The following is a 57,671-nucleotide window of genomic DNA, read 5'->3' as shown; positions in this document are numbered from 1 at the left end:
AATTAGACTGAACCATATTTGTACTTGATTAGCCCTAATACTCCGCCTTCTGAACTACACCCAAGCCACCTCAAGATGCAGGATTCAGAGTTTTGTTGGGCTCTATGAGGTGACTTGGGGATACACTTATATAAGTAAGTTCATGTGGGAGAGATCATGGCAAGCAATACAAAATCTCATGCAAGCGATGAAAGAGCGTGATGATAAGACGCTTATAGAAGGTTATGTGTAAGTGGAGGGAACATATACGAATGCGTTTAGCGCTGTCGATGAATTTAAGAAGGTGGAACTCATTCACTGAGCTAAAAAATGATTGGTAATATAAAAAAAAAGCTGTAACCCTTAAGCCTCAAAGAGTTACAGCGAACTACAGTCAGCATTTATACTGCAGAAAATGGTTAGCGGTTTTAACGCCTAAGTTTTTCACTTCGGTTTATTTTTCTAAGTGCATACCGAAGATGTTTATACGTTTTATCTGTCAACTTACATTGACCAAATGTAGAAGATTTGCGATTTCATTCGAATGATAATGCCTCGAATAACATCTAAGAATCCAAGGAAGCCAATTGGCTTTTCTGCACTTATCCATGCCAAACCTACAGAACCTACTGGAATATCGTAACCATCTGTTTCATTAAGCTTTAATCGAACAAAATGGTGTTTATTCGCAACATTAGCACCTGTTACTTGTCGAACATTATCGTCTCGTGCTAATAAGCTCCCCTGCGATTCACCCGTAGCTTCAATAATGCCTTCCACTTCTGCATTGAATACTTTTCCGGGATAAACAGCAGAGGTAAATTCAGCCATCTGCCCTGATTTTACATTACGAATAGCCTGGTGGTTAACTCGCATTAATACGTATTTTTCTTCGGTATACATCTGAATACGTGGCATAACACCAACATATTGCCCTTCACGCATAATAAAATTCGTTAAATAACCATCAGCGGGGGCATGTACTTTCGTGTTATCTAAATTCCATTGTGCTTGCGCGACATTTTCTTGTTCGGTTACAACATCAACCTCATGGCTATTCACATTCAACTGCGATTTTTCAAAATCTAATTTAGCTTTGCTTGCCAATAGTTTTGCTTTATCTAACTGAGATGCGAGTGTAATTTTCTTGGCTTTCGCCACCTCTACCGCCGTGCTTTGTTCATCGATCATACTTTCAGTAATCGTATGATTAACAACTTTATTTTGCTCAATGTAACGGTTATACGTTGTCTGTTTCCATCTCAAATCTTCTTCAGCTGCATTAATTTCGTTCTTATAAATTTCAATATCTTTTAATGACGCTTGGTATGACGATTCAAAAATACGGACATCTTCTTTAGAAATACTTAATGAAACTTCTGCTGAATCAAGTAATGTCTCTGCTTTATTCTTCGCAATAACGTAAGGCTCATCATCAATTTCATATATTAATTGTCCTTCCTTCACCTTTTCATTAGGGCTAACGTAAATAGCTTTCACATTCCCCTTAATTTTGGTCGATGCGGGGCGAAGTTGAATATGGGGGGATTGCACCAATGAACCACCAGACAGATCCATCGGGGCAAATGTGATAAGCCCAACCCATACAAACATCAACCAGCCTGTTCCACCTAAGTAGGCAAAACTTTTCGAATACTTATTCCACGGCATACCCACTAAACGAAGTAGGTAAATAAACAAAGCCCAAACAGCTAAACCCTCAAGCATGCTCAGCCTCCTTAGGTGCTGTGGTTACAGATGAAGACGTTGTTGCTTCATGTTCTTTTTTATATTCAGAAGATGGCACATACTTAGAATCAGTATCTTCTTTCCAAATATCACGAATTCGACGCAATGCTTGTTCGCCATCTACAAAGGCGATAATGACAGCAACTACCCACACCCAATGCCATATAAAACCAATCCATGTAAGGGCAGTAATCAATCCTATTTGATGATGTTCTTTGCTTGATGCTTTATGAATAGGTAATTCATGTATCTTCCAAAAACCGATACCAACAGCAGCAATAGTGCCGATCAAAACAACCGCGGCAACGACATGCAAAGCTGTATCTACACCAGTATCAACGAACGGCATACTAAAGAGGCTCATTTACAATCTCCAATTTCATGAGAGAAATTATTACTTCGTATTTTTATTTTCGAGTATTGTTATTGATATCACATAAGAAACATCAACCAAGGATAGAATAATTCATTACTAGCCAACTATTGATTTACTCTATCCACAATGTAATATTCAGAAACAGTTTAGTGTCATTTCAGTGAGATAAAATATGATTGATATTCCATTTATCAGAACAACTTTTTTACTGCCTCTCATTGCTGGTATTGAAAAACATTTTGGTATTACCTCAAATGATTTAGGCATACCAAAACGTATTATTGATGAACCTATGTCATTAATTCCTCTTTCTGAAGTAATGATATGGTTAGAAAACATCGAACGTAAAACAAACAATCCAGCCTATATGATAGATATTACCTCGGAATTGAAGTTTTCTAATATGGGGTATATTGGTGAGTGGTTTTTATCTTGCCCTGATCTCTCTCTCGCCTTTCGTCGTATTAACTATGGAACATCGTGCTTACAATCGGGTTCGACATTCCACGGTGAGCAATCAGGAAAAATGATTAAGTGGTGCTACAACAGCAGTAAAGCGAAAGGTCGCGCTCGCTTACATGACAGCTTACGTGTCGCTATTATGTATATGCACACGTTAAGATATTATCTAGGGAAAGAATACTGCCCTATTTCAGTAGAGATAAGTGGACCACCTTGTGGAAACGGAAAAGCTGAAGCTTTTTTTGGCTGCGAAATTCAGTGGAATGCACCTGTCACCAAGGTATGGATCGATATTACTATTTTAGTTACTGGCAATAAAAAAGAATTTTCGGTTACGCGCCCTATCATGATGGCTAACTTACAGCTTGATGAGTTTCTTAATATGCCTCAGCCGCAAGATACCGCGAAAGTCATGTTCGAATTAGTCAGTTACGCTCGATATTACGGCCGTCCAAATGTTGACTTTGTGGCCAAGCTTATTGGATTATCACGCCAACAACTTCAACGCCGTTTACATGAATATGGTTGGAACTTTACTGTTATTACGAGCTACGTTCTGTGTAATTTAGCCATTAAATATATGATGGAAGGCATGAAAATAGCCGATATTGCTAAAGAACTCGGATATACCAACACCCAGAGTTTTAGTAAGGCTTTTCAGAAGTATAGAGGTGTAACCCCCTATGAATACCAACAAAAACTACTCGAACGTAGCCGTCACTAAAAGCATATATACCCAAGCTGCCTCAAGATGCTCGTTTCAGCGAGAATTTGTTGGGCTCTAGGCAAGGCACTTATTTATAGACCTAGTCGTTCTACGTTGAGAATAAGTAACACCGCATAGAGCCCAACAAAACTCGCCCTTCGGGAGTGATTCAGCGTATCTACTTCTGTGTCAAATGTGTTTGAAAGGGAATGCCATTCCTACACACATTTTCCTTGAATTAAACACACTGAGATCACTCTGAATCCTGCATCTTGAGGTAGCTTGGGTATATACTCAAGCTACCGTAAGACTATACTTATGCGCTCTTGTTTTTCACACTGCATCAAAAAGTGATCTTCTGGTGTAATGTGATACCACATATCAAATTGCGCTTTTTCATCGCCTTTCAATATTGGCTTAAAGAAAATTCGATAACCTGTAAGATCACGGCGTTGATCGTAATTAAATGGATCAATATTATGTGGATCAGCGATGATTTCACGCGTTAATGCTAAAGGCTTTAATACAGGATCATTTCCTTTTAACTCAAAATGATAATCAATAAATAATTTAAATTCTAACTGTGTTTTATCCTCTAATTGATAACGTACCCATTCTTCAGACATCACAATGCCATCATCACGAAAGTCGTACACTACCCAGCTTTCTTTATTGGGTTCTGTCACTTCAGTAGGCTCACATTGCCATTTACCCTCAAAATTAAACTGCGATGATGAAGCCATTACTGAAGATGGAATCAACATAAAAGGAAGCAATAACCCCAGCGTCGATATTTTTTGTTTAAATTGCATTGTTGATCCTTCCTTAGACCGTTTCCTATGAATGTTACATAACGGTAAACCTAAGTGTACAGTAAACCATGGATAATTTAATAACTCCTCACCCCTAACTCATAAACACACGTAACAGTCTGCTATTACTTAAACGATTTCGAAGGTGCTGTGGCATTAACCCTTTTACATAATTTTTCATAGATTTTGATCTATGCTGTACATGTTAATTATTAATTATATTTTGATGTTATTTACTTCAGTGTGAGCCATTGAAATTGCTATTACCCCTTTAATTATTCTTGGGAGGCGTTATGAACTTCAATCAATTATTAATTCCCATTGCTCCAGAGCAGCCACTTGGCGATTCATTCCATCAAGCTTTACGTTGTGCAAATAGCAATGCATCACAAGTAACACTACTAATGGTAATCGAAGAATTAGCCGAATTAAAAGAAATTGCTAATCACTCTGGTACGACATTAGACTTACTCGATAAAGCCACCAAGGTTTATCACGCCGAATTAAAACAGCATGTAATCAATCTTAAGACTCTGTATTCCAATGTGAAATTTAACACCCAAATTCGAACAGGTATCCCTTTTATAGAGATCATCAAAAGCGCAAAAGAATTTCAATCCAAAGTTATCATTATTGATTCACATCGAAGCAACAAAGAGCGGGCTTGCCAATCGGGAAGTACAACTCGGCACTTAATGCGAAAATCCGAAATTCCAATTTGGTCAATTAGCCCCAATTCAACGCCGATTCGAAACGTCGTAGCCGCGATAGATTTTTCAAATCAAGATAACGAGGGTTTCACTGATAAAATTATTTCGTTAGCCATCGAATTTTGCACGTTAACTGGTGCAGATCTTACACTTTGCCATGCTTGGCGCCTCGAATCTGAAGGTTTTTTAAGAAAATGGAGTGGATATACCGAACTCGATATTGCCCTTGTTGCCAAAAAAATGCGTACGGATAGAGCAATGCGTCTGAAATCGCTTCTAATGCCCTATGAGAATAGTCTGGTCAATACAAAGGTGCGGCTACTGGAAGGTGATGCGAGAAGCGTGCTTCCCCAGTTTGTAGAAAAAGAATCTGTCGATGTTGTTATTCTGGGCTCGCTTTCCCGTTCAGGTGTTGCTGGCTTCCTTATGGGAAATACTGCAGAGTCGATGCTCAATCAGCTTAATTGCTCTGTTATCACCCTCAAACCTGATGCATTTCGCTCACCTGTGCTTAGTTAGTAATTCCAGAGCAGTAAATAGAAATCTATTCTAAGGGCAATGAACAATGAGATGTGCGTGATATACCCAAGTCACCTCAATATGATGGGAAAAAAGCATGGGGTAACGCCTGCCACATGGGTCAAGCTCAGCTCACAATGATTACATTGACTCTTTGTTGGCACTTTAAAGCCGAACACTATAAGACTACTTGAAAAACGTTTCTTACAGCGGGGGCAAACCAATTTTAGTTGCCTGATAGAGATGAAAGTTAGAGTACCCCTCGGTCAGAATGGATAATGAGGTCTGGCTCAATCTCTCTTCGATTAAGCGCAATATTCAGTACGTCAGTGATCAACTGTTCAGTCATCGTTGTGTCTAATGACCAACCGACTATTGCCCTCGAATAAAGGTTCATTACTGTTGCTAGATAAAGCCACTATCAGATTTTCAATTATTCATGATCGCAACATATCACTTTATGCAAACAGAAAGATCTAACCCTACGTTCTTTAGGAATCTTTTTTGAGAAACAGCCAGACAAGGACGCCGACGAATATAAAAACGTTAACATTAAGTAAGGTATCCACTAATTGCAGCGTCATTTGAAGGTCTCCTTTCTTAACTCTTTGATAAAACAGACTGCGATCAACAAAACTATGTAAACGAACGGCAAGGCACCCAAGGCGATGATGCTTTTGACGGCAGCGATGCTGTTGGAGAAAATCATCACCAACCCAAGCGCTCCCAGAATCCCCCCCCAAACAAGTTTAGTCTTCGTGGATGGATTGAGATCACCACCACTGGAAAACATGGAGAGTACAAACGCCGCACTGACCACGCTCGTCACCACGAAGAGGAAGGCTGCGATAACAGTGGCACCGATCGTCAGATCGGAAAACGGTAACTTATCGAGGACAAAAAATGTGGTGCTATCGATGTGATTGTCAATCACATCCAGGATTGCCACATCCGTTTCCAATACCCCATAAAACCCGACACTACCAAAAACGCCGAACCAGAAGATCGAGAAAATTGACGGCACTAGAACCACTCCGAGGATAAATTCCTTGATGGTCCTACCCTTTGAAATACGAGCGATAAATACGCCCACGAACGGCGACCAGGCCAGCCACCACACCATATAGGTGAGGGTCCAGGATTGAAACCAGTTGCCCGCAACCTCATCATAAAAGGTCAGAGTATGGAAACCCTGTGTCAGGACTCTTGAGAAGTATTCGCCAGCCCCTCCCATGATCCCACCCATAATGTAATGGGTGGGTCCGGCGAGGATGACGAAGAACATCAGACAGCCCGCGATGGCCATGGCGGTGTTAGAGAGCACTGCCATCCCCTTGCCAAGGTCAACCGTCAGCGGGCCGAGGTAAGCGATGATCAGCATCCCAAAAATAACCAAGCTGATGGTCATTCCCGATTTTTCCAACCCGAACAGAGACTCCACGCCGGCCTGAACCTGGAAAACGCCAATGGCGATGGAACCGCCCACACCGATGGCGATCGCGGTGATCGCCATGAGGTCACTGAAGCCGCCCACCCACTTCGGCCAGCCTCGATCGCCGAAGACATGCCGGATGGGAGCACTGATAAGATTAGGTGTTCCCTTACGGAAACTGAAATAGGCAATGATAAGGCCAACGGTGGCATAGATGGCCCAGGCATGGAACCCCCAATGGAAGTTCGTGGCAAAGAGTGCATTCTGTGCCGCATCTGGTTGGCTCATATTGGGTAGAAAGGATTTATAGTGGAACAGGGGTTCGGCACTACCAAAATAGAGAAGACCCACTCCCATACCTGCGGCAAAGAGCATCGTCAGCCAACTCACGGTGGAAAACTCTGGCCTGTCGTCATCCTTGCCCAGCCTTATGCTCCCGTACTTGGAAAAGGCTAACCAGATACACAGGTACACCAGCAGGCAGGCGGTCAGCATGATGAACCAACCTCGACTATTGAACATGATCCCGACCACCGTCGAAGAAAATTCCGCCAAACCAGCCGTGTCAGCGATACCCCACAGTGCGATCCCGCCAGTTAAAGACAATGAGAGCAGAAGGATTGGATTCTTGAACATGAGCATTCCTTTCGGTGCTGACCAATTAAAAAAGTTACCAGAGCTTCACAGGGTCAAGTCTTGCCTTTTGCATCAGGCTAATATCAGGCTTTCTATAACCCATGCTCTACCAATTACTATATGAAAAAAGCGAGAGTTGCCCCCTTACTTTTGTTCTTAATCACGCCGGTACTCGCTTAACATGAACTCATAATGACTGTAGCATTGGACGCGGATTTTGCACTCCATTGCCTAAACTGGTTACATATAGCAAAGCACTATGAGGAATTACTTCCTCAGTTTGTTTGCTAACTAACTTTGGGACAGAAACAATTTAGCAAAACCAAAAATGCCACTTCATTTGAGCTTCTACCTTTATCCTATTTTTATCAAAGCTAACCTTGACCTGTCTAAAGCTTCATAGTTTATAGTACCTATATTGATTGAGAGGGGTATTTCCTGTGCTCCCTCAAAAGTAAATAGAGAGAAACTATGAAACGTTTAATTTTGACGATGACATTCTTAGTATTCATGTCATTAAATAGCGTGGGTGCTTTGGCGAGTAACACATATTCTAAATACGGTGTTGCGATATCCAGCGATGGTGAACGAATCGCTTATGGTATCAGTGGGGGCGGAGAAACTGCGCTTATCTTCATTCACGGCTGGAGCTTAGACAGTAGGCTTTGGCAGAACCAGCTTGGTTACTTTTCACAGCAGTACCAAGTGATCACCATGGACTTAGCAGGACATGGGAACTCGTCCTTCACCCGAAAAGAATACACCATGGTCGCTTTCGCTAATGACATTAAAGCGGTAATCGAGAAAGAACAACTTGACTCTGTCATCTTGGTTGGACATTCGATGGCTGGTGGCATTATAGCAGAAGCAGCGAAACTCATGCCGAAGAAAGTGAAGGGTATTATTGGCGTTGATACATCGCAAAACGTGGCATTAGAGTTTCCACAAAGTGACCTTGATTTAATGACCAAGCCATTTGAAGAAGACTTTCAAGGTGGCATTTCGGTATTCGTTAAAGACTCACTGCCAAAAGAGGTAGATGCAGAATTGCTCCACTGGATAACGCAAGACATGGCGTCTGCTCCTCCAGCTATCGCGATCAACCAGTTCCGCCATTATCTAGGCCAATATGTGAGTGGTAAAGCGAGCCGTGTGTATGAGAGCGTTAATGTGCCAGTGGTACTAGTGAATGCTCGATTATGGCCAACCAACTCGGAAGAAAATAAGAAACACATCAAAGACTACAGCATCTACTACATTGAAGACTCTGGACACTTCCCGATGCTAGAGAAGCCGAATGAGTTCAATACAATCCTGATGGAAGCGGTTAAGTCAGTTAAATAGTTTTGTTCTAGCCGTTCACTAACAACTAATAATTAAGAACAAGGTCTCGCAATTGCGAGGTCTTTTTTATTGGGCGAAGGAAAACGGAGTCGTCACTCTAGCTTGTTATGGGGCATAAACGCGTTAGAAAAAGGCTGGTGAAGGCACTTTCAAGTGCATCTAGAACCATTGGGGAGAGGAATAATAGCCATAAATATTGCCTCTTTCACCATATGTCGTAAACTTACAAAAGTATGGTACAGAAAGAAGCAATATCAAGTTATGGTTGTGATAAATATCAACTTATGGTGGTAAATATCACTTTATGGTTGTTTCAACAAAAAGAGGCAATATCGGGTTTATTCTTTACCGTAAACGTTGTTTTCTTGCTCTTGTACACGGATGAATGTCGCGCGTTTTGTTAGCTCTTTAAGTTGCGCTGCACCAACGTATGTACAAGTTGAGCGGATGCCACCCATGATATCTTGGATAGTATTCTCAACAGGACCACGGAAAGGCAATAGCACGGTTTTACCTTCAGCTGCACGGTACTTAGCCACGCCGCCTGAATGCTTAGCCATAGCTGACTCAGAAGACATTCCGTAGAATTTCATGAACATTTCGCCATCTTTTTCTATAACTTCACCGTTGCTTTCTTCGTGACCCGCAAGCATACCGCCGAGCATTACGAAATCAGCACCGCCACCGAATGCTTTAGATACGTCACCTGCGCAAGAACAACCACCATCACCAATGATACGACCGCCTAGGCCGTGTGCTGCATCAGCACATTCGATGATTGCAGAAAGCTGAGGGTAACCTACACCTGTTTTAACTCGTGTAGTACAAACAGAGCCAGGGCCAATACCCACTTTAACAATATCTGCACCAGCAAGGATGAGTTCTTCAACCATATCGCCAGTTACAACATTACCAGCACTGATTACCTTGGTTGGGAATTCAGCACGTACTTTTTGTACATACTCAACTAGATGTTCTGAGTAACCGTTAGCAATATCAATACAGATAAAGATTAGATCATCAGTTAACGCCATAATGTCTTTCGTTTTTTGAAAGTCGGCTTCAGAAGTACCGGTTGAAACCATTGCGTTATTAAGAACGGAAGCATCATTATTTTTAACGAAACCAGCCCAGTCTTCTACTGTGTAGTGTTTGTGGATTGCAGTCATCACATTATGCTTAGAAAGTGATGCTGCCATTTCAAAACTACCCACTGAATCCATATTAGCTGCAATGATTGGTACACCAGACCATTGACGACCACTATGTTTGAATGTAAAATCGCGGGTTAATTCAACTTGAGAACGGCTTTTTAACGTTGAACGTTTTGGACGAAACAGTACATCTTTAAAACCTAACTTCAAGTCTTGTTCGATACGCATGGTAATTCCTTAATCTTATCGAATATTGCTCAGCGAAGCGTTTACTGGCAGGTAATCGTTTTCGTCTTATGAGCAGGCACAAAAAAACCGGAGCGTTGGCAGACGCTCCGGTTTTCAGTATTATAGAGCCAGAAACTTTTTTAACAAGTCTAATAATACGTTTTTTTTTGTGATACCATCCATTAGATTACATCTACAGAAAATGCGATTCCCCTTCTATTGTTATCTGATTTCCCTCTTTTTTAATCAATCTCTTTCATTTTCCTCAAATCCTTGCATAATTCTTAATTCCTTCGTTTTTACCGTCTATATTTCATACAGAAGGACGTTGGTTGTAAGCATTGCACAATGGATGGGTTAGTTGTTTTGAACAAAAGAAAAATAAGAAAAATATTCCCACTCGATTTTTTTGGGGAAGATGGCAGTTGGCGTTTTATTATACGGGCAGAAAGCCCTGATGAAATTATTGATGCTATGTATTGGCGTGCATATATTTCGTGTCATCGTAAAGATTTTGATTTACTGCATTTAGCAACAGATAAGTTTAATTATAAGTACCATTACTCATCATCTGATTCTTCAGAGCTGCATTATGGTTTAGGTGGTGAACCAATGCGGGTGAATATGATGGGCCCTATCGTCCCAATTTCTGTAATTCTTAAGAAATGGGGCAATGATGTAAGTGTTGTTGCTTAATGTATTAATCTGATTAATCACCTCTACTGAGTATTAACAAAAAAGGCCTCTTTTCAGTGGCCTTTTTTGTATCTAAAAATTAGCGTTGTACTTACCTACAATAAAATCATCTACTTGTGATTCGAGGGCATTAGAAGCTGGTTATGCTCACAAACACCGAAATCAAAATACCACCAAGCATAGGAACAGTTGTCCGCTTCGCCAATTCAAACGGTGACACATCTGCCACCCCAGCAATCGCCACCATGTTAGGGGCAATCGGTGAAATATTACGACTCATACCTGCAACAAACTGCATTGGTAGTAACATCATTACAGGGGCTATACCCATCTTTCCTGCAATTTCTGGCACTAAATTGGCAAACGAGAAGAATGCAGCGTTACCCGACCCCATTAAAATTGCAGATACCATGATGATTACCACCATCACGATAGTCATCAGTATCGGACCAAAACCTGCTGATTCAGCCGCATTCACGATCACGTCAATCGCACCGATGGTTTTCAAACCTTGTGCAAAGGTTTGACCTGCGACGATAAATGTCACGACATTAGCAAACTGACGTCCCATACCATCAAAGAATATTTGGATAGAATCGACAACCGCTTTAGCATTATCACGACGAACAAACTCAAAACCAAGTGTCAGTACAATCGATACCAGCATTGCAGTGGTCACGTCCATTTTAATGCTACTGATCATCAACTTGCTGAACGTAAAAATTAATACCAAAGGTATAACGGGTAAAATGGCATAAATCGTTGGTGCTGGTGCATTTCCCTCATATTGCTTCTCGTGCGTTTCTAATTTCTCATTCAAGTGACGATGCTCGCTGGCAATATGGCCACTTTGTACATCGAAATACTTCTGCACCACAATATGCAGCACAGCAATCACAAGTAACGCCGCAGTCGCTACCACCATTTGGTATTGCACGACGTAATCAACAACATCGATGCCAATAATTTCAGCAGCAAAATTTACATTACCTTGCCCAGGGCCCATTTCTACCGCCACTGCCGTTGCAATCGGCGCACATGCCGATAAACGACTTAAACCCACGCTACGCATTAACGGGTATAACGTCACCATTAGCAGCACACCCAAACCAGAAGCACTGGTAATAAAAATCGACAAAAATTCACCAATCACGAAACACATGGCCATGAATAAATACGGCATGTGTTTGATACTTGCCAACGGGCGGGTTAACACGCGAACCAATGCTTCTGATGCCCCGATTTCATGCATATAGAATGCGAAACCAGCGATAGCCATAATCTTTAAACCTAAGCCTGCACTTTGGCTCGAAAAGGTATTTTTAATAAACTGGAAAACATCAAGCCATTGCGATCCTGTCGAAGCACTTTCAGGCAAAGGTAAGTCCTGCCCTATCAACATGGCTGCGACCATTAACACAATACCACCAGCCATCAAAATGGCTTGAGCTTTATACCCTTTTAAAACAAATGTCGCGACAAAAGCCGTCACGATCAACGCGATAATAATAGATAACATACAATCCCTTAAATACAGTCCTGCGCAGAATTTCGCCATGAATAAAGTCGAATACAATTAATAGCGCTCAGGCTATTAACGATAAAGAACTTACCAACAAGCACCATCATTTATGGTTATTCATGGAGAGGAAATTAAATCAATTTAATACGGGCGTAGTCTACAGCGGGAATTAAATAAATAGTGTGATTACACTAACGAACGTAAGGTAGAATAAACACACATAAAAAATGAAATAAAACACATAAGTCATTGAAAAACAATGGATACCCAAAAGGTAGAGTGCAACTCAATTTCTCAATATAATATTGACAATTTAACACTCGCATTTAATTTTAAAATAAAACTGCATCTATTGAAAATTTAACCTTCCGCATTGCTATCTTTTATTTAACAATCATATAACTATATTTTTATTAATTCAGGTAATCATAGAACCACAGAAAAAATACTATTACAGAGATCATTGATTACATACTGTTATCATTATTAGTACTTTTATTCCAAGAATCAGACTTAGCAATTATCTGATTAATGATTACCGCTAACTCTTTTCCTTTCGAGGTTAAACTATAATTGATCGTTACTGGAATCGTTTCTTGCTGCTCTCTGTAAAGACAATACAGATAAAAGCTGTTGGATGAATACCACAACAGCTTATTTATACATAAAAATGGTTCCCCATTAAGTACAACGCCATGCTATTTGTAAAAATAGTCTTTGGGGTACGGTTTTATCAGCTTCGCATCAAATCTGCCATATCAAGCAGCGATTGCTCAATATAAACTCGCATCAAATCGAGTTTGTCCTGCATATCTGTTCGACTTGTTATATTGAAGCAGATGGAATCATTTCGCTTAAAGTATCTAATTCCGTAGCCATCATCGACAAGCGGACCATAACCAGCTAATTCAACACCATATTCTGAGGTAGTGCTAGTACAAACGACGCTGTGAGTCAGAGCCTGATATCCTCCTTGGGTAAATATTTCTGGAAGCGTATCAATTCCGATGTCACGACCAGCAACTTTATAGCGGTATTTAAGCGCGAGTAAATGGGTGTAAATCCCATGGCCAAACCTACACTCATTTGCCCTTTCAACATGTATTCGTGTCGCCTGAATGAGTGAATCTCTCTTAGCCTGAGCGCTACAATCAGGGGCACGCATATTGTGAATAAACGCCATCGACTCAGGCGTAACGGTATACAAAACATCAAGACGCCCATCAAGAAACGTTCTGGTCATTACGGCTTCATAAGCGCTGTAACACTTTCCATAAAGCTTATGTTCCGCTAATTGTAACGCCAACTGAACGAATGCATCGGGGCTCACGCCAAATTGCTTGATCTGATTTTTGCCAAACTGAGTGAAATTCAACACCCTAATTTGGTTATTGGCCGAGTGTTGAGCAAACAAATCAACGGCTGCACGAACTGTCTGTGTTAGTGCACTATCTAAATCAAACTTAAGTTCTTCAGCTGTAGAGATCTGTGATCTCGTTCTCTCAACAGGAGCGTTCCGATCATCAAAAGAAATCTGATCAATCGTGTCATAGATATGTGCAACCAAACGAAGCATAACGGAACCATCAACCCCTGTATGCTCGAAATTGATCCCCGTTTTACCATTTTTAAATACGATAAATTGCAGTGATTTATCGAAAAAACGATCTTTTCCATCTCCATGCAATAACTGCTTGGATACCTCAGTGATCTCTTCTGGGATATTTTCATCCAAACATAAGGCAAAAGCAGCATCTTCAATGATTGTCATCGATTCTCTGTTATTAACCGATATCTGAAGCAAATTTGCCCTGCTTTTTGCCCAAGCATCTCGCGACATTGTTGTTAGCACGCCTACGTTTTGCCCTTCCCCTGAAATAGAAAGAATGCAATCAAGATCGGATTCAATCGCTGATGGCGATCTGATATTTCCTTTTTCATCAAGAATATCAACCTGAAATATACGCTGATTATGCATGGCAACAATGTGCTTTCTAGACGATGAGACTTTAAGCTTATCCATCCCCTGTTGCGCTATTCTTGTTGAGGAAAAAAGGTTGTTGTACTGGTTCATACAAAGTGGCATATCTTTTTGCATGTCAACCGTGAGCTCTTCTTTATCAATCAAAGAGATAAAATTATAAATGCTGGCAATAAGCGCGGCAGCAATATTCGCTTGTGAGCTGGTCTTTACATCAAGCTTACTTTTTAGGTAATAAAAAACATTACTGTTAATCGCCAAGGGGCCACGTGATTCCAAGTAAATATCTTGCCAAGCAGCAGCAGACCAGTTTGAAGGGGCATGTTTACTCCCCCATTCAATCAACTCATTTTGTAGTTTTTCGCCATCTCCACCGGGTTGAAGAAATTGAACGACCACTTTTTTTGTTCTGATTTGTTCTTCTTGTGTTAATAACGGCTCAGCCCATCCCATAAGCTTATGACAAGTTTCATTTAAGCTTGGCACTGGCATTATCGGCAACTCTTTTTGACAACTAAATGTATTTCCCATTAATTTTTAACTCCTTGGGGGTTTGTCTATTTTTTAAATGGGTTTGTTGAGCGCGATTATTTCCATCGCTAGGCGGTAAAAATAAAGTGACACGCAGAGTAAGCCTAAGCTCTAATAACGGCTTTTAAGGCTTATACCACCTAATTTAATGGTATTACTCCGCGCTTTGTAATTTTAAGGGCTGGTATGGGTATAGTTATGTGCTGGTTTCGGTTTCTAGTGAAATATGTTTACCTAACAAGGCGTGATAGAAATCATTATCAGCCAATACGCCAATTAGCGGGCCATCCTCGGCCAGCAGAACAGGTTGTCCCGTTCGATAACGGATTTCCAAACCTTCTCGCATAGATATATCCGGATTAGCTATCACTAAGCTATCTTGTTTTAACCCCTCAAAGCAGTCTCCTTCCTGCCATGAATGTAGATCTAATGCCTTACCCTGACGAGTTGCTGAAGTAACATGTCCTTGAAGATCAGTACCTATATAAGTTTCATCATGCTGGCTTAGCACCAGTTTACTATCCTGTAATTTCAGAGCTGTTACCTCTGTCATCAAAGAACGACCACATAACACATTCAGCGGATTGGTGTGAGCCACAAACTCCGCAACGTATGCTGAATTAGGGTTAAGTACGATCTCTTCCGGCCTACCATGCTGAATTAAACGTCCCGACTCCATAATGGCAATTTTATTACCCAACTTCAGTGCTTCATCCAAATCATGGCTGACGAATACAATCGTTTTATTCAGCGTACGCTGCAGTTCAATCAGTTCATCCTGAAGCTGACTTCTAATTAGAGGATCAAGCGCAGAAAATGGCTCATCCATCAGCAAGATATCGCTATCCATGGTAAATGCTCTCGCCAAGCCGACTCGTTGCTGCATACCACCCGATAGCTCATGAGGATAATTGTTTTTCCATTCAGCCAAGCCTACCATTTCCAACATTTCTTCTGCGCGGCGGCGACGCTCTACTTTACTTATACCCTGCATCTCAAGGCCAAAAGCAGCATTGTCTAGCACTGACAACCAAGGCATTAAGGCAAATTTCTGAAAGACCATCGAAATACGATTTGTACGTAAGTGGCGTAACGCTGCTTTATCGCAATTAGCGAGGTTAATTGGCTCGTCGCCATCCTGAATATTAAGAGAGCCGCGACTAACAATATTCAACCCATTAATAGCACGCAGTAAGCTCGACTTTCCTGAGCCCGATAAGCCCATCAATACGCAGATTTCCCCTTTTTCGATATTAAGGCTAACATCATGCACGCCCACTACATCGCCGGTAGCATCAATGATTTCCTGACGGCTTTTACCATTATCTAGCATGGTTAATGATTTGGCTGTTTGATCACCAAAGATAACATCTAGATTTTTAATACTAATAGCACTCATGATTATCCCTCTCTGCTCTGACTTGCTGGCGTTTTACACAAGCGATCCAAAATGATTGCAACCAACACGATAGCAAGCCCTGCTTCAAACCCCTGAGAAATATTCACTGTATTTAGGGCACGAACCACTGGTTTTCCTAAGCCATCAGCACCGACTAGTGCTGAAATCACCACCATAGACAACGACAACATAATACACTGCGTTATTCCTGCCATAATGTTTGGCATTGCCGCCGGAAGCTCAACTTTGAACAACAACTTCATTCGACTGGCACCGAATGCTCTACCGGCCTCGACCAGTTCTTCTGGTACTCGGCTAATACCTAAATAGGTCAGGCGAATTGGAGCGGCAATGGCAAAAATAATGGTAGAGATAAGGCCAGGAACAACACCTAAACCAAATAACACCAAGGTTGGAATAAGGTAGACAAATGTCGGTATTGTCTGCATCAAATCAAGTATCGGCCGCATGATAGTGTACAGCCAAGGTCTATGTGCCGCGGCAATGCCTATGGGCACACCCACTAATACCGAAAACATTGTCGCACTTAATACCAGCACAAAAGTCTCTATCATTTCTTGCCAATAACCAAGGTTCATGATCAGCAGCAGTGCTGCAACAATAAAGATAACTAATGAGAGGCTTCGGTGAAGGAACCATGCCAAAAGAACAGTCATGACGATGGGAACCGCAGGCGGAAACCATTTAAATAAGTCGACCAAGAACATGATCATTGATTCGAGGGTATATGACAGCGAGTCAAAAAATCCTGAGGCATTATAGGTAAGCCAATCTACGAAAGTTGCCATCCAATCACCTAGCGGGATCTTATGCTCTGTAATAAAGTCCACTGTTACTCCTTAATGGTCTTAATTGTATTTGTATATGTATTGGAATTTTAGGTCGTTCTGTATGTAACGATAGCGCCAACTCACTGCCACGCATTACGGTGGCAGTAGAATCAAGATTGGCTTTATATTAGATATTCAGATAGGTCTTCACGGCTTCATCCGCATTGCTACCATCACGAGCCGTTACTTTATCGAGCCATTTTTCTAATATTTGCGGGTTGGCTTTTAGCCACGCTTTTGCTGCAGCATCTGGCTTGGCCTTGTCGTCTAAAATATTGCCCATCAATTGGCTTTCCATTTCTAGGCTAAAGCTCAGATTTTGCAATAACTGACCAACATTCGAACACGTTTTCAAATAGCCTTGGCGAACATTGGTGTGGACACTTGCCCCACCATAGTTAGGACCAAAAAAGTCATCACCACCGTCTAGATAAACCATGTCAAAGTTACTGTTCATTGGATGAGGTGCCCAGCCTAGAAAGGCGATCCACTGTTCACGGTCAACCGCTCGCTTTACTTGTGACATCATGCCAGCTTCACTTGATTCAACTAAACGGAAGCTTTTCAGATCAAATGCATTCTGATCGAGCATGTCTTGGATCAGGCGATTACCATCGTTACCCGGTTCAATGCCATAAATGCGACCACGGAATTCATCCTTATGCTTGGACAGATCAGCAAAACTACGTACGCCAGCATCGTAAACATATTTGGGTACAGCAAGGGTGTACTTTGCCCCTTCTAAGTTAGCGCGAACGGTTTCAACTGAACCATCTTGGTGATATTTGGCAATATCTGCTTCCATAGTCGGCATCCAGTTACCTAAAAAAACATCGATATCTTTATTTGCCATCGCAGAATAGGTGACAGGTACAGACAACAGCTGCGTTGATGTTTGGTAACCAAGACCTTTTAGTACTTCGCTAGTAACCGCAGTTGTCGCGGTAATATCAGTCCAACCTACATCAGAGAAACGTACCGTGTCGCATTGAGCGGCAAAAGCCGTTGATGCAGAGAAACTTAATAATAAAGCGGTACTGCTTATAATTGTGTGTTTAATGGCTGTATTCGTCTTCATGACTTTTCCTTTATCCATATTTTTATGCTAAAGCTGCTTCATGCAGCTATTCGTTTTTTGATGTAACTATCCATTTTTAGGTTGTAATAACCCACAGGAAGCGTAAAAACGTCCTCCTAGAGTTTTGTCGCTAGCTAGTTAATTATTTTCTTTGTTAGGGAAACGTAGGGCGTTGAGCGGCACCGTTACGTTGTTCTGTTTCCCATTGCGGCGCGATCCACGTCGGTGCGTTTGATGGTGAGAGTGGTGTATTCCCTAAGATGGCATCAGCTGCTTTTTCGGCCACCATAATAGTTGGGGCGTTGAGGTTGCCATTAGGGATGGTTGGGAATACTGAAGAATCGATCACTCGTAAAGACTCTATGCCTCTAACCTGACAATCTTTATTCAGCACTGTCATTGGATCATTATCTGATCCCATTTTGCAGGTACAAGACGGGTGGTAGGCACTTTCCACATTTTGACGAACCCAAGCATCCATGGCTTCATCACTGGTAATATCTGCACCTGGTTGAATTTCTTCACCGCGATAATCATCCATGGCTGGCTGAGCCAAGATTTCACGGGTTAGGCGAATACAATCGCGCCAATCTTGTTTATCTTGTTCGGTGCTGATGTAGTTGAATTCAATGTTCGGCTTTTGATGCGGATCGGCTGATGTTACCCAAATACGACCACGACTTTGCGGTTTATTCGGACCAACGTGTACTTGGAAACCATGACCATCAAAAGCTGCTTGACCGTCATATCGCATGGCAGCAGGTAGGAAATGATACTGAATATTTGGCCATTTCAGACCCGCACGAGAGCGGATAAATGCGCATGACTCAAAATGGTTAGTTGCCCCCAAACCATCTTTTTGCAATATCCAACGCGTACCAATCAACCCTTTGCTAATCAGCCCCAATTTACTGTTCAGGGTAATTGGCTGGTGACAGGCATATTGGAAATACACTTCAAGGTGATCTTGCAGATTTTCACCAACACCTGGTAAATCATGTTTAACAGCAATGCCTGCTTGTTCTAATACTGCTTTAGGGCCAATGCCCGATAATTGAAGAAGTTGCGGAGAACCGACTGAGCCCGCAGATAGCAGTACTTCGGTGTTCGCATAGACAGACTGCACTTTACCGCCAACCTCTATCTCAACACCTATCGCCTGTTTGTTTTCGATCAACACCTTACGGGTTACAACACCCTTTTTCACAGTCAGGTTGCTGCGTTTCATAGCGCGGCGAAGGTAAGCATTTGAAGTAGAGGCACGTACACCTTTATCAACGGTCATATGCATAGGGCCAAAACCTTCTTGCTGATAGCCATTATAGTCATCAGTTTTCGGGTAGCCTGCTTGTTGGCCAGCATCGATAAACGCTTGATATAGTGGATTTAGTTCCATATCGTTACCATTACATGTGCCAACAGGACCATCACCTCCACGGTAGGTGTCTTCTCCATGAATCCATGATTCAGCACGACGAAAATACGGTAGACATTCTTGGTAACTCCAGCCTGCAGCACCCTGCTCTACCCACTCATCATAATCGCAAGCATGGCCACGCACATACACCATACCGTTGATCGAAGAACTGCCACCCAGTACACGTCCTCGCGGACAATGCAGGCTACGGCTATCAAGACCTGCCTCAGGTTGTGTTTCGAATTGCCATGCATATTTTTCACTGTTCATTGGGTATGACAATGCAGTTGGCATTTGAATAAAGATGCTTCTGTCACTTCCCCCAGCTTCAAGCAGCAAGATGTGATGTTCACCCGAAGCGCTTAAACGGTCGGCCAGCACACAGCCTGCAGATCCCGCACCGACAATGATATAATCGTACGTTGTGTTCATTTGATTTCCCTTTCGATTCTACAAATAAGATTGAAGCCTGCTGCTGTTACTGATACCGAGTGATTCTTGTGATACCAGACATTACAGCTACCTAACGGGTTAATCGTAAGGACATTCAAGATCGCCAAGCTCAATCATCACGCTCTTGTTCTGGGTGTAATGGTTAAGTGTGTCGATGCCATTTTCACGGCCAATCCCAGACTGTTTGTAGCCTCCCACTGGCATTTGAGCCGGCGAACCGCCCCAAGTATTCACCCAGCAAATGCCTGCTTCTATTTGAGCAATAACACGATGAGCACGAGAAAGGTTTTGGGTAAATAGGCCAGCGGCAAGTCCGTACTGCGTTGCATTTGCTCGCTCGATCACTTCATCTTCATCAGTAAATCGCAATATCGACATTACAGGACCAAAAATTTCTTCCTGAACCTGAGGCATATCATCGGTACAATCGGCAAAAATGGTCGGTTGAACAAAGTACCCCTTGTCGAGTCCGTTGCCAGTTTCACGCTCACCGCCACAGATAAGACGCGCACCGGATTGTTTACCTGCTTGAATAAAACCGAGTACTTTTTCCAGATGCTCTCCAGAGATAAGTGCACCGATTTGGGTCGACATATCGGCAGGGTCGCCGATAATCAATTTGTTCGTTCGATGTGCTAGTTGATCGATGAAATCATCGTAAATTGCATCGTGTACAAACACACGGGTGCCATTGGTGCAGACTTCGCCTTGGGTATAAAAGTTAGCGAGCATGGCTGCGGAAACCGCGTTATCTAGCTTGGCATCATCAAACACAATCAGTGGTGATTTTCCACCTAGTTCCATCGTAATATCTTTGAGTGTACCGGCAGCATCAGCCATTACTTTTTTGCCAGTCCCAGATTCACCAGTGAACGAAATCTTGGCAATATCTGAGTGACGAGACAGCATTTGACCGACACGATAATCGCCTTGAACAACGTTGAAAACGCCATCTGGCACACCTGCCTCGGTAAAGATCTCAGCCAATTTTAATACTGACAATGGTGTTTCTTCCGAGGGCTTAAATACCATCGCATTACCCGCAGCCAATGCCGGCGCAGATTTCCACATTGCAATCTGAATTGGGTAGTTCCACGCGCCGATCCCAGCACAAACACCTAGTGGTTCACGACGGGTATAGAAAAACTGACCGTGTCCCAAGTCTTGTTGCTGTCCTTGAATCGCAGCGGCAAGTCCCGCGTAATATTCGATAACATCCGTACCAGTGACAATGTCTACCTCGATAGCTTCTTGGATCGGCTTCCCCGTATCTTTGACTTCCAGCTCGGCAAGCTCATCGTTACGCTCTCGAAGAATCGCCACCGCTCGCATCAAGATACGGCCGCGTTCTATACCACTCATGGCAGACCACACTTTGAAGCCTTCTTGAGCCGATTCAATGGCACGCTCAACATCTTGGGTTGATGCTTGACCGATTTCAGCCAGTTGCTCACCCGTTGCAGGGTTAGAGGTTATAAAGGTTTCGACCGATGAAACATCAGTTGCTTGACCATGGATGTAAAGGGACTTCATTTTCATCAAAATGCCTTGATAATTAGTTTTTTATTATGAGGTTGCGTGTCAGTTTGAGTATGGGGCGAGTTGCTTTTCCAAATAATCAGAAATGATCTGTTGTGCTTTTTCGGGGCAAACCCCTTTAGGGTTCAGCGCGCCTCGCAACCAGATCCCATCGATTAGTGCTGCAATTCCCTGTGCGACAAAAAGGGCTTGTTCAGCGGGTAAAACTTGCTTGAGTTCATAGCGAAGGTGCGACAAAAGGCGACGTTCGTTAACACGCTGGAGTCGATGTAGATCGCCATCGTGCATTGACTGAGCCCAGAATGCTAACCACGTCTTAGTCACTTTGCTGTCGACTTGATAACCATCGAAATTAGCGGCAACAATTGCCCTGATCCTTGCTGGAACATCGTTACTGTCAACAGCACGAAGATGCTCGATTGATGTGGCAGATAACTGACGTAACACCGTACGCATGGTTTCTTCCAATAGACCATGTTTACCACCAAAATAATGATTAATGATCCCTGGAGATACACCTGCTTTTCGGCTAATCAAAGCTACGCTCGCATTCGATAATCCAACCTCATCAATAACGCTCATCGTCGCCTCAACAAGCTGAGGTCGACGTATTTCTGGCATCCCTACCTTTGGCATAAATGTTACTCGAATGTTTTTTAATTGAACGTTTAATTAAAAATAGACTTACATCTTCTCAAAGGGAAGTCAAAAAAATGTTTCGTGCAGTAATGAATTCTACACACACTAAAACTCAATTAAAAACCATAAAGTAATGATTCATAAGGAAATACAGACAGCTCCAGAAAGGCGAAAATTAATTAAAATGTTTTGTGTCGAAAACAACCAATGATGACTTTATTCAGCAGTATTAATGAAATTTTTGATTTGAATTTTTCAATGATAAGTATTTACCAGCCTCCCATTGACAGCGAGTGAGGCCTCATCGTTACAAAATTAATTTGAGAAAATGCCAAAAATCCGTTGGATATTGAAACTTTGCTACACAGCCATTTTAGAGCGGTTTTCTTTAACTCTAAGTTATGAACCAGTCTAAAATTGTCATAAAAAAATTCACATCCCAAAGCAAAGAAATGCACAACCAACTGAAGTTAATTAAGGTTACCTGCTACATAACCTACCGATCCTGAGAATTTATACGATACTTAAAAGACTTTTTTAATTACGCATTAATAAGGAGTTCATAATCACATTATGAATGATGACTTTATGGATAAAATATTTAAAACTGCAGTTATCGCTTGTGCAGTCACTATGACACTGACTGCACAAGCTACCGAGCCCACAGATACTTCCAGTCAGCAATTATTTGAAATCAAAAATACCTGTATCGTGCGCTTTGACGATGGCATTTCTAAGTTTGATGTAAAAGGGCGGGCCAGAGGAATGGTCGCCGCTGCTAATGCACAGGCTAAACACATATACAAACACTCTATCAAAGGTTTTGCCGTAAATATGAATTGTGGCAAGGCTAAAGCTGCCTTTGCTGGTCAAAATGATATTGTTAGTTTCGAACCCGATTCCTTAATGGTTCTATACCCAGGTCCGCCTTCGGGAAAAGGGAAAAAAGACTCTACCACCTCCGAGTCTCAGGTTATTCCATGGGGAATAACCAGAGTTGGCTATCTACCAGTAGATCCACCAATAGATAATACAGGGCTTACTGCATGGATTTTAGACACGGGCATTGATTTGGACCATCCAGATTTGACTGTAGACACCGATCGTGGTTTTAGTGCATTTACCTCTCGTAAAGACAGTTCATATGATGATGGTCACGGTCATGGTACTCATGTAGCTGGAACTATTGCAGCCATCGATAACGAAATTGATGTTGTTGGTGTTGCAGCCGGTGCAACAGTTGTTCCGGTTAAAGTACTGAATAGCCGCGGCTCTGGTAGTACTTCAGGAGTGATTGCCGGAATTGATTGGGTTGCCGCCAATGCGTCTCCCGGTGATTGCGCAAACTTAAGTTTAGGCGGTAGTTATAGCCAAGATCTAAACGATGCTGTTGTTAATGCATCAACTTACGGCGATAAAGATATTTATTTTGCGCTAGCTGCGGGTAATGAGTCACAAAATGCGATGAATACTTCTCCAGCCAGTGCTGGTAAAAATGAATATGATAATATCTGGACTATTTCGGCAATAGATACAGAAGGTAATTTTGCCTCATTTTCCAACTTCGGTAATCCACCTATTGAATTTGCCGCTCCTGGCGTAGGTATTCTATCGCTTAAAAGAGGAGGAGGAACCACAATCAAAAATGGCACCTCTATGGCGGCGCCTCATGCTTGCGCGGTGTTAATGTTAACAATGGGAGAGCCGGACTCTGATGGGACTGCTAATGGTGAAACTGATGGTAATCCCGATCTGATTATTCACCTTTAACTAGGTTACAAATAAAGGGGAGGGTCTTGAGCCGTGATTAAACCACGATAGACCGACCCCTATCCTTTATTTATCGGCACCTATTTTGACCATAATGTGTGCATACGGGGTATCTTTCCACATCACATATACCGGATCATCCGGATTAGTGGAAAGACCTTCCAGCATTGTAGGATCGGGGACAGTGATCATTAGGTGGGGCCCTTCCTTCACCCAATCATCGCTGTTATCCGAGTTGGTGGCATAAGGATCACTGTTGCTAGTCCCGATGGCACTCCCTTCACCAGCTAGCATGTAGGACACACTGATCTTATCGGGTTTGAAATCTTTCTTGTTCAGCATGGCTTGGATGAGGGCATCCCAGACTGGTTCGTTACACATCGGACCGATAATTTCCTGTTGAGGGTAGCAGGTGTAGCCGTTTGAACCCTTACGCAGAACCTTGCCATCACCTCTTTTGATAGTAGCGTTTGCCGTGACTACTGCTGGACCAGCACTTTCTGCACTGATAATTATGGCTTCCTTGTCAGCAGCCATGACCAGGCTGCTTCCGAGTAGAAGACTAAGGCATGAGAGGACGAATTTATTATTCATATTAACCTCTAGTTCATTTCATTTTAAGCGAGAGGATATTCAAAAATACCCTACTGAAATTGTAGGTTACTCCGCGTACTCAACGGCAATATTTGTATCTTTATGCCAACACTTGAACAATCAAAGAGAGAAAGGTTTGCATTTTCCGCATGCTCTAGAGCTGGTTCTACAAAAATCGAGTGAAATGTGTATTGTAAAATACAGCGAAGTCATTTTAGACCTCCACTCTCGGTCTGCTTGTCGAGGGTGTACTTCATGTCAATGTCGTTGAACATTATACTAGCTATCGCACAAATTAATCTTTATGCGATATAAATCAAACAGTATAAATGGAAGTGTGAAGGCACTGAATTAGCAACAGAAAAAAGTCATTGTTAATTTTCTGGCATTAGAGCTCTAAACTGCTTAATAAGAACGATTACCTTATACCTGTTACAAAAAAGTCGCCCTGAGGCGACCTTTCTGGCATTTGGGAATTAGAAGCGCTTTACCGAGGTAACGTCACTACCTAAACATTAAAGCTGGCAATGGCTTTATCCAGTTCTCTCGTTTGATCTGCAATCGCGCTGGCAGCCTGAGAGTTCTGATGTACAGCATTAGAGTTATCAACTGTAATATCACGAATAGACGTCACATTCTGGCTAATATCGGCAGCGACAATACTTTGCTGCTCTACTGCGGCTGCAATTTGAGTACTATTGTCTAATACCTGCTGCATATCATCCATGATTTGTTCAATCTTAATTTCAGCACTATTAGCCCGCTCAACACTCTGTTCACCTTGCGTGCGACAACTTGCAATTTGCTCAACAACAACCCCTGTTTGCTCTTGAACTGAGGTAATAATAGATGAAATCTCTTCCGTAGATTGCTGAGTACGAGAAGCAAGTGTACGAACTTCATCTGCCACAACAGCAAATCCTCTTCCCTGCTCACCAGCTCGCGCCGCTTCTATGGCTGCATTTAACGCCAATAAGTTGGTTTGTTCAGCAATGCCACGGATCACTTCCAACACAGTACCAATATTGACTGAAAGCTCCGACAAATTAATAATCTCATCACTTGTTTTATCTAACTCGCCAGACAGTGAAGTAATATGCACTTTGGTTAATTTGATTTCAGCTAGACCGGAATCCGCAGCTTGGCTGCTTCGATTGGCATTAGCTGCTGCACCTTCTGTTGTAGATGCGATCTCTTTTACAGTTTCTCCCATCTCAGTAACTGCCGTTGCCACCGAATCTGTCTCTAACTGCTGCTGAGCCAAAGCAGATTCTGTCGCCTGACTATTTTGCTGTAGCTGCTCAGAGGCTGCACTCAATTCAGTGATTGTAGACTGAACGTTGCCAATCAGTTGTCGAACACTCGCCAAAAGCCCATTAAAATTGGATGCCATGTCGGCCAACTCATCTTTACCGCTCTCATCAGCAACACGGGTTAAGTCATGACTACGAGAAATTTCCGACATCAAGTTGGTTAGGTTGTTGATGCTACGTTGAATACCGTTACTGATATACAATGACAGCAAAACCAACACAATAACCACTATCACAACAGATACTGTAATTATGGTCATTACGCGGCTTTTAGCTTCTGTAAGCTCACTCTCTAGCTGAGTTTCCAGATCTGAGAACATAGCTTCAACATGGTGAGATGCTGTACGGATTTGACCTCGTAAACCTTCATCGTGGGCAAAACCAATCAGCCTCTTCTGTTCACTCATCTGACTAAATATATGATTGAACTGAACAAGCTCTTCTTTAAGCTCTATATCTTGAATGCTACCAAGCTTCTTATATAAATCATGGTACTCATCAAGATATTTACGCTCATTTGAAAACGCAAACAGCTCTGCTTTAAGAATAAGAGAATAAACAACACTCTCGATTGCACCTTCGTGAACAGCATGCTCCATCAGGCTATCAGACTGTTCGAACATCGCTTTATACTGCCCCTCAGAATGCTTTAAACCAAGGGCTTGGTAGTTTCGAATCAACTCAAGATAACTCGTTTTATAGTTTTGCATTTTGGGCATTAAGTTATTCAATTCCGGTACATTTACCGATAACTCATCCAGCTCAGCCTTCAGCGTTTGTGTCTTACTTTCAAAAGCAGAATAGTTATCCAAAAATTTCTTTTGATATTTCAGATCTAAACGTGCCAAAAAGTCTTTTTCATTTCGACGTAAATTAAGTAGTGAAACCTCTAACGATTTAACATCCGTAACCATTTTGTCAATCTTCATGATACGTTCATTAGCAAGATTCGTTACCGCTAACACTAATAACAAGGCAAGCACTGACAATCCAGTCAGGCAAAGTAATTTATGTTTTATCTTCATTTGGCACGCACTCTTAACTACACAATAAGGGCTGTAAAATAAATAAGCAGGCTTTCTTGGTCATGCTTTAATAAGCTACTATTACACAAGCAGTTTTTTATTTTATAATGGTTAACATCTAACTTGGCTCTATTAATGTAGCGGCAACACTAGTGAAAAATTTAGTAATAAGTCGAGATTTTTATCATAAAAATAATTACCGACTATTAAATATGCAACTTATCATTTAATTTCATCATATTAACGAAAGCATATATAACCACCATAAGATTAATATTCAACACAAAGCAGTGCGTGCGTGGACATAATAAATATACATTGTCTCGAGTAATAGCTCAATTTTAATAGCCCTAGACAATAACTATATCGAAATAGGGGGGAACAACTCTATCGGTGACTATTTATTTACATTAGAAGTAAGCGGGAAGAACAGGTTAATAATATTCGCCAATATAGCCCCACACATAAGACCACCTACATTGGCAGCTAAATCAAGCCACTCACCATAACGGTTAACATAGGGTTGTATTAATTCTATTCCACCACTCCAACAAATAAATAACACAGCAATCAATAGCCAATTTTTCGGTTTTCTTAGTGCAACCCCAAACATAAGTGCAGCATAAGCGATGAAATGATGTGTTTTATCCGTACCCGGAACATCAGGTAAACTCGGCTGTGGGCTGAGCGAAAGAAACGTAATAATAAATAGGAGAAAAAGCGTAATTACAATCCAATAGTTGTAAACGAATCGAAAAAGAGAAGTCATCTAACCTAGCCCCTACTCATTCACTTTCGATTTAAGCTCTGTTCCTGCTTCCCGAAGTATATTTATAGGTGACAAGATTACCCCTTTCACTGCGCCTTGTGTGGCTTGCTGTGTAAGTTGTTCGCTTTTTTCAACGATTTCATCTACTTTTGCGACAACAACTGGAACCTCTTTACGCAACTGTTCAGATTCATTCAAAACTGCTGGAATAGTGTTTTGACGATACGCTTTACTTTCTAGTAATACCATTGGAATCACATCTTTGCGATAGTTTTCTAGCTCCACTAATGTTTGCGGTATCGTTTTGTTACTGACCGTATCGACAACTTGTATCACAGCTGGCATTGTCTCAGATCTGATTACTTTAACTTCTTGTAATACTGATGGGATTTTTTGATCAACTGAAGCAACTGTTTGATTAACGTCATCGATAGTCGTTTTCAACTCAGCGACAAGTGTTAATGCCTGTGGCGTAATTTCTTCAAACGTCTTTGCTACCAGTAGCCACTGATCTATTTCCAGTTTATCTGCAGTTTCATTTAAATCGCTCATTAATTGAGGATAGCTATCTACAGCCGTCGTCACCGCACTGGTAAATGAATAAATGGTGTAACCCAAATAGAATATTGAGGTCGCTAATAGTGCTTGTATAACCATTCCTAATCGAGCCAACATATTCACATCCAATGTTTTATTTATGTCACCATACCTTAAGTAATTATAAAGAAACAATATATAGTCATATTGTCAAGTATTGAGACATTCATATAATAAAAAAACAAAAACAACTACACACTGTTAAGCGTATAGCTGCTTTTTTAATTATCCTCGTCTAGTTACCTATACATAAGTAACGCGTCGCTATGAGTAATTGTCGTCCATTACGTTAGAATCATCTTGTTGAGCTGTATGTTCATCGTTTTCATACGATGCACTGTCATCCATAACATCAACGCCTTGGTCTCGGTTATCGCCCTGCATCCAGTCTCCCTTTGAGTCGTCTTCATCATGCATACCGCGTGAATTATCATTGCCTCGATGTCCCGAGTGCATAGCATGGTCATCATCCACTTCAATCGTTACCATGCCAGTCGCACCTTCAATCGGTGTACCAATCTCTGACTGCCCTTCGAACGTAATCTCTTCTTTTCCTTCATTTTCATCAGCAAGTTCTATTTTCACTGGGCGAGATAAGTTACCGCTGATCGTATACGAGCCGTCATCATTCAAAATGCCGTTTGAAATGGTCGCCCCTTCTGGCAGGTGACTGATTTCAACTTGCTCAACATCTGGGTTAGCTGTCACATCATCAGGAATATCAATCCGTACCGTACTACCTGGGGCTGCCGTTATATCAGCCTCGCTATCGTTGGTAACATCGTTATCTTGCGCTGCTTGTGCATCTAACGTAACAGTCTGTATGTCATGATTTTCTTGCGCAGAAGCTTCATCAGCTTGACGCTCTGTTGGCGAAGAGGCTTCAGGATCTTCGTATTCTGCCACATTAAGTTGTAACGAATGCATCGCTGCACTATCACCATCAGTTGTGCTAACATCGAGTTCCAACAGACCATTAAAGTCATCATCAGTCCAGAACACCCAATTACCGTCACCATTCTCGACCAAAGCACCATCATCACCATTGTAATCTATCGACGTAACATCCAATGATGGTTCAAGGTTCAGCGCAGTGAGAATATCGCTTTCAGCTAAATGTAAGGCACCGAATTCATCCAGCATGAAATCACTGTTTTGTTGGGAAGAATCGTCTTCTGCTTCATTGATATCAACCGTGAAGTGACCTCGAACACTCTCTTCACCATCGGTGGCAACAAATGCAATATGCGCTTCACCGGTGTACCCTTCTGCGGGAACAAACGTATACTCTCCCTCACTGTTAGTTTCTAACACACCTTGACCTGTAATTAGTTGCACGGATTCGATACTAAGCGTATCCCCTTGTGCATCAGACAACTGTGCCAACATATCACCATCATTAAACGTTAGCGTGTTTCCGGCTTCTATTTCTGTTGTTACAACAGCATCAACGCTTGGAGCTGTATTTATCAGAGCTGTATTTGAGTCAGCCTCATCGGCTTCATTAACAGCAATAGAGCTTTGTACATCACTACTTTCACCGTCATGATTTACTTGATAAGCAAAATCAACGTTACCGCCTACCCCATCAGCTGGAGTAAATAACCATGTACCATCTTCGTTATCAACCAGTTCCCCTTGGCTGCGATCAATAAGGTGTACACCGTGTATTTCACCTGAAGGTGAGGTTTCAATATCATCAACCATCGCTAAAAGATCGGCAGTGGTAAGAGTTAACGCCCCACTTTCAGCCACATCGAAATCTGCATAGGTATCTGTCGGTTGGGTTATTTGGCTTGATGCGGTTTCACCATAATCTGCAGTCGTTGCCGACACAGTAATGAAGAAGTTACCAGAAAAGTCTTGTGGTGGAGTAATCGAAAGATCATTAAAACTCCATTCGGTAACATCAACAATTTGTCCTGGTTCTGTGATCATCACAGAATGTACACCATCAGACACTTCAAATCCGACAGGGAAACCAGTAATAACTAAATGGCTTAACACTTCTGATGAGTCGATCATATCGACATTCAACCCCAGTAAACCCGTGGTATCTTCATCAAAAACAAGTGGTCCATCATGATCTGTTGTTATCACGGCACCATCAGCAACAGGGCGGACAAAAACAGGCATGGTTAGCATTGTGGTTAACCCATCAGGGTCACTCACTTCTATTTGCAGTTCAGTTATTCCTGCATAATCATCTGTTGGGGTAAATGTCCATGTTCCGTCTTCATTATCTTCAATCGTTCCACTTTCATCACCGTCAGTATTAATGATGCGTGAGATGACTAAATTATCTCCATCAATATCACCAAACAAATCCAACATATCATTGGCATTAAAGGTGAAAGCACCTTCTTCATAAGTGGTTAAATGCGCATTACCGCCATTAAACGGTGCATCATTAACAGGTAACACATCGACTTTCATACCGCCATCGACCACATTGTTACCATCTGAAATTTGGTAATCTAACTTGATTAAACCATTAAAGTCAGGCGGTGTGATGAGGTGGTACATACCATCTTGTTGTAACTGTAGGCTGCCATTCTGGGGTTGTTTCAGCGACAAGCTTTCTAACGAGAGTTGATCGCCATCACCATCACTGGCTTGGCTTAAAATATAAGCAGGATCAATCACCAGTACCTGATCTTCATCAACATCAAAACTCAGGCTTGGTGCAACAGGAAGATCATCAGTTGGAGTCACGTTTACCGATACCGTTGCCGTATCGTAAGAGCCATTACCATCAGTTATGGTATAAGAAAAAGAAGCAGGTCCGTTATAATCAGCGTCAGGGGTAAAGACTACATTACCATCGTCACCTAGTGATACTTCACCATGTGTGGCCTCTGTCGCTTCAACTGCAGAGATAGACAAAGTGTCGCCATCGGCATCACTGTCGTTAAGCAGTAAGTCTGCAGCCTGAATAACAAGCTGACCGTCTTCTTCCACTTCAATAGTACGAGATGTAATCGCTTCATTGACGTCAACTAACTGTTCGGTGATATTCAACGTTTGATCAGCAGTGCTGTGGTTAAGGTCGAGGTTTAAGGAGTGACTGATTTCGCTACCGTCTGACTGAATCGTCGTCATCTGAATTTCTTCAGACATGGTGCGTGACACCGTCATGTTTTGAACAACGTACGTACCGTTGCTGCCTGTTGTACCAAGTGTGAAGTGATGAACAGGGACATCTGTCGTAAACGCGTACGTATCTTGATATTCGCCAGAATCTCGATACCCGCCTTGCGCATCAATCAAATTGCCATCAGCATCAAAAGCCTTGATAGTCACTTCTGTTGCATGGCTGCTGGTTTCATCAAAATACCCTCCCAAGCCGTCAAGCTGGAAAGTGATCTGATTAACATCTTCCCCTTCAACAGTTACTGTTAGCATTTCATTGGTATCTAAACCATTGCGGCTTTCGTTACCAATTCCGGCTCCTTTATGAGTTCCTGCGCCATTCCATGCAGCCAACTCTCCCGTATTGACTTGAGTCGTAATAGTAACGTCGTCTTCAACATAGACCGCAGTATCACCATCGACGGTGCCCCAGTCTTCTACTGTGGCAGTACCATCAAAAATACGCGTTGACGTATCACTGTCAAAGCTACCGACACGTATATCTCGCGTATCAGACTGAATCTCTTCGGTATTAGGGGTAAACTGTACTTGAGTATCAGCTGGGTATGTTAAGCCAATGACCATATCAGCCCATTCACCGTCTTCATCCAGATACTGTACCGAACCATGTTCTGGTGCGGCATCTAAACGAATAAGCGGATCCATACCATCAAGGCTACTGTCATCTTGTGCAACAACCGGATCATTAACCGGATTAACGGTTAAATCTAGCCCTGTAGACACCGTTTCTTGACCATCAGTCACATCGAATGTTAACTGTAAATCACCATTGAAGTTTTCTGCAGGCCTAATGGTAAACGAACCATCTTCATGCTTTTCAACTGAGCCGAAGGCTTCTAGCTCTAGGTTGATTGCTGTTAAATCATCACCGTCTACGTCTGATGCATGCATCAATAACTGTTCTTGCGTCAGCGTAATCGTGCCATCTTCATTTACGTTGTAAGCCACGTTTCCGGCTACGACTGGCGTATCGTTCACAGCAACAACATCAACCTCAGCAGTAGTTGTCGCGGTCGTACCCTCTTGATCTTTTACTGCGACATCAAAAGCGACATCACCATCAAAACTAGGGTTCGGAGCAAAAGAGTAATTACCATCACCATGATCAGTCAGTATCCCATCAGTGCCTGAATACGTAACAGCATCAATACTGACCTCGCCTTCCACATCACTTGAATTAGCAAGTAATTGGGCATCAGTAAAAGTGAGAATACCGTCTTCGTTAACAGAGTAAGAGGTAGAGCCTGCGACAGGGGGATCGTTAACCGCCTCCACCTGAATATCAATATTCGCTGGGGTTAAGGCTGTGCCATCGCTAACAGTAAAACTAAGATCGACGTCACCATTGAAATTCTCATTCGGTGCAAAGGTATACGTACCATCACCGTGATCAGTGAATACACCATCAGCTCCACCGTATGTCACAGAATCGACGGTTAAATCATCCTGATCGACATCCGAAGCATTCCGTAATAACTGCTCATCGGTAAAAGTAATGGTGCCGTCTTCATTCATGGTGAAGGTTTGATCATCAACAACCGCAGCATCATTCACTGCCGCAACAGTCAATGTACTATCAGAGGATACAAGACTACCGTTTTGATCGGATACATCGAACGTTACTTTCAACTCTCCGTTTATATTTTCATTTGGCGTAACAACAAATGATTTTTCGCTCGTTTCTGGATCAATCTCAATTTCAAACGTCGCATTCTCAATACTTAAATTTTCAACATTTAAATCATCACCATCAACATCGCTCGCATTTGCCAATAGTTCAGCTTCGGTGAGTACGATCTGTGTATCTTCGACACCATCGAACATGGGTGCAATTTCATCATCAATAACGACTTCGTCGTTCACGTTATCAACTTGGATTTCTATTGTTTCTGACGTGCTTTTAGTATCAAATTCATCTTCAACAGATAAATCAGCAGCAGTTGCATCTGCAACATCAACCTCAAACGTTTCACTGGTTGTTGCCGTATCGAACTCTTGGTTTCGGGCTTGTCCTCCTCGACCACCACTGGCACCTCCAGCATTCTGTTGCTCAGAGCTTATATCCGCTTTTGATTGAGGCGTGTCATTACCGCTGCCAGATGGCGAATCTTGTGACGTATTACCACCAACAGATTGTGGTTCACTTCCACCTGCTACATTATTTTCATTATTATCGCGACCATTATCTATTGGCTCTTGTACTGCTTTGTTACTACCTTGCCCTTGTGATGTATCATCATCGTTAGCATTGCGTTCTTCTGCCCGACGTTGCCCCCCTCCTCCTGCTCGACCTGCTCCTGAAGGGTTTTCATTCATTGCTGCATTTATTTCATCAGCTAAATCTGATGACTCAGCACCAGTCGCAGTGGCAGCAACAACAGTACTTTGTAAGTTCTGTCTATCATGCCCACGGTGGTCACCTGTTCCTTCATCTGGCGTGGCAATATTCTCGACAGCATCATTCAATTCATTGTTGTCATCATTCTTTTTATCATGATGCTTCCCGCCTTTATTTTTCGCCATTAGAGACCTCCATACAATGCCGTCATTTACGTACAAAAAAACTTTCCTTTATATACCTAAGAACAACAGAAATGGTTTGGCAAATATATTGATGCTCGATTAATTTTTAAGTGAAAAATAGTGATATTACGCACACTTAACACCAATAAAATGGCTGTATTACATATGAAATATCGTTTGAATAATGAAAATTCAATAATTGAAATTTTGTCTTGATATATAGTCAAACCTAGACCATACATTATTGTTAGAGAACCATTTATATTCTAAGTATGACGTTTCAATTAGGAAAGAAAGAGGGAGACATATAATGATAAATTACACGGATTTCAGTACCTCTATGGGGGACGACAGCGACATGATTGAAATGATCATAGAGCTTTATAACGAAGAACACGGTGATGATATACGTGTGATACAAAGTCAATATGCTAACCAAGACCTTGATGGCTTATTTCATACCATACATTCCCTTAGAGGCGTATTACTGACTCTTTGTGAAGAGAAAGCCACACTACAACTGGAAATCATCGAGAACTTATGTAAGCACGGTAAAAAACCTGATGTACAACTTCTGGATGAAGCCTTAGAAGAAGTGGCTAGAGTTAACCAACAAGTTCTAACGTTAACGGTATAGTAGATGGTCATTGTTTCAAGGAGGCGATGCAATGGGCATAGAAAAGCACATAAAAAAAGCGTTAGTGGAATCTAAACACAATGATGATATAGAGATAGAAAATAACCTCTATATCAAGAGCGCAATGACAACCGTGCATAAGTCGTTGCTCTTTTTGTTTGCCGCTTTTCTGTTACTCATCGTATTAGCTTCGCAAGCCCAAATTGACATAGTTGTATCATCGCGCGGTGAAATGCTGCTCGATTCAGACATCGAGCGTGTACAGCACTTAGAAGGCGGCATTCTTGACGCACTCTTAGTCAAAACAGGCGATTATGTTTATGCAGGCCAACCCATCGCACGGCTTAAATCGGTCGACCGTAATACACAACTCGAATCTGCGACGTTAGATATCGTTGGGTTAGAAATTGAAATCATCCGTTATTTAGGGCTGATTAACCAAACCCTGCCTGATTTTTCATCATTCAGAACTTATCCCGAGTTAATCACACAAAATACTGAGTCATGGCAAAAAGAATTTCAAAAAAACATCTCAAACCAAGAACTTATGAGCCTCGATATTGAGCATAAAAAACGCCTTATTGCCTCAATGAAAAACCGTATTAACAGTTCACGTAAGCAATTAGGGTTAATCAAAAAACAGCTCTCAATCAAAGAGACCCTTTATAAAGAGGAAATGGCGTCTTACATCGATGTACTCAATATGCAAGTACAAGAAACAAACATGTTACGAGAAATCGAAAACCTCAATGAAGCCATAATGAACGAGCAGTTTCAATCTGCACGACTGGAAAAACAACTTAACGACACCATAGCCAGCCGTAATGCCGAATACCAAACACAAATAAACCAACTTGAAAAAGATCTCTCGTTGAAAAAAGCGCAACTACCACAACATACCGACAAAGTTGAACGCTTAACGGTATATTCGCCTGTTGATGGCGTGGTAGACAAAGTCCATTTCAATTTTAAATCAGCGGTTATTCCTCCTAACGAAAGTATTGCTGACATTTCACCAATCAAAAACACCCTGCACGGCGAAGCAAAAATCCCAAAGAAAGACATGGGGTTTGTTGAGATTGGCCAAGAAGTGAAATTGAAGTTTGATACCTATAATTTTGCCAAATATGGGTTTGTTTCAGGCACGATTAACTCGATCAGTCGTTCATCATACGAAGAAGAAGAAAATGAATTCTATATTGCAAAAATCACGATTCAGCAAGGTTTTCTTGAAAAGTCTGGCGCAAAATACACTTTATCACCCTACATGGAGTTCACTGCCGACATTAAAACCGGTTCACGCTACGCCATTGATTACGCATTAAAACCGGTAATGAGTGCCATGGAAGACGCATTTGATGAGAGGTGAAAACTTGTGAATACATCGAAGAATACAATCACTGGGATCTCATTCGTCTTACTTGTAGGGTTTATACTCGCGCAAACTCTAGTTGGTTGGCGTTGGCTGAATAATAACGTCGATTACACCACCAGCCTGCAGTCGAATTTACTGCAAAGTTCAGCAGCATTAGTGAGTAAGACGGAAGCATTAATGCAAATAGTCATCGGTTGTGAGAATACACAATGTGTACCCAGTTCCCCCCGCATTGGTTTGCCGATTAGCGAACTACGTCAACAAATCACTAATTTTGAGCACCTTGCTTCTATTGAAAAGTCTAAAGTCAGTTTAGTAGGAAATGTGGTGCACCCGCAGCTGCAAGTATCGATTGATAAATATCTGGCTAAGGGGGATATCACTACCTTTCAACAATCGTTACTCAACAGCTATGTTGCACTACAAGCAGCTCATCAGAATCTCATCAATATTGTTGAAGCCGATTACTACAATGCGCAGCAACAACTTTTTTATCAAGCTCTTCTGATTTTCGCACTCAGTACCTGCATGGCTATTGTTCTCGTATTCATGCAAACATCTCGTAGAAAGCTGGTGAACAAGCGCAATACTCACACCCATCGAGATGTTGAACAGCTTGCCACTCAGCTTGAAAACATCGATGCCAAAGGTATTCAGGCACGGCTTAATAACCTCGAAACAACACCAACAGAAAGACGCATCTTCGCCAACCTGTCATCAATGTATCAAGATATTGAATTTCAAAAACGTAACGCCGATTTATACCGCCAACTTTATGCCCTTATTGGGTATGAAATTCGCGGTATGACAAACACTATTCAAGGTGGGGTACGCTTAATGGCACAAGATGCTGGCGAGAATGGTGCCGTAATGGCACGTGATATTACGCTGGCAACAAATACCTTATCCGACCTTGCTGATAACTATAATCGATTAATTTCTGGTGGTAATAAGGTTCAAACTGGCAATGTGTCTTTTTTACCTTTCATGTCTGAATTGATTGTGCACTTAACGGCCAAAACACAGCAATCACAACGCACCCTAGAATGCAGCTTAGGTGATAACTTACCAGAAGTAATAGAAGGTAATTCCACCAGCTTATTTTGGGTTCTATTCTTACAACTCTCTAACGCTATATCGGTACAAAATGAAAAACACATTTTACTGAGGATCCGCACTGAAGCGGCAGAAGACGTTGAGCAAACCCGTTTAATCTTTGAAATTTTATTCTTGCCAACCGATAACGTGGATCTTGCCAGAATCCAAGGTACATCATGGGATTCTGTCGAAGAGAAAAGCGGCATTAATGATGAATGGTCTAAAGCTATTTTAACCAAGGTTAGTCGATTTAAATCCTTATGGTTTCAAGCATCAGAAACACATCACGACGACTTACCAGTACAGCCTTTTCAGCAGCTGCATATTGCCATTGATATCACGCCAAAGAGTTTTTATCGCGTTGAACGTTCGCTTGAAAATAAACACATTATGATTTGTACCGATTCCCCACTACAAATCGACATCATGTCACGTATTTTAATTCAATATGGTGCAACAGTTGAGGTAATTCGCGCCGCCAATGACATCTTCCAATCATTACCTGTTATTGGCAATTACGATGCCATTATTATCACCGATGCGCTAAAAGGGATTCAGCTAAAATCTTTCTGTAAGACACTGCATTCACGCCTGAAAAAATCGGCTAAAACAAAATTATTCTTAGCAGCATCAGAATCAAGCACGGTACAAGATACCCATGCATATGTTGATCGCGTTTTCTATACCCCACTAATACCGTATGAGTTCATTCCTAACTTATCAGAAGCGCTTAAAGAAACTGAAGAAACCAATACACAAACTCAAAGCACTTTCCTGATTGTTGAAGATGATCGCGTACAGCAGTTCTTATTGAAAAAGCTACTCAGCAAACAAGGCTATGAATCCCATACCGTTAGCGATGGTGCACAAGCTGTCGAATACATGAAAGATCACAGTGCCGACATCGTCTTCATGGACTGCATTATGCCAGGTATGGGAGGGCTAGAAGCCACAAAATTAATTCGCCAGCGAGAACAGGAAAAGGATATCAACCAACCCGCCACCATTATTGGTGCAACTGCACTTACCAGTGCAACAGAACACAAGTCATGTATTGAAGCAGGGATGGACTATGTCATCAGCAAGCCGTATAAAAGTGATGAAATCATTAGAGTTATTAAAAAATACATGGCAATTAAAAAAATCTGCTAGCGTTTCAACAGCAGTGTCATGTGCTTTATTATTAGGGGGCTCACTACCTCTAACAGCCTCTGCTGCCAATTTATTGGAAGTGGTCGATATAGCCTTACAAGAAAACTTGTCACTCAACAGTGCTGAAACTGGCTTACGCTCCTCACAATATGATCTCGATATTAACCGTGGAAAATTTCTTCCTTCGTTAAATGTTTCAGCCAATACCAATTGGAATGATGGTACGACACATCAAGCATCGGGATCTAACACCGACAACAGCTATAACAACCACGGCGTTAACGTTTCCTTGTCACAAACTTTATTTAATTTGGGTGATATTTATTCACACACCAACACTCGCATTAATATTGATATCGAAACCCTAAAAACAGCACAAACGCGTCAATCCATCATCCGAGATGTATCCACAACCTATTTTGAATACTTGAAAAGTAGCGCCCAAATTCGCGCGACCCAGGCAGAGTTAAATTCTTCAATCTCACGTTTAAAATTAATAACGCGTAATGTCGAACTTGGGAATGTGGCAGGCACTGAAAAGTACGAAGTATTAGCCCAAAAAGAAGGCACTGCAAACACGCTACGCACTTTGAAAAAAGATCAAAAAGTCATACTGACTCAGCTTGAAACGATTGTTCAGCGACCTTTGAATCCCGACTATGATCTGCAATCAACAATAGAATTCACCGAAATCCCTTTAGATCGAGAGCGTCGCTTAAACGATATCTTGTATTCCTCGGGTTATGACTTACTTATCGCTCAGCAGCAAGTCAAAAAAAGCAGACAAACTCTAAAAGAAACGAGGGCCACTTTTGTACCTTCACTTACAGGCAGTATCGGTTATACCTATGATGATACCAATGATGCCTCAGCCACAATATTCCCCGAGAATGGTGTGACAGAAGAAGCTGTTTACACCCTAACGCTCGATGTGCCAATTTTAAATGGCGGTCGTGATTACTATCGCTATGAACAAAACAAAGTCGACATAGAGCGCACCGAAATTGACTTACAAGACAGTAAAGATCAAAGCCAGCGGCAGTTCGATGAATTCATCTACAACATTAATGACTATTCCGCGTCGTTAACCAGCTTTAAAACCATTATTCAAGCCAATTACGCCTCTTATAATGGCATTCAAAAAGCCCATAAATTGGGAACACGTACCATCACCGATCTCCTTTCCGCTGAAAGTAAGCTGTTTAGCAGCATCCGAGATTATGAAAGTGCCCGTTACGACTACATCATTAATTTAGTACAACTGAACGAACTGATTGGCAACTTGAATATGAATACGATAGGGAAAATAGCCGAACAAATGTCCCCCATTAGCGATAGGAAAACCGACTCCCCTATTCCGCTACATCTTTTGGTTCAATAAAAGGAGTAAACAATGAAAAGTCATTTATTTACTCGAAAGATCAATCCAATAGATAAAGTTTACTTGGTATTTTCTACTATCATGACCACGCTGCTCGGTTTGGTACTGCCTTTTTCTATTTTGATTATTTTTGACCGTATTTTACCAAATCAATCCACCAACTCGTTGATGTTGTTGTTTGCCGTTATTCTGTCAGCCATCTTTATCGACTATCAGTTAAAACGCCAAGAAGAATACTTGGTCTCTATCATTATGAAGCGGTTTGAAAGCCAGCTTACCAACAGTGTCTTTCTTGCTATTTGTGCCGCCAATATTGAACGTTTTAACCGTCTGGAAATGGGAGAATACCTCGAACGTATTTCGACGATCCCAGATATTAAACAGTTTTTCGGCGGGGAATCGATCAAAGCGCTGATCAACGGTGGTACTAGTGCTATAACCGTATTGATCATCTTTTTGATCAATATGTGGGCAGGCTTAGCCCTTATCATCGCTTCAAGCATTTTATTTGTGACTGCGCGCTTTCTTGCTCAAAAGCGAGTCGATGTTTTATCACAACGATCTGATATCGAAGGGTTAACCAATTCCAAGATCATCGAGATTGTCTCTAATCCGTTAGATATTAAAAGCCGTACCATGGAATACCGTGTAGAAAGTGTGATGGTCGAAATGATTGGCGAACGTGAAACCCAAAGCATTGAATACGAACGTCTTGAATCATCTTTTAACCTCACCTTAAACTTAATTCAGCAACTTTCCGTCGCCTTAGTCGTGGTGCTTTGCGCACGTGCTGTTATCAACCTAGAAATTAGCCAAGGGGTTATGGCTGCCGTAATTCTTCTCACCAATCGCTACTTTGCCCCTTACCAGCAAGTAATGAGAACTCTGAGCCGCTGGCGGGTAAACCAAATGCACATTGAGCGTATTTGTGAACTGCTGGAATTAGAAGCCACAGCCAATAAAGATATCCCCCTACAACCCGTGAATAGCCTTACGCTCAGCATTCAACCAATAGGTGAAGTTACGCCCTCACAAAATTTTGAACTTGCTAAAGGAAATATTCACCTCTTCACAGGCGCGAGCGGAACGGGGAAAAGTCACCTTCTGCGCTGTCTAACACGGGATACTCACGATGATACGATCACGATTCACGTCAATGAACAGCCGCTAACTGATATTGAATATGCCACATGGCGTAATGACATCATCAAAGTCGACAAAAATACCACATTAGTAGAGGGGTCGATCATCGATAACCTCACATGTTTTCGTCCACACTTGAATAATGCCGCTTTTTCTCTGTGCGAAAACTTAGCAATAAAAAACAATATAGATGGTTTGAAAAATGGCTTTTATACCCAAATATCAAGCCACACTCAGTTACCATTTTCACGTCAGGTATTATTCGCATTATTGGTTGTTCGAGCCTTACTCAGTAGTAAACCAGTATTAATGATTGATGATATCGACATGGTGTATGACGAGCAGTTTGGACGTTTATTATTATCATGTATTGCACCAAAATCTAACAACTTCATCTGCATTATCGTCAGCAACAAATTGGGGCAGCTCGACACCCGTTTGGTTAAGCATAAATTAATGAAGAAGGTGGTTGTCGCATGAGCGTATTGATCGATTTCAGCAATACTGAAGAACGACTAGGCGACTTTGGTTCCGCTAAATTCAAAGAGCGTTACCGTGACTCTCCAACCATATTAGGTATCGCTTATACTTTAGTCACGCTGCAGTGGGAAGGCACCCCCGAAATATTAACCGATGCCTTTATTCCTCAAGACAAAGACATCGACAGCTTTGCCAGTACCTTGTCACGGTTAGATTACGAATGTAAAAAACAACGCCACCCGAATATGCATCAGCTAGAGCATGCTTCTGTACCTGCTTTTATCGAATTCGATAATGTATGCACCATCTTTTTAGGTATTGAAAACGGCATGGCAAAGCTGTTCGACTACCGAAACAATGTACTGCTTGAACATGCGCTTACCAATGAAGCGTGTACGGTGTGTGAAATATCGGAATATTCGAAAATATTTCGAGAACCACCACCAGAATCCCAAGACAAATCTAACTGGATAAAATACGCGTTTTACCGTTATAACGATGAAATAAAAAGTTTAGTGCTACTGAGTTTGATCATCAATGTGCTTGGTGCTATGCAGCCATTTTTTATCATGGGAGTCTACAGCTTCGCGCTAACCTCAGGTTCTGAAACCACTCTATTCTGGCTAACAGCATTAGCGATATTTCTGGCGTTTGCTGAATATGGATTCAAACGTATTCGAATGAATATACTCGCAACATCAGGTAAAGATCTTGCTACTCATATATCCCAAAATGTCATTAGCAAACTGTTATGGCTACCCTATTCGATGACATCATCAGCAGGGGTATCATCGCAATTAGCCCGTTTGAAAGACATCGACCAGCTGCGAAAATTGGTGACAGCAGAATCAACACTCAGCTACTTTGATATGCCGTTTGTTATCATCTTCATTTTGGCAATTACCATCATTTCTGGATCTGCCGCGCTTACCGTATTAGCCGGCATTGCTTTGATGTTAGTGTTCTGCGTGTATTCTCGCTATATCTACACCCAAGCAACAGCTAAAAGTTCACGCGCCAATGCCATGGTGTCTTATCAATGGAATGAGCTATTACGCAGCATTAATACCATTCAGGGGTTACCGTTACTGCGTGTTATCCGTTCACGTTTTCATGCTGCACATAACCAGAGTTTGGATGATGCCAAAGGCGTTTCAATAACCAACGGTAAAATCCAATCCATGGGGCAAGGGTTAATTCAAGCCATTGGTACAGCGAGTATCATCACAGCCGTCTTAGGCGTAATGGCGGGGGAAACAGAAGCAGGAGCAATGCTTGCCATCATCATCTTAGTTTGGAAAGCACTAGGACCTATAATGGGCATCTACAACTCCATTACCAAGTTCAAAACCATTAAGGCTGCTAGCACACAGATTAACGCATTAATGTCGCTAAATGACGACCGTTACCATTTAGAAAAGAGCCCGCCAATTCGACATTTTAAAGGGAACATCGACGTTAATAGTCTTACTCATCGCTACCAAGGCGCACCGAATGGATTAACTAACCTTGCCTTTAACGTACAAGCTGGTGACAAAGTCTCGATATCAGGTATTTCAGGTTCAGGAAAAACGACTCTTCTCAGTATTTTGGCTGGATTGGAAGATCGCTATCAAGGCGGTGTTTTATTGGATGGTTACAATATTAAGCAGTTCAATAATTTCCGCTACCGTAAAGCCATTAACTACATTCCCTTTGAATTGCACATTTTTGAAGGAACGCTGGAATCTAATTTCATCATCCATGACGGTGTAATTGCGAAACATCAGATGGAAGAAATTATCGACTTCTTTGACTTACACCCATGGTTACCCGACGGGCTAGATACACACATGTCTTCAGATTATGTCGAGCAATTACCTAATGGCGTGCAGCAATCATTGCGGATGGCACTTGGCCTCGGTTGCTGTGATCAAGGGGTCATTGTTATTGATGAGCCTTTTGTGGGCTGCGAAAAAGAATACGTGAAATACATTAATAAGCTATTTACTGAGAAACTGGCAGAAGCGACGGTCATTTTCACGACTAACGATAAGTCTTATATTGCAGCCTCAAATAACTGTTTATTACTCGATCATGATGGTGCACAAAAATACTTTGGCTTCCCTGACAAAGTAATTCAGACGATTAAGAATTAAGGTAAATAGAATATAGGCAAGAACGAGGCAAAAATTGAAGTACTTTGTGTATGAAAAAGGGGAGCTAGGATATACATCAACTCCCCTTTTGCTTCACGCTTTAGCGTCTACCTTTCGGTATTGCATGGCTTTGTGGCTTATCTTGACCATTCTGCTTGTTCTTGAAGTTCTTACGTCTTGCTGCAATTTTCGTTTCAGGCACGTAATTCAAAATAGAAACAGGCACTTCTTTTTGAGGAACAAAGCCTTCAATTTCTTTACGAACAATCAAATGACCTAGACGAGTTTCAATCGCACATAAGTGTCTGAAATCATCACGTGATACAAACGAAATCGCCTCACCCGCTGCGCCAGCACGACCTGTACGACCAATACGGTGAACGTAATCATCAGCTTGATCAGGCAAATCGTAGTTAATAACACGTGTAAGATCATCAATATCGATACCACGAGCAGCAATACCTGTCGCAACCAATAAACCAAGTTCACCCGATTTAAAATCATTCAATAGTTTTTCACGCACAGCCTGGCTTCTGCCACCGTGAATAGCCTCAGCTGCGATACCACGCTTTTCAAGCTGACTAACTAATTTAGCGGCACCATGCTTTGTTTGAATGAAAATAAGAGCTTGCTTCCACTCATTTTCTTTAATCATATGGCTCAACAATGCTGATTTCTTATCTTTATCAACAGTGATCAACCATTGGTCAATTTTGGGTGTTGTTGTGTTTTCAGGTGAAACCGATATCTCAACTGGACGCTCAACGGCCGTTTTTGCTAAAACACGTACTTGATCAGACAATGTTGCTGAAAACAGTAGGTTTTGTCTTTCTTTTGGCAAACGTTCAAGGATTTTATTGATGTCTTCGATAAAGCCCATGTCGAGCATTCTATCGGCTTCATCCAGAACCAATACTTCTAACTCATCAAAATGTAACGCTCGTTGAGTGTACATATCAAGAAGTCGTCCTGGTGTTGCAACCAGAATATCGACACCGTCAATCAGACGTTGCTTTTGATCTTTATAGTCAACACCACCGTACATCGCTAACGAAGTCAGCGATAGGTGCTTGCTATATTGAGTAATGTTCGCGTCAACCTGCACTGCTAATTCGCGAGTAGGGACAAGAATAAGGGCACGAATACGCTTTGCACGTATTGGCGGCATATCACTGAATTTTTCTAATAAAGGCAGTACAAAACTAGCCGTTTTACCTGTACCCGTCTGTGCGGCTGCAATCAGGTTTTTACCCGTCAAGATGACCGGAATCGCCTTCTCTTGAATCGGCGTAGGGGTCTCGTAGCCTAATTCGGCTACTGCTTTTAAAATCGGGTCGCTTAATCCAAGGTTGGAGAATGACATTTGACGTCTCAGGTATATGAAAAATAAACAAACTGTTAGGCTAGGTGCACTTACAGCAGAACTTGGATCACATTATACATGAACCAAGAGTAACAGGCATACCCTCATGTGTTTTGCTTACCTTATATCGTCATATCTTGTTTATTAGGGAAGAACTGTACTTTAGGCGAGGTAAATCCCAGACGTAAAAAAACCGCTAACAAAGTAGCGGCTTCTTTGAATATGGTGGAGTGTTCTAGGTTAGGTGGATTTGGAACAAATCCCTCTAACCACATTCGCTAAACGCAAAAAGGGCGCTGATAAATCAGCGCCCTTTTCTAAATGTGGCGGAGAGATAGGGATTTGAACCCTAGAAGGGCTATAAACCCTTGCCGGTTTTCAAGACCGGTGCTTTCGACCACTCAGCCATCTCTCCAACGCGGTGAATAATACGTATAACCACAGTAGCTGTAAACCCCTAAATAGCCGATTGATTGTGAATTGAGCAATCACAATAAAAAAACCAATCAACTGCTTTAAAAACAATCAGTTCAAGCAATTTAATTGCTTATATAAGCTTAGAATATGCGATTAAAACCGGTTGCATAATGGATGAATAAGCGAGAAAGAAAACTTGATCTGGAACCGTGTTTTTTACTGAGCGTGAACAATCGAAGATACGCCCAAAAGCACATTAGAAATAGTAAATTTTAGTGTTATTTTCACAAATACGAATTAGATCACAAACTCAATATTATAGACTTAACGCATGCATTTTCATTTGGTACACATATGTTGAATCCAACGCAGGGTTTCTTTCGGAGGTAATTGTGTCTATCAATTCTATCGACCACACAGAGATATCAGATGTATCTTCTAAGTGGGATTACAAAGATGAAACAGCTTCAAATCTTGCCTCAACAAAGAAGCAGCAAGCTGAAGCAAGAAGACGTATCGAAGCATTAAAAGATATTCGAGAGAGCGGTTTAAGTATTAAAGAAGCTAGAGAACTAGGGCTTCTCCATTAAATCACTTCCATCCCCTATCTCATTCAATCATGAACTAGAGCGTCAATACGGCGCTTTGGTTATGTTAATGACTTTTAACCCATAGTTTTGAAAAATCACACCAACCAACATTGTTCACCCGTATACCTTGAATTTTTAGTGGTGCGGTTAATTTAAAACTTTCTTGCCTTATCATCGTCAAGATTCGATCATCTGATAACCAAGTCAGTATCGACCGTAATACACCTTCAGCTTGCTGTTTGTCTTGTGTCGCTTGTGCCTGATGAAGTAATACCAATAATTTTTGATATAGCGGCTGTGATAAAATTTGTGACCATAAACTGTAGGTATAAAAAAATGCCAATAAACTGGTCAAGCTACAACCCTCAATTCGAATTCCCCCTAAACTAATATCAGCCTCTTTTTGTTGTTCACCAAAAGACACACAAGTAGATGTAACATGTTGATGGTTAGCTAATGCTTGATCCAGTAATTGAGCATAGTAGCGACACTCATTATTATCATCGTAGCTGAAAGTAATTGGGTAATGAATCTCGCCGAGAATAAGCCGCTTTTCTTGAAGAACATCGATAATAGCCTTGCTAACTATTCTATCTCTCAACTGTGGCTTTTTAATCATCATATAAAAGTAACCAACATCGTTACATGTCGTTATATAAGTTTGCTCGGGCTGATCCAAAAAGAATGAACCTTCACTACACAATTTATCTTTCGCCCAGTCAGGATGTATCCATAATTCAATATTCTCAATTAGGGCACATTTCCCAGAATAATTGTTGTTTCTTTTTAATCGAAATAATCGAGATGACGCGATATCAATCATAAAAGAACCAGACCCAACAGGTGCTTCAGGATTGATTATGAGCCGACCATACTGGCTTGGCATTATCGATGCCTCAGAACGCCCCAATAATGCAGCAAGGTGCCAATCAGGCCTTGATAGAGAAATTCGAATAGATTCCGGTGACAGCACATCAATGCTTTCAATATGCTCGTATAAGGATCGCCAATAGGGATTATTAATTAACACCTGTAAACTAAGAACAATATCTTCAACTTTCATTGGCGTTTGATCTTGGTATTGCACTCCAGACTGCAAATAGAATGTCCAATTTGTTCCCTCTTCATCACTTTCCCAATGGTGGGCAAGCGATGGCTTTATTTCACCAAAATCATCTTCTGTTAAACGCTGAAAAACATGCAATATTAAATGCCGTTCCGTTCTATCAAAAGCATAATGTGGGTGCAGTGTTTTTATTTCTCGATGAAAAGGAATACGAATAGCTTGGCTGTCATATTGGGTCGATGAAATCAGGTATTTTTTAAGTTCAGACGATACATGCCGATCATTAAACCCTGCAAGTTTAAATACAGACTCATGCTTTCCCGCTTCTAGGGCATCCTCCATCAGTTGATAACAGGCATTAATGGGTTCTTGATTACACACTAATAATGAACGCTTCCCTCGCCCAGGTTCTGGTTGCCACACTAGCCATTCTAGTGCCGACATTTGTTGCAACAAGGTACGCGCATGTCGGGAAGTGCATCCTAACGCAGTAGCAACATCAGCGAGTGTGGTTTCTGATTCACCTGGTCCAAAGTATTTAAATAACAGCTCATAGGTTTCTAGCTTCTTTTTATTATTCATTTTTCTCTCTATGTAGTCGCTCTAACTCTGCCAGAGATAGTGGTGCTCGCTGAATGTCATAAATTTGGTCAAGACGAGCCATTCTTTCTTCTAACGACATGTGAACGATTTTTGCGAGCAAACCGCTTTGTACTTCATCACACGCTGTTGCTTTAAAAAATACCGCTAAATGATGTCTCAACATAATAGTTACTTACCTCTTCAGAACAATGAGGTAACTGTAACGGTAGCTGATATAAGGAAACAGAGAACAAATTTTCCAACTGTTCCTCTTTTAGCCTAAACACGTTGGCGACACACATTAAAGCCATCGCCGTATTCTCTTATAAATCTCAACGTACTTTTTACTTAACCGTACCACTAGAACCACGACACCTATGCGCAATTCATAGATAAAGCCAATTGAATTAATAAGCATAGTCGTCTTTTTTTTCTGAGCGCAAGCCTGTAGATTACAGCTACATACCTGAGTTATACCATTCTGGATAAGTAAATAGTCAAATACTTGTTTAACTTGGTATTACCTTCATTGGCTAAATGTAGAGCCTATGAAGGCAACGTAGGTAAAAATAATTCTAAAAAGTAAACAGCCAGAAAACGGATAATAATTATGAATACAATGACAACACGTTGCCCACACTGTAAAGCGATGAATCGCATACCAACAGAGCGCATTGAGGACACAGCAACATGTGGTTCATGCAAAGAGAAGCTATTAGATGGAAAGTCAATTGAAGGCACTACAAACAACTTCTTAGCGTTAATCCAGAGTGACACACCTGTTGTTGTCGATTTTTGGGCACCATGGTGTAGCCCTTGTGTGGGCTTCGCACCCATTTTTGAAGATGTTGCTGCAGAGCGCTCTGGTGACGCTCGCTTTGTAAAAATAGATACTGAAGCACAACAAGAACTTGCTGCCCAATATCGTATTCGTAGTATTCCAACCATTATGGTATTCAAAAATGGTCAACTACTGAATAATTTAAACGGTGCGTTACCAAAATCACAATTTGATCAATGGCTAAATGAAACGCTTGAACAAGCAAAATAACAGAGACTAAAGCGTTTATTACCCAAGCTGATTTTTTTATTTATTGTCACGATGCTTCTGAAAGGGAGTGTCGGGCTGAAAACTGGATGGTAATGGATGACTAGGAGTGAAATACTGCCGTGATCATAACTCATAGAGTGACTTTGCGATAAAGTCGAGTTGTTCATACGGTTAATCGATTAGTTTTAATAAGCAGGAATAGGCATCCAAAAGACCAAAGCGCACTTTGACTTTATGGATGCCCCGACTTAATGTCTCGAAGACAAATGCCTGTTATGCTTGTGGAGGTGTACCTTCACAGTTAGAAACAACAGCATCAATTTGTACTAAAGCACCCATAGGGATAGCTGAAACACCCACAACTGTTCTTGCAGGAAGATCGCCTTTGAAGAAAGTAGTGTAAATTTCGTTTACAGCATCGATATCTTCAATATTCTTAAGTTGGATATTGATTTTAACTGTATCGTCCATTACATGGTCAACACTTTCAATAATTGCCTTAATATTCTTTAGACATTGTTCTGCTTGCGCTTTTACGTCACCAGCAACTAATTCATTTGTTTTCGGGTCTAAAGGTAATTGACCAGAAACATGGTTGTAGTGAGAGAAAGCTACAGTATGTGAGTATGTCGCTTTTGGTGCATTTTCCGTATTGCTTGCTTCGATTACAAGTAGGCTTGTATCTTCAGGAAGTTGTGGTGGTGTACCATCACCGTGTGATACAGATGTATCAATTTGAACTAAAGCACCCATAGGTAAAGCTGAAGCGTTAACTATTGAGCGTACAGGGACATAGTTTGGGTAAAATTTAGCACAAACTTCGTTTACCGCTTCAACATCAGCGATATCTTTAAGGAAGATAGTAGTTTTAACCACATCGTCCATTACGTGATCGATGCTTTCTAAGATTGCTTTAATGTTATTTAAGCACTGCTCAGTTTGCTCTTTAACACCACCTGCTACCAACGCACCTGTTTTTGGATCAATTGGTAATTGAGATGCAAGGTTATTATAGTGAGAGAACGCAACAGTCTGTGTGTATAGACCCTGTGGCGCATTTTCTGTGTTTCTTGATACTTTAACAAGAGCACAAGGTGCCTGTGGAGTTGTGCCTTCACCGTTTGAGATAAGCGCATCAATTTGTACCAAAGCATCACTCATCGGTAATGCTGCAACTGCAACTACCGTACGTGTAGGAAGAGCACTTTGGAAGAAAGTTGTGTAAATTTCATCGATAGCTTCGATGTCTGAAATATTCTTAACGAAGATATTCAATTTAACAACATCGTCCATTACGTGGCCGATACTTTCTACAATTGCTTTAATATTATTTAAGCACTGTGTTGCTTGGTCTTTTACAGAACCAACTACAATCTCACCTGTTTTAGGGTCTACAGGTAATTGTGCTGAAATATTATTATAATGAGAAAAAGCTACAGTTTGTGTAGATACAGAACTTTGTGGTGCATTCTCTGTGTTTCGTGAAAACTTAATGATATCGCCAGACATATAGATACTTCTCTTTAATAAATTTTATTTGAAGGAATAAACTAAGTGGCGCCATGGTAAGTGAAATTATTTAGGGGAAATGTGATAGGTATCAAAATATCATTTCACTAGAAATCGCTAATTGATAGAATGAATAGTCATTATACGATTAATTATCCGCGAGTATGCGAGTAATCTGGCTGTTATCTCATTTTTTTTACAAATGATTCGTTAATTATGAATATAATCTCAGTGATTTAAATGCTCTATTAGCTTAATTTAATCCAAATTTGATACGTTGTTCACAATATTTTCATGCAAGCTCAAGAATAAGTGCTATTGGTGCATTATTTATGCGGTTATAAATGCATAAATTCCCTGAAGGGTTTCACTGAGTTCCTCTTCTTCGTAAGGAAATAAGCCAACGAGATATAAGTCAATGTAAAATACAACAAGTCAGTAACAAATACTTGATAAATTTAGTGATATAATCATTTCTACACTACATGGTAAACGGGATAAAAAAGCAGATAGAGCCTTTCCGAAAAAGACCATTTACCGATACGAAAAGGTAGTGGTTGACTGCAATCACTCTAAACCCATCAGCACTGCACATACTGCTGAACAGAGCCACCAGAAAGTGGAAGGTACGATTCATCAGTGTCTGGGGTAGAATCTTACGAAGTAGCAAAGACCACATTGGCTAAGTTCTATATTCACGCCTTAGATCTTTTCCAACGTATTTTAAATAGCCTTATATACTTAAAAATACTCCATTGGGTCACTTTAAGGCGGAACGAAATGCTGAAGCACTTTCACTTTCAATCTTCTTCTATAATGTTATTCGTCTTATTCCTTGTCGGCTGTAGCTCAACCTCAGAGACAAGACCTGACCTAGCTGAGTACAGTTTTCTTGATTCAACCAAAAGCTTTCTCGAATTAAATAGCACCAGAAAAAATGGTGCTGTGGTTGATAAAGGCAACTTTTATCCGAAAAGTGCGTATTCATTTAGCTATCGATATTGCGCTAATAGTTCGCAACAAGCGAAGAACGATGTTGCCGAATATCTCGACCTCGCAAAAAGAACATGTGATGCCAACATTGGGACGTTAGTTCATCAAGAAACGGCATCATGGTGTGTTTACAATGCAAATACCGTTGAAGAACGTCCTATTTTTTCAGTTCGTATTTCTAGCACAGAGCTGTGGGCTGACTTGTGTTTAGATGGGCCCTTTGTCACTTTACGAGTTATCGAGAATACCAATGCCCCCTCCAATGAATGGTTAAGTGCTGCTCAAGTACTAGGTTATCAACCCTACTCGATACACCGTACTCTTATTAGCGATAGTGACGCTTCAGGTGTTACAAATTATACAGCTCAACCTAATGTGATAACGCAGCCTCAAGTATGGACAGAAGAAAGCCAATTTATTTATACCAATAAAGGGCAAACAGTTTGTTTGTTTGAACAACCTAAAGGTTCGAGTTTAGGTCACACATACCAAGGTGCAGTAATGCAGGCTTATAAAGGGCGGGTAAAAGTATTAGCAACAGCCAAGTTTAAAGGGGATATTCGGATCGCCCCCGCGCTTGAAAAAGTCGATTGGTATAATGAAGCATACATAGATGCGGCGGCTAATTCTTGGTTCGTGTGTGGATAGATGGGGGGGGAGTATTATAAAGCACACTCAAAAGGTATACATCCACCCGGTAAATTTTTTGCGTTACCGATTTGTTTAAACCCCATCTTTTGATAGAAAGAGGCGGCATAGAACGAAGAGTTTAATTTAACCGTTGATTGAGGAGAGCATCGCTTACATATAGCCAACGCATGCAAGATAAGCTGTTTTCCAATACCTTGATGATGAAAGTCAGGATCGACAAAAAGATTAGAGATATAACAAAAATCTTTAATTAATATCGTGCCAACAACTTTACCGTCAACACGGTATATATAATGTGCTGTACTTTCTTGATGACACTTCCACCATAAGATCTCATCAACACTGCAGGCTATAAGCGAATCAGCCTCTGCATTTAATACACCGATACACGTTTTTATCGACTTACTAATTAACTTAATAATATCTGAAACATCTGCATCATTTACGTGTTCAATCAACGTTATATCTACTCATTATCCTAAACTGAAAGGCTAGTATCGCCTCATTGCCCTTAATTGTCCAAAACGGCATCACGATTAAGCTGATATAAGTGATGCCCCGTTTTTATCCACACGATACAATCTGTCTGCCCTGTTTTAACTGTCAGGTTTTCTCCCACTGGTAAACGTAACCAATCATGCTTGGTATAATTTACGCCATCATGCTCGCAACCACCGTCAATGATCAAGATTTCGATACCCCCAGTGTTCTCTAGCATGATCGTTGAATGTTTATCCCAACGTTCCAAACGCACGACTTCATGCTTAAAGCTGTGTAATGGTTGAATCGCAACACCATTTCGCGCTTCATCTTTCACAAATAAATGTTGTTGGGTGTCAATATGAACGAGGGAAGTATCCCCTTCTTGAAACTGCCCTAGTTTCACCAAAATCATACAGCCAGGTTCAACGGAGGGCGTATGAGATGTACCGGGAGGGTTTCTCATATACGTACCTATAGGGTAACGGCCATGTTCATCGGCAAACTCACCATCTAGCACTAAGAACTCTTCACCTCCGTCATGAATATGGGATGAAAAGTAACTATTAGGTTCATAACGAACGATAGTCGTCGCAATGGCAATCTCCCCCCCATCACGCTCTAACATTTTTCGTTTTACTTCTTTTATCGGTGACGAAGACCATTGTGACTGCTCAAAGAATGCATTCACTTTTTTCGTGAGATCGGTATTAAGTTTCATATGATTTCCTTTGAGAGGGTAATTTCTCTTTATCGTTTGGATCTCCATTAAAACTATTTTTGTAATCGCTCTTTTCTTTATGCAAGTTCGTACCTGTGACTAATACTAGAAGTACCTCTTTCATTTTTCGAGCACATATAATGAAGACATCTCCCGATAAGATCATGGTTATTTTAGGCTATACTGGCCTTCTTCCTTTTGCGCTCAGTATTGTGTGTATTTGGTTCGATAAGACACTTTTCAGCCTTGCCCCTACAACTGTATTTATTGCGTACAGCGCCGTTATTTTAAGTTTTCTTTCAGGTGTACTATGGGGAAATGCGATTGATCACATAAAACACTCCCTAAGCCGCAATGCATTAATTTTAAGTCTCCTTTTCGCCTTGATTGCTTGGGGAACACTACTACATTCGCCTGAAGTGTATGTAATTTCAATTCTGGTACTATTGTTTGGTTTCGTGGCGGTATGGTTTTCTGAAATGAAAATAAGAGAAACAGAACATGAAGAAAAACCGAAAAATTACCAACAATTACGTAACCGATTAACAGCATGTGTGGGCTGTATGCATCTTATCGTACTGGTAAGTTAAACCTCATCGTTTCAACACTCATAAATTCGCCGACTATTAAGGATAGAAAAAATAGCCGTAAACGAAAAAAGGCTACCTATATAGGTAGCCTTTTAGAATTCTTTGATTCAGTATTATGCTTTTTTAACAATAATCTGATCTGTTTCACGTGTTTGCTGAAACCAAAAACGCTTTCTGCCTGATGATTTAGACATGTTTGTACCCTTTTCAATATAATTTTGCATCAATATGCATGGAGCCTGAAACGATTTACTTATTTGATGTAATTATACGAAAGGAAACTTCTAGACATGAACTGATGAGGCAGATGTTGGAAATGTTTCTTATTGCACACGGTTGTATTACATTTAAATAGGTCTACTTTTAGGCCTGTTATTTACGATTGATCATTGTTTTACACTGAGCAATCGTAAATAAATGCTGGCTATAAGCCAGCATTACTTCGAAGAATAAATCTTCTAATTATAAAGCTACAACGTTTGCAGCTTGAAGACCTTTCTGGCCTTGTTCAACTTCAAAAGAAACCTTTTGACCTTCAGCAAGAGTTTTGAAACCCTCTGAAGCGATAGCACGGAAGTGAACGAATACGTCAGCGCCGCCGTTGTCTTGAGTAATGAAACCGAAACCTTTCTCTTCGTTAAACCACTTTACGATACCAGTTGTATTAGACATAATATGTCCCTTATAAAAATTCATTAAAAAATTCGCAGAGTTGCGATATTGCCAAGAAGTTGAATTATTAAATGTTACGTGAAGCTAAGGGAAACACTGAGGACAAAAACTGAAAGCAAATGTATCTTAGGGTTTAACTTTTACTTATGTTGCATTAATAACCCTGAACAACAGAGCGAGACGAATAATACCAGACTATCAGTTCATGTAAAGCGTTATTTTCAATTGAACACAAAAAATATCTCAGACGGGTTTTCCAGCAAAGCCTGCCGTGATAACACCATTTACTAACCCTTTCGCCGACAGGTGGAATTATCTCATTGCTGATGGGCTAAGACACGCATACCCAAAACCGATACCACAACCTGTAATCACACCAGAAGTCATAACCAACATGGCGGAGATTGATCATTACTGTACTCAAAATAAGTGCACGTCGCAGCCCTACACGGTCTTGTAAACGATAGGTCAATTAATCTTAAAAATTACAACGCTAAAAATATGGCTGCAAAATTCACTTAAATTTTATTGTGATACTCAAGGTAACCTGGGTATATTTATACAGAACAAATTAATACTGCCTGCTTAACCTTAAAATAAAAGTTCAAGCAAGCAGTGTTTATTTTTCAAGCAGAAGATTATCTATTATTAATAATAGATAATGCCTTCACCTTGAGTCACTAATGTACCAGCTTCATTCTTCAATATTTTATCTAAGTCAAATAGAGAACCAATGGCTGAATTACCTCGTCCTGTTTCCACGAACTTACAAACAGCATCGATCTTTGGCCCCATAGAACCAGCAGGGAAAGTAAATTCAGATAAACCAGCAGGCGTTGCCTGTTTCATTTCAGCTTGATCTTCTTTTCCATAATTACGGTAGATTGAACCATCCGTTAAAATGATAAATAAATCAGCATCGAGTTTTTCTGCTAACAACTCTGCAGTCAGATCTTTATCGATAACACATTCAACCCCAGTGCTTTTTCTGTCTTCAATACTGACAGGAACCCCACCACCACCACAAGCGATGACTAAATTACCCGCTTGTAATAAGGTTTCAATCTGTTGTAATTCAACAATATCTTTTGGCATTGGTGATGGAACAACGCGACGATAGTATTCTCCATCAGGTTTGAACATCATTGGTGATGACGCCATGATCTCTTCAGCGCGCTCTGCTGTATATACAGGACCAACAAACTTCGTTGGGTTTGCAAATGCAGGGTCTGATTTACTAACTTCTGTCTGTGTAACCAAGGTCGCTATCGCTAAAGAATCATCAACGTTACGTAATTCTTGTTGCAGCATATAGCCAACCATACCGCATGTCTGCGAACCTAACACATCCATAGGATATGGTGTAGTTTCAGGCGAGTACTCTTGATATGCTGAGTTCTGCTCCATTAATAAACCTACCTGAGGTCCATTTCCGTGCACAACGACAATCTCATGCTCTTTAGCTATTGCTGCAATACTTGCTGCTGATTGTATAATATTCTTACGTTGATTCTCGGCAGTTAATGCTTGGCCTCTTGCCAATAAGGCATTGCCGCCTAATGCTAATACTATGCGCATATGATCGTATCTCTCTATATTTTAATTATTATATTTGAATGTTTATTCCATTAAATATTAACTTTAGTAATCACTGTCACTTTATAAGTTAATTATTTTTATAATGAATTTAACCTATCACAAAAACGTTGTTATTAATTATTTTGTAACCTTGCAGTTAAAAATCAATTAATCATTCTAAATGCTTGCGTAATTAATATGTCGCTATAGTAGGGTAAAAGAAATGTCGGAAATGTGACAAATATCAAGATATATCATCACTAGAAACAGTCTGAGTTAATTAGAACTATTCATTATTCGATTAAATATCCAGCTTTTTTCACACAATCTCACTTAGGCGGTCTATTTTTTATGATTGATTCGTCACTAGTGAATATTATCTCAACCACCTCCTTTTATATTCATTGGTATTTTGTTAAATATTGATAAGTTGATCACGATATTCATACCGTGTACCAATATCAGGTTAGCAGATCATCAACAATAGTGATTTTTATTGTGTAATTGCAAAAGCATGAAACAAAAAAGCCGTGAATATTCACAGCTTTTTTATATTTATAAACAGTAATACCGATCTAGCGATTGATCATTTGATCACGCTCTGGTCCGACAGATACCATCTTCACAGGTACACCCATTAGTTCTTCAATACGTAATACATATTTCTGTGCGGCTAATGGCAAGCTTTCAAATGTACGGCAGCCTGTAATATCTTCATCCCAAGCTTCTAATTGCTCGTAGATTGGCGCAAGAGTTGCGGTTTGAGGCCAGATTGGGTTTTCACAGTGTTCACCATCATAAGCAACACAAATCTTAAGATCTGCCATGCCGCTTAGGCAGTCAATTTTAGTTAAAGCAACCTCTGTCGCAGCCTGCAGATCAACACCATTACGTGTTGCTACTGCATCAAAATAGCCCATATCACGTGGACGACCAGTTACTGCACCATATTCGTTAGCAGCTTCACGGAAGTTATCCTGTTCAGCCATTGCTGTAATTAGCGTACCAGTACCCACAGATGAACTAAATGACTTGGCAACAGCAATAACACGCTCAGGACGTAACGCAGGCAAACCACTACCAATACCGGCATAAGCAGCAGTCACATTTGATGATGTTGTCCAAGGATATTCACCAAATACAAGGTCACGACCAGCACCAAGCTGGGCTTCGAACAATAACCCTTTATCTTGCGCTTGTAAGGCTTTTAGCGGCTCTGTAACGTTACAAATAGCATCTTGCCAAGGTGCTGACACTTCTAATAACCATTCTGTCATTTCTTCTGCCGTTTGGCTAAATTCAAATGACGGGTACAAGGCTTTAAGTTGTGGTAATTTCCAATCTAACATGAACTTAATGCGCTCAAGTAATACTTCTGGTTGCTTAAGCCAACCGACCAAGATACCTTTTTTCATTACTCGGTCGCCATAAGCGGGTGCTATGCCCTGACGTGTTGAACCATATGCGCCATCACCTAAACGCTCTTCTTCTAGCGTATCTTCAATAGCATGGAGTGGAAGACAAAGTGTTGCACGGTCGGAAATGCACATTTTAACATTTACGCCGGCAGCTTTAACTTCTGCTAATTCTTCAGTTAAAGGCGCAGGGCTTATCACCATGCCAGGACCTAGCACCGCAATGCAGTCGGGATTGAACACGCCGCTTGGCAGTTGGTGTAATTTAAATGTTCCGAAGTCATTAACAACGGTATGGCCAGCATTGTTACCGCCTTGAAAGCGAATACTTGCAGATGCATCACCTGCCAAATAATCTACGATACGACCTTTACCTTCATCACCCCAGTTAGCACCAACAACAACAATAGACGACATGATTCATTCTCCTCAAAAGCGAAGTGCCTATCCTATTCCTTAAGATTGAATATGAAAAATTAATTATAATTATCACCTTGATAAGAATTCCATATGGGATTATGGTGCAGATGTTCAAATAACAGATAGGTAGTCACATGCTAGATATCCATTGGTTAAACACATTTGTTACCCTGGCCAAGCTTGAACATTTTGGTAAAACAGCCATTAAACTG

44 protein-coding genes, 1 tRNA gene and 2 pseudogenes (1 of these 47 only partly in view) are annotated in these 57,671 nt (G+C 41.1%); 16 read left to right on the top strand and 31 right to left on the bottom strand.

What is annotated here, in order from left to right:
* Nucleotides 1–483 precede the first annotated feature (483 nt).
* Together C9J47_RS15055 and C9J47_RS15050 are read right to left on the bottom strand one after the other, a co-directional pair.
* Entirely contained in the window at nt 484–1,707 is a 1,224-nt protein-coding gene (locus C9J47_RS15055; protein ID WP_107254250.1) for an HlyD family secretion protein, read from the bottom strand.
* The gene (locus C9J47_RS15050) at nt 1,700–2,092 is read right to left on the bottom strand and encodes an MFS transporter (protein WP_245903487.1); all 393 of its coding nucleotides are present in this window, start codon (nt 2,090–2,092) and stop codon (nt 1,700–1,702) included. Before C9J47_RS15050 ends, C9J47_RS15055 begins: the two co-directional genes overlap by 8 nt.
* Nucleotides 2,093–2,276: 184 nt before the next feature.
* On the opposite strand from C9J47_RS15050, the gene C9J47_RS15045 reads away from it, so the two are divergent.
* A complete protein-coding gene (locus tag C9J47_RS15045) occupies nt 2,277–3,290 on the top strand; it encodes an AraC family transcriptional regulator (protein ID WP_107254249.1) in 1,014 nt (337 codons plus the stop codon).
* A 281-nt stretch (nt 3,291–3,571) separates the two neighbouring features.
* Here C9J47_RS15045 and C9J47_RS15040 read toward each other — a convergent pair whose 3' ends face one another.
* Nucleotides 3,572–4,084 carry a hypothetical protein gene (locus tag C9J47_RS15040; RefSeq protein ID WP_107254248.1) on the bottom strand — a complete coding sequence of 171 codons (513 nt, stop codon included), beginning with the start codon at nt 4,082–4,084 and terminating at the stop codon, nt 3,572–3,574.
* 293 nt (nt 4,085–4,377) lie between these two features.
* Between C9J47_RS15040 and C9J47_RS15035 the strand changes: the two genes are divergently transcribed.
* Nucleotides 4,378–5,313 (top strand): universal stress protein, encoded by a 936-nt coding sequence (locus C9J47_RS15035; protein ID WP_107254247.1) that lies wholly within the window; start codon nt 4,378–4,380, stop codon nt 5,311–5,313.
* A 250-nt stretch (nt 5,314–5,563) separates the two neighbouring features.
* Here C9J47_RS15035 and C9J47_RS15030 read toward each other — a convergent pair.
* Together C9J47_RS15030 and C9J47_RS15025 are read right to left on the bottom strand one after the other, a co-directional pair.
* Nucleotides 5,564–5,719 (bottom strand): annotated as a pseudogene (locus C9J47_RS15030) (DDE-type integrase/transposase/recombinase); the annotation flags it as partial.
* A 174-nt stretch (nt 5,720–5,893) separates the two neighbouring features.
* On the bottom strand, nt 5,894–7,381 hold the full coding sequence (locus C9J47_RS15025) for a BCCT family transporter (RefSeq protein ID WP_107254245.1): 1,488 nt from the start codon (nt 7,379–7,381) through the stop codon (nt 5,894–5,896).
* Nucleotides 7,382–7,852: 471 nt separating this feature from the next.
* On the opposite strand from C9J47_RS15025, the gene C9J47_RS15020 reads away from it, so the two are divergent.
* Nucleotides 7,853–8,725 carry an alpha/beta fold hydrolase gene (locus tag C9J47_RS15020; RefSeq protein WP_107254244.1) on the top strand — a complete coding sequence of 291 codons (873 nt, stop codon included), beginning with the start codon at nt 7,853–7,855 and terminating at the stop codon, nt 8,723–8,725.
* 338 nt (nt 8,726–9,063) lie between these two features.
* Here the strand turns inward: C9J47_RS15020 and C9J47_RS15015 are convergent, their stop codons facing one another.
* Complete coding sequence (locus tag C9J47_RS15015) at nt 9,064–10,107, bottom strand: GMP reductase (protein ID WP_107254243.1); 1,044 nt, start codon at nt 10,105–10,107, stop codon at nt 9,064–9,066.
* Nucleotides 10,108–10,473: 366 nt separating this feature from the next.
* Between C9J47_RS15015 and C9J47_RS15010 the strand changes: the two genes are divergently transcribed.
* On the top strand, nt 10,474–10,803 hold the full coding sequence (locus tag C9J47_RS15010; RefSeq protein WP_107254414.1) for a hypothetical protein: 330 nt from the start codon (nt 10,474–10,476) through the stop codon (nt 10,801–10,803).
* A gap of 130 nt (nt 10,804–10,933) precedes the next feature.
* On the opposite strand, the gene dcuC is transcribed toward C9J47_RS15010, so the two are convergent.
* The 9 genes from dcuC to betI form a co-directional block, all read right to left on the bottom strand.
* Nucleotides 10,934–12,322, bottom strand: a complete 1,389-nt coding sequence (gene dcuC, locus C9J47_RS15005) for a C4-dicarboxylate transporter DcuC (RefSeq protein WP_107254242.1) — start codon at nt 12,320–12,322, stop codon at nt 10,934–10,936.
* Between the two features lie 470 nt (nt 12,323–12,792).
* Nucleotides 12,793–12,975 (bottom strand): winged helix-turn-helix transcriptional regulator, encoded by a 183-nt coding sequence (locus C9J47_RS15000; RefSeq protein WP_245903484.1) that lies wholly within the window; start codon nt 12,973–12,975, stop codon nt 12,793–12,795.
* Between the two features lie 83 nt (nt 12,976–13,058).
* Nucleotides 13,059–14,837 carry a choline/carnitine O-acyltransferase gene (locus C9J47_RS14995; RefSeq protein ID WP_211321758.1) on the bottom strand — a complete coding sequence of 593 codons (1,779 nt, stop codon included), beginning with the start codon at nt 14,835–14,837 and terminating at the stop codon, nt 13,059–13,061.
* A 196-nt stretch (nt 14,838–15,033) separates the two neighbouring features.
* Nucleotides 15,034–16,236 (bottom strand): choline ABC transporter ATP-binding protein, encoded by a 1,203-nt coding sequence (gene choV, locus C9J47_RS14990; RefSeq protein WP_107254240.1) that lies wholly within the window; start codon nt 16,234–16,236, stop codon nt 15,034–15,036.
* A 2-nt stretch (nt 16,237–16,238) separates the two neighbouring features.
* Nucleotides 16,239–17,087 carry a choline ABC transporter permease subunit gene (gene choW / locus C9J47_RS14985; RefSeq protein WP_107254239.1) on the bottom strand — a complete coding sequence of 283 codons (849 nt, stop codon included), beginning with the start codon at nt 17,085–17,087 and terminating at the stop codon, nt 16,239–16,241.
* 127 nt (nt 17,088–17,214) lie between these two features.
* Nucleotides 17,215–18,165, bottom strand: coding sequence for a choline ABC transporter substrate-binding protein (locus tag C9J47_RS14980; RefSeq protein ID WP_107246002.1), 951 nt, complete (start codon nt 18,163–18,165; stop codon nt 17,215–17,217).
* Nucleotides 18,166–18,319: 154 nt separating this feature from the next.
* Nucleotides 18,320–20,014 carry a choline dehydrogenase gene (betA, locus tag C9J47_RS14975; RefSeq protein ID WP_107254238.1) on the bottom strand — a complete coding sequence of 565 codons (1,695 nt, stop codon included), beginning with the start codon at nt 20,012–20,014 and terminating at the stop codon, nt 18,320–18,322.
* 99 nt (nt 20,015–20,113) lie between these two features.
* Nucleotides 20,114–21,574 carry a betaine-aldehyde dehydrogenase gene (betB, locus tag C9J47_RS14970; protein ID WP_107254237.1) on the bottom strand — a complete coding sequence of 487 codons (1,461 nt, stop codon included), beginning with the start codon at nt 21,572–21,574 and terminating at the stop codon, nt 20,114–20,116.
* Nucleotides 21,575–21,616: 42 nt separating this feature from the next.
* A complete protein-coding gene (gene betI / locus C9J47_RS14965) occupies nt 21,617–22,210 on the bottom strand; it encodes a transcriptional regulator BetI (protein WP_107254236.1) in 594 nt (197 codons plus the stop codon).
* A 576-nt stretch (nt 22,211–22,786) separates the two neighbouring features.
* On the opposite strand from betI, the gene C9J47_RS14960 reads away from it, so the two are divergent.
* Nucleotides 22,787–23,983, top strand: a complete 1,197-nt coding sequence (locus C9J47_RS14960) for a S8 family serine peptidase (RefSeq protein ID WP_245903482.1) — start codon at nt 22,787–22,789, stop codon at nt 23,981–23,983.
* Between the two features lie 66 nt (nt 23,984–24,049).
* On the opposite strand, the gene C9J47_RS14955 is transcribed toward C9J47_RS14960, so the two are convergent.
* The 5 genes from C9J47_RS14955 to C9J47_RS14930 all read right to left on the bottom strand — a co-directional run bounded on the left by C9J47_RS14955 (nt 24,050) and on the right by C9J47_RS14930 (nt 33,957).
* Complete coding sequence (locus tag C9J47_RS14955; protein WP_146150850.1) at nt 24,050–24,520, bottom strand: hypothetical protein; 471 nt, start codon at nt 24,518–24,520, stop codon at nt 24,050–24,052.
* A 565-nt stretch (nt 24,521–25,085) separates the two neighbouring features.
* On the bottom strand, nt 25,086–26,915 hold the full coding sequence (locus C9J47_RS14945; protein ID WP_107254234.1) for a methyl-accepting chemotaxis protein: 1,830 nt from the start codon (nt 26,913–26,915) through the stop codon (nt 25,086–25,088).
* 397 nt (nt 26,916–27,312) lie between these two features.
* Entirely contained in the window at nt 27,313–27,684 is a 372-nt protein-coding gene (locus C9J47_RS14940) for a VanZ family protein (protein WP_107254233.1), read from the bottom strand.
* Between the two features lie 12 nt (nt 27,685–27,696).
* Nucleotides 27,697–28,359 (bottom strand): hypothetical protein, encoded by a 663-nt coding sequence (locus tag C9J47_RS14935; protein ID WP_107254232.1) that lies wholly within the window; start codon nt 28,357–28,359, stop codon nt 27,697–27,699.
* A gap of 186 nt (nt 28,360–28,545) precedes the next feature.
* A complete protein-coding gene (locus C9J47_RS14930; protein ID WP_107254231.1) occupies nt 28,546–33,957 on the bottom strand; it encodes a tandem-95 repeat protein in 5,412 nt (1,803 codons plus the stop codon).
* Between the two features lie 310 nt (nt 33,958–34,267).
* Here C9J47_RS14930 and C9J47_RS14925 point away from each other — a divergent pair, with 310 nt between their 5' ends.
* The 6 genes from C9J47_RS14925 to C9J47_RS14900 are packed head-to-tail and all read left to right on the top strand — an operon-like array spanning nt 34,268 to nt 43,361.
* Nucleotides 34,268–34,594 carry an Hpt domain-containing protein gene (locus C9J47_RS14925; protein WP_107254230.1) on the top strand — a complete coding sequence of 109 codons (327 nt, stop codon included), beginning with the start codon at nt 34,268–34,270 and terminating at the stop codon, nt 34,592–34,594.
* 31 nt (nt 34,595–34,625) lie between these two features.
* Nucleotides 34,626–35,963: an HlyD family type I secretion periplasmic adaptor subunit gene (locus C9J47_RS14920; RefSeq protein WP_107254229.1), complete on the top strand. Its 1,338-nt coding sequence runs from the start codon at nt 34,626–34,628 to the stop codon at nt 35,961–35,963.
* A gap of 6 nt (nt 35,964–35,969) precedes the next feature.
* Nucleotides 35,970–38,219, top strand: coding sequence for an ATP-binding response regulator (locus C9J47_RS14915; RefSeq protein WP_107254228.1), 2,250 nt, complete (start codon nt 35,970–35,972; stop codon nt 38,217–38,219).
* Entirely contained in the window at nt 38,140–39,600 is a 1,461-nt protein-coding gene (locus tag C9J47_RS14910; RefSeq protein WP_107254227.1) for a TolC family protein, read from the top strand. Before C9J47_RS14915 ends, C9J47_RS14910 begins: the two co-directional genes overlap by 80 nt.
* Before the next feature lie 12 nt (nt 39,601–39,612).
* Entirely contained in the window at nt 39,613–41,223 is a 1,611-nt protein-coding gene (locus C9J47_RS14905; RefSeq protein WP_107254226.1) for an ATP-binding cassette domain-containing protein, read from the top strand.
* Nucleotides 41,220–43,361 carry an ATP-binding cassette domain-containing protein gene (locus C9J47_RS14900; RefSeq protein ID WP_107254225.1) on the top strand — a complete coding sequence of 714 codons (2,142 nt, stop codon included), beginning with the start codon at nt 41,220–41,222 and terminating at the stop codon, nt 43,359–43,361. Before C9J47_RS14905 ends, C9J47_RS14900 begins: the two co-directional genes overlap by 4 nt.
* 100 nt (nt 43,362–43,461) lie before the next feature.
* Here the strand turns inward: C9J47_RS14900 and C9J47_RS14895 are convergent, their stop codons facing one another.
* Both C9J47_RS14895 and C9J47_RS14890 read right to left on the bottom strand, forming a co-directional pair.
* Nucleotides 43,462–44,724 (bottom strand): DEAD/DEAH box helicase, encoded by a 1,263-nt coding sequence (locus C9J47_RS14895; RefSeq protein ID WP_107254224.1) that lies wholly within the window; start codon nt 44,722–44,724, stop codon nt 43,462–43,464.
* A 324-nt stretch (nt 44,725–45,048) separates the two neighbouring features.
* Nucleotides 45,049–45,139: transfer RNA gene (locus C9J47_RS14890), tRNA-Ser, on the bottom strand.
* A gap of 394 nt (nt 45,140–45,533) precedes the next feature.
* Between C9J47_RS14890 and C9J47_RS14885 the strand changes: the two genes are divergently transcribed.
* Nucleotides 45,534–45,731, top strand: a complete 198-nt coding sequence (locus tag C9J47_RS14885) for a hypothetical protein (protein WP_107254223.1) — start codon at nt 45,534–45,536, stop codon at nt 45,729–45,731.
* Nucleotides 45,732–45,795: 64 nt separating this feature from the next.
* Here C9J47_RS14885 and C9J47_RS14880 read toward each other — a convergent pair whose 3' ends face one another.
* Both C9J47_RS14880 and C9J47_RS14875 read right to left on the bottom strand, forming a co-directional pair.
* Nucleotides 45,796–47,379 carry an SgrR family transcriptional regulator gene (locus C9J47_RS14880; protein ID WP_107254222.1) on the bottom strand — a complete coding sequence of 528 codons (1,584 nt, stop codon included), beginning with the start codon at nt 47,377–47,379 and terminating at the stop codon, nt 45,796–45,798.
* Entirely contained in the window at nt 47,372–47,563 is a 192-nt protein-coding gene (locus C9J47_RS14875) for a hypothetical protein (RefSeq protein WP_107254221.1), read from the bottom strand. The genes C9J47_RS14880 and C9J47_RS14875 overlap by 8 nt, the downstream gene beginning before the upstream one ends.
* Nucleotides 47,564–47,989: 426 nt before the next feature.
* Between C9J47_RS14875 and trxC the strand changes: the two genes are divergently transcribed.
* A complete protein-coding gene (gene trxC, locus C9J47_RS14870; protein WP_107254220.1) occupies nt 47,990–48,430 on the top strand; it encodes a thioredoxin TrxC in 441 nt (146 codons plus the stop codon).
* Between the two features lie 273 nt (nt 48,431–48,703).
* Here trxC and C9J47_RS14865 read toward each other — a convergent pair whose 3' ends face one another.
* Nucleotides 48,704–49,939, bottom strand: coding sequence for a RidA family protein (locus C9J47_RS14865; protein ID WP_107254219.1), 1,236 nt, complete (start codon nt 49,937–49,939; stop codon nt 48,704–48,706).
* Between the two features lie 780 nt (nt 49,940–50,719).
* Here C9J47_RS14865 and C9J47_RS14860 point away from each other — a divergent pair.
* Nucleotides 50,720–51,580: a hypothetical protein gene (locus C9J47_RS14860; RefSeq protein ID WP_107254218.1), complete on the top strand. Its 861-nt coding sequence runs from the start codon at nt 50,720–50,722 to the stop codon at nt 51,578–51,580.
* Between the two features lie 14 nt (nt 51,581–51,594).
* Here the strand turns inward: C9J47_RS14860 and C9J47_RS14855 are convergent, their stop codons facing one another.
* Both C9J47_RS14855 and C9J47_RS14850 read right to left on the bottom strand, forming a co-directional pair.
* The gene (locus C9J47_RS14855; protein ID WP_107254217.1) at nt 51,595–52,041 is read right to left on the bottom strand and encodes a GNAT family N-acetyltransferase; all 447 of its coding nucleotides are present in this window, start codon (nt 52,039–52,041) and stop codon (nt 51,595–51,597) included.
* A 53-nt stretch (nt 52,042–52,094) separates the two neighbouring features.
* Nucleotides 52,095–52,784, bottom strand: a complete 690-nt coding sequence (locus C9J47_RS14850; protein WP_107254216.1) for a cupin domain-containing protein — start codon at nt 52,782–52,784, stop codon at nt 52,095–52,097.
* A 140-nt stretch (nt 52,785–52,924) separates the two neighbouring features.
* Here C9J47_RS14850 and C9J47_RS14845 point away from each other — a divergent pair, with 140 nt between their 5' ends.
* Nucleotides 52,925–53,374 carry a DUF3429 domain-containing protein gene (locus tag C9J47_RS14845; RefSeq protein WP_107254215.1) on the top strand — a complete coding sequence of 150 codons (450 nt, stop codon included), beginning with the start codon at nt 52,925–52,927 and terminating at the stop codon, nt 53,372–53,374.
* 462 nt (nt 53,375–53,836) lie between these two features.
* On the opposite strand, the gene cspE is transcribed toward C9J47_RS14845, so the two are convergent.
* From cspE to C9J47_RS14830, 4 genes and pseudogenes are all read right to left on the bottom strand, one after another.
* Nucleotides 53,837–54,046 carry a transcription antiterminator/RNA stability regulator CspE gene (gene cspE / locus C9J47_RS14840; protein WP_006228553.1) on the bottom strand — a complete coding sequence of 70 codons (210 nt, stop codon included), beginning with the start codon at nt 54,044–54,046 and terminating at the stop codon, nt 53,837–53,839.
* A gap of 315 nt (nt 54,047–54,361) precedes the next feature.
* Nucleotides 54,362–54,506, bottom strand: a pseudogene (locus C9J47_RS27355) (L-lactate MFS transporter); the annotation flags it as partial.
* Nucleotides 54,507–54,694: 188 nt separating this feature from the next.
* Nucleotides 54,695–55,624, bottom strand: a complete 930-nt coding sequence (locus C9J47_RS14835) for a carbamate kinase (RefSeq protein ID WP_107254214.1) — start codon at nt 55,622–55,624, stop codon at nt 54,695–54,697.
* Between the two features lie 575 nt (nt 55,625–56,199).
* Nucleotides 56,200–57,456 carry an adenylosuccinate synthetase gene (locus C9J47_RS14830; RefSeq protein ID WP_107254213.1) on the bottom strand — a complete coding sequence of 419 codons (1,257 nt, stop codon included), beginning with the start codon at nt 57,454–57,456 and terminating at the stop codon, nt 56,200–56,202.
* Nucleotides 57,457–57,593: 137 nt separating this feature from the next.
* Here C9J47_RS14830 and C9J47_RS14825 point away from each other — a divergent pair, with 137 nt between their 5' ends.
* Nucleotides 57,594–57,671: the 5' end (the start) of a LysR family transcriptional regulator gene (locus tag C9J47_RS14825; RefSeq protein WP_107254212.1), read on the top strand. 819 nt of this gene lie beyond the right edge of the window; the window shows 78 of its 897 coding nt (coding positions 1–78); its start codon is at nt 57,594–57,596; its stop codon lies off the right edge, out of view.

Origin of the sequence: Photobacterium indicum (assembly GCF_003026215.1) — a bacterium.
Classification (GTDB): Bacteria; Pseudomonadota; Gammaproteobacteria; order Enterobacterales; family Vibrionaceae; genus Photobacterium; species Photobacterium indicum.
Note: the sequence above shows the minus strand (reverse complement) of the source record. Positions and strands in the feature narration are given on the sequence as shown.

Excerpts from the sequence above, each read along its gene's own strand:
- C9J47_RS14880 (WP_107254222.1), bottom strand. The coding sequence starts at position 47,379 with ATGAATAATAAAAAGAAGCTAGAAACCTATGAGCTGTTATTTAAATAC.
- C9J47_RS15015 (WP_107254243.1), bottom strand. The coding sequence starts at position 10,107 with ATGCGTATCGAACAAGACTTGAAGTTAGGTTTTAAAGATGTACTGTTT.
- C9J47_RS14850 (WP_107254216.1), bottom strand. The coding sequence starts at position 52,784 with ATGAAACTTAATACCGATCTCACGAAAAAAGTGAATGCATTCTTTGAG.
- dcuC (WP_107254242.1), bottom strand. The coding sequence starts at position 12,322 with ATGTTATCTATTATTATCGCGTTGATCGTGACGGCTTTTGTCGCGACA.
- C9J47_RS14895 (WP_107254224.1), bottom strand. The coding sequence starts at position 44,724 with ATGTCATTCTCCAACCTTGGATTAAGCGACCCGATTTTAAAAGCAGTA.
- cspE (WP_006228553.1), bottom strand. The coding sequence starts at position 54,046 with ATGTCTAATACAACTGGTATCGTAAAGTGGTTTAACGAAGAGAAAGGT.
- betI (WP_107254236.1), bottom strand. The coding sequence starts at position 22,210 with ATGCCAAAGGTAGGGATGCCAGAAATACGTCGACCTCAGCTTGTTGAG.
- C9J47_RS14910 (WP_107254227.1), top strand. The coding sequence starts at position 38,140 with ATGTCATCAGCAAGCCGTATAAAAGTGATGAAATCATTAGAGTTATTA.
- C9J47_RS15020 (WP_107254244.1), top strand. The coding sequence starts at position 7,853 with ATGAAACGTTTAATTTTGACGATGACATTCTTAGTATTCATGTCATTA.
- C9J47_RS14960 (WP_245903482.1), top strand. The coding sequence starts at position 22,787 with ATGAATGATGACTTTATGGATAAAATATTTAAAACTGCAGTTATCGCT.
- trxC (WP_107254220.1), top strand. The coding sequence starts at position 47,990 with ATGAATACAATGACAACACGTTGCCCACACTGTAAAGCGATGAATCGC.
- C9J47_RS14920 (WP_107254229.1), top strand. The coding sequence starts at position 34,626 with ATGGGCATAGAAAAGCACATAAAAAAAGCGTTAGTGGAATCTAAACAC.
- C9J47_RS15035 (WP_107254247.1), top strand. The coding sequence starts at position 4,378 with ATGAACTTCAATCAATTATTAATTCCCATTGCTCCAGAGCAGCCACTT.
- C9J47_RS14875 (WP_107254221.1), bottom strand. The coding sequence starts at position 47,563 with ATGTTGAGACATCATTTAGCGGTATTTTTTAAAGCAACAGCGTGTGAT.
- C9J47_RS14860 (WP_107254218.1), top strand. The coding sequence starts at position 50,720 with ATGCTGAAGCACTTTCACTTTCAATCTTCTTCTATAATGTTATTCGTC.
- C9J47_RS15025 (WP_107254245.1), bottom strand. The coding sequence starts at position 7,381 with ATGTTCAAGAATCCAATCCTTCTGCTCTCATTGTCTTTAACTGGCGGG.
- C9J47_RS15050 (WP_245903487.1), bottom strand. The coding sequence starts at position 2,092 with ATGAGCCTCTTTAGTATGCCGTTCGTTGATACTGGTGTAGATACAGCT.
- C9J47_RS14830 (WP_107254213.1), bottom strand. The coding sequence starts at position 57,456 with ATGTCGTCTATTGTTGTTGTTGGTGCTAACTGGGGTGATGAAGGTAAA.
- C9J47_RS14905 (WP_107254226.1), top strand. The coding sequence starts at position 39,613 with ATGAAAAGTCATTTATTTACTCGAAAGATCAATCCAATAGATAAAGTT.
- C9J47_RS14865 (WP_107254219.1), bottom strand. The coding sequence starts at position 49,939 with ATGTCTGGCGATATCATTAAGTTTTCACGAAACACAGAGAATGCACCA.
- C9J47_RS14845 (WP_107254215.1), top strand. The coding sequence starts at position 52,925 with ATGAAGACATCTCCCGATAAGATCATGGTTATTTTAGGCTATACTGGC.
- C9J47_RS14835 (WP_107254214.1), bottom strand. The coding sequence starts at position 55,624 with ATGCGCATAGTATTAGCATTAGGCGGCAATGCCTTATTGGCAAGAGGC.
- C9J47_RS15040 (WP_107254248.1), bottom strand. The coding sequence starts at position 4,084 with ATGCAATTTAAACAAAAAATATCGACGCTGGGGTTATTGCTTCCTTTT.
- betA (WP_107254238.1), bottom strand. The coding sequence starts at position 20,014 with ATGAACACAACGTACGATTATATCATTGTCGGTGCGGGATCTGCAGGC.
- C9J47_RS14980 (WP_107246002.1), bottom strand. The coding sequence starts at position 18,165 with ATGAAGACGAATACAGCCATTAAACACACAATTATAAGCAGTACCGCT.
- C9J47_RS15045 (WP_107254249.1), top strand. The coding sequence starts at position 2,277 with ATGATTGATATTCCATTTATCAGAACAACTTTTTTACTGCCTCTCATT.
- betB (WP_107254237.1), bottom strand. The coding sequence starts at position 21,574 with ATGAAAATGAAGTCCCTTTACATCCATGGTCAAGCAACTGATGTTTCA.
- C9J47_RS14955 (WP_146150850.1), bottom strand. The coding sequence starts at position 24,520 with ATGGCTGCTGACAAGGAAGCCATAATTATCAGTGCAGAAAGTGCTGGT.
- C9J47_RS15055 (WP_107254250.1), bottom strand. The coding sequence starts at position 1,707 with ATGCTTGAGGGTTTAGCTGTTTGGGCTTTGTTTATTTACCTACTTCGT.
- C9J47_RS14930 (WP_107254231.1), bottom strand. The coding sequence starts at position 33,957 with ATGGCGAAAAATAAAGGCGGGAAGCATCATGATAAAAAGAATGATGAC.
- choV (WP_107254240.1), bottom strand. The coding sequence starts at position 16,236 with ATGAGTGCTATTAGTATTAAAAATCTAGATGTTATCTTTGGTGATCAA.
- C9J47_RS14945 (WP_107254234.1), bottom strand. The coding sequence starts at position 26,915 with ATGAAGATAAAACATAAATTACTTTGCCTGACTGGATTGTCAGTGCTT.
- C9J47_RS14995 (WP_211321758.1), bottom strand. The coding sequence starts at position 14,837 with ATGGGAAATACATTTAGTTGTCAAAAAGAGTTGCCGATAATGCCAGTG.
- C9J47_RS14940 (WP_107254233.1), bottom strand. The coding sequence starts at position 27,684 with ATGACTTCTCTTTTTCGATTCGTTTACAACTATTGGATTGTAATTACG.
- C9J47_RS14925 (WP_107254230.1), top strand. The coding sequence starts at position 34,268 with ATGATAAATTACACGGATTTCAGTACCTCTATGGGGGACGACAGCGAC.
- C9J47_RS14900 (WP_107254225.1), top strand. The coding sequence starts at position 41,220 with ATGAGCGTATTGATCGATTTCAGCAATACTGAAGAACGACTAGGCGAC.
- C9J47_RS14935 (WP_107254232.1), bottom strand. The coding sequence starts at position 28,359 with ATGTTGGCTCGATTAGGAATGGTTATACAAGCACTATTAGCGACCTCA.